We start from the raw sequence: 57,671 nt of genomic DNA on the forward strand, positions 1-57,671 counted from the left end.
GGACGATCCAGTCCATCTCGGGGACGGTGAGGACAGTGCGACGTTTGGGCGGTCCACCGCGCGAGGATTTACCCCACCGCACGAACAAGCCGCCGCTGCGACCGAACGCGGGGACCTTCGGATTGTGCCGCAGATCGGCCAGATCCAACCCCCACGCTTCGCGGCGACGAAGCCCGAACGCGTAGATCGTTTTCAGCAGCGCGGCGTCGCGCAGAGCGCCGAGTGCACCTTTGCGGTGACGAGCACGGATGTCCTCGACCCGTGTATCTGCGGCGTCGAACAAGAGTTGGACTTCGTCATACGTCAACGGCCGCCGGTCCGGGTTGCCCTCGTATTCGCTGGTGTGGACGACGGTGTTGCCCGAGTGCAGCAATTGCGATGGTGCGACGTCGAAGCGCTGCATACATTCAGCGGACCATCCGTAGCGCGGATCGGTGACGAACTCGAGAAATGTTCTCAGGGTGTGTTCGTAGAGTCGTGCGGTTGCCACGGTGATGCGTCGTCCGCAGTGGCGGCGGGTGTCGATGAATTCCTCGACGTCGGCGCATCTCCACGACCACGGGTAGTCGTTGGTGAATTCGGTCATGCGCCGGATCTTCAACTCTCGGCCGGCGATCGTTTCGGGCTTGAGGAACCGTGCCCGTTGTTGGCGTGCCCAGCCGTCGAGCATCGCCTCGAAAACGGCCGTCTTCGGATCGAGATGCGCTACCCCGGGAGCGAGCACGAGATGGCTCGCTCCCGGTAGATCAGCCGCCGACACCATGTTGCAAACGATGCATCATTATTGCGTTGGTGGCAACCCCTGAGTTTTGCCTGTTCAGACCTCACGGCGCGTGCGACGATGAACCCGAGGCAACTGCTCCGGCGCGCATCGACGCGCGATACCGACGAACAGTCGAATGCAAAATCCGATGCAACTCCGCTCGGTTTCCGCCGTACCCATCTGGATTGCTAATGGCCGAGCGCCAAAAAAAGTGTGTCGGAGTGATGACGACTTTCGTCCAGAACCGTGCCACCGTCTTCGCGGTCAACGGCTGCTGCAACGGTCGCCACGCCCGACGAACCAGCTGAGGTGTTGCAGCATCGGTGTCGTCGCCGAACAACGCCAGTTGCATCACTGTGGCCGACACTGGCTAATCCTGGCGCTCAACGGTCGAGCTCTCGCGGTCACCATCGACCGTGTCGCCCTCGACCGTTGTTGCAACGAGCTGCATCGCCGGTCCTGGTGCGTCCAGCTCGTTGCCTGAGTTCGAGTCGCCGGTAGCAGTGGTCGACGTCGTCGCGGTGTTCTCGGCGAGCAGCGCGAGGAGCTTACGTGCTTCACCGGTTGTGATGCCGGCCAATGTCGCGGCAGCGCCGAGTGTGCCTTCCCTGGTGCGGATGGCATCGAGAGCGCGCGCCATGGCGAGTTGCGCAGCGTCGATCTGTTCGGCGGCAGTGAAGAACGCGGTCAGCGAGGTCATGTTGGCGTCGTCGCGGCGCTTGCGGTCGACGAGAACTTTCTGCTGCGCCGCACGCGCCCGAGCGCGCGCGTTCTGTCGTGCCTGAGTCGACGCCATGCCGCCCACCTTAACCCCAAACCCTGACTTTTTCGCAGATCCTGACACAAGCTCCCGCGTATCGCCGATCCGCATACGCCAATCCTGCATCGACATCACGCCATCCTCAAATGCCGCTTTTGCGTCATCGAACCGCTTTTCTAACCCACACACCTCATGCACTAAGGCTGCATACCGCGTTTCTGCTGGTAGAGTTCGCGCCTGTGATGGGTCTGCATAAGCTGACCGCTGGGGATGGGTACGAGTACCTCACCCGGCAGGTTGCTGCTGCCGATTCCACTGAAAGAGGGGCCGCTTCGCTGGCCGATTACTACTCCGAAAAGGGGGAGTCTCCGGGCCGTTGGGCTGGGGCCGGTCTTGCCGGCCTGGGTTCGGTCGCACCGGGTCAGCAGGTGTCGGAAGCGCAGATGAAGGCGTTGTTCGGTGAGGGGTTGCACCCGAATGCGGATCTGATGTTCGAGTTGGCGATCGCCCAAGGCGCATCGAGAGAGGATGCGGCGCGGTCGGCGAAACTGGGTCGGGCGTTCAAGATCGACTCCGGTGCCACGGAGTACCGGGTGGCATGTGCGGAGGCTTTTGTCGCGCACAATCTCGCCGTCGGTGAGAAGTGGAATGCGCCGATCGAGCCCGCCGCGCGTGCCCGGATTCGTACCGTCGTTGGGACAAAGATGTTCGCCGATGAGTACGGGCGCGCCCCGCTCGATGAACGTGAACTGTCCGGGTGGGTGGCGAAGATCGGACGCCAGAAGACCACTGCTGTTGCAGGTTTCGACTTGACGTTCACGCCCGTGAAAAGTGTGTCGGCGTTGTGGGCGGTCGCTCCGCGTGAGGTGTCGAAGCAGATCGAGGCTGCGCACGAGGATGCAATTGCTGCCGCAATTGACTACTTGGAGAAGCACGCGTGCTTCACCCGTGTCGGGACCGGGGGAGTCGCGCAGGTCGACGGCAACGGTTTGATCGCCGCACAGTTCACGCACCGCGATTCGCGTGCAGGGGATCCGAACTTGCACACGCACGTCGCGATCAGCAACAAAGTCGCGACCACGCTGCCGGACGGGACGACGAAGTGGCTGGCCCTCGACGGCGGCGCGTTGTACCGCAACAACGTGCCCGCTTCCGAGGTCTACAACACCGTCCTCGAAGCGCAACTGCGGGACCGCATCGGTGTGCGGTTCACCGAGCGCCCGTCGCAGGATCGGTCCAAGCGGGCGGTCCGTGAGATCGACGGCATGGATGAGCGGCTTGCCGAGCGCTGGTCCTCACGTAGCGCCGCGATCAAAGCGCGCACCGCTGAACTGGCCCGCACTTTCCAAGCCGATCACGGCCGCGAACCGAGCGCGATCGAAGCGATCTCACTTGCGCAGCAAGCAACGCTGGAAACCCGTGCAGCGAAGCACGAACCGGTCAGCCACGCTGAGCAACGCAGCGGGTGGCGGGGCGAGGCGATCGAGATCCTCGGCTCCGAGAAAGCATTGTCGGAGTTGGTGTCCTCCATTACCGGGCGCACCGCCGAGGCGGCGACCGCGGCGTTCGATGCGCCGTGGATCGACGCTGTGGCGGGCGATGTCGTGCACGTCGTCTCACGCGGGCGGTCGAGGTTTCTGCGGCACAACATTCGCGCTGAAGCAGTACGTCAGGTACGCAAATACAACCCGTCGACGGAGCGGATCGACGCACTCGTCGAGGCGATCACCGACGCCGCGTGCGCGGAGGGATCTTCCATCGACCTCTCCGGCGCCGTCGATATCGACCCGGCCGCGGAGATCGCACCGCAGGTGATGCGTCGCCGTGACGGACTCGATGTGCATACCCGCCACGAATCGGCGTTGCTGACCACCGCTGCGGTGCTCGATGCGGAAGGCCGCATCGTCGCCCTCGCACAGCGCGGTGACGGTGTTGCAGTGGCCGAAAAGCACGTGGAGATGGCGTTGCTCGAGTCCACTGCGAACGGGCGCGACCTCAATGCCGGCCAACGCTCGCTGGTGCGCGCAATGGCCACCTCGGGGGCGAAGTTGCAGCTCGCTCTCGCGCCTGCGGGTACCGGCAAGACCACTGCAATGAAAGCGTTGACTCGGGCGTGGCAGAACGCGGGCGGGCGGGTTGTCGGGTTCGCACCGACCGCTGCCGCCGCCACAGTCTTGCGTCAAGACATCTTGACGACCACCGACACGTTGGCGAAGTTCGTCGACATCACCCAGAAGTTGCGGGACGGAAGATCGGTTGCAGTGCCCGAGTGGTATTCGGCGATCGGGGAGAACACACTCGTCATCGTCGACGAGGCCGGCATGACCGGGACACTCGATCTCGACGACGCCGTCAGCGCGCTTGCTGAGCGCGGTGCAACGGTGCGGTTGATCGGCGACGATCAGCAGCTCGCTTCTGTCGCATCCGGCGGCGTGTTGCGCGATATCGCCGACCGTGTCGGTGCGCTCTCGCTCTCACAGGTGGTGCGGTTCAGCGACAGTGCCGAGGGCGCAGCCTCGCTCGCGTTGCGTGAGGGTGACGATGCCGCCCTGGGTTTCTACATCGACAACGGACGGGTCCACGTCGGGTCGATTGCTACCGCCACCGACGACGCCTACACCGCATGGACGCTCGACAAGGAGGCCGGCAAAGACGCGTTGATGCTCGCCCCCACCCGCGAGCTCGTCGCCGAACTCAACACCCGCGCCCGCACCGACCGACTCGCCGCCACCGACACCCCGGTCGGGCATGAAGCTCTACTCGCCGACGGGCTCTACGCCAGTGTCGGGGACACCGTCCGCACCCGCTCGAACGATCGCCGCAACCCGCTCTCGCGTACCGACTGGGTCCGCAACGGAGACCGGTGGATCGTCGAAGAAGTCGACGTCGACGGGTCACTGGTGGTGCGCCATCTCGAACTCGGCCGCACCGTCACCCTCGGTGCCGACTACGCGGCATCAGCTACCGAACTCGGCTACGCCGGAACGGTGCACTCCGCGCAGGGGTCGACCGCCGACACCTGCCATGTCGTCGCCACCGGCGATGAGACCCGTCAGCTCGCCTATGTCGCGTTGACCCGTGGCCGGGAGAGCAACCACCTGTATCTCGCGACCGCGTCCGAGGGTGATCTGCACACTGCGATGACCGAACGTGGACTGCTGCCCCCGACCGCTGTCGATGATCTGCGCGTCATCCTGCGCCGCGACGGAGCGCAGGTCTCCGCGCATTCGACGCTCACCGCCGCCGACGACCCGCACCTCAATCTCTCTCCCGCCGCACGGGCCTACGACTTCTCGGTGGCCACTGGCTCCGAAGTGCATCTCGGGCCGGACGTAATGGCAGCTATCGACGTTGCCGCCGAAGAGGAAGCACCCGGTCTGACCGACGAACCGGCGTGGCCGACATTGCGCGGGCATCTGGCGATCATCGGTGCGCACGGACGCGACCCGGTCGAGGCATTGCGCAGCACGATCCGTTCACGTGAACTCGATTCCGCTCTCGACAGGGCGGCTGTTCTCGATTGGCGGCTCGATCCCACCGGTAAGCATTCCGCCGGACGCGGACCGTTGCCGTGGCTTCCCGCCATCCCGGACGTGCTGCGCGGCAAGCCCGAGTGGGGCGACTACCTCGATGCCCGCGAAGAGCTGGTGACTGCGCATTGCGCACGTATCGGTGCCGACGTCGCGACGTGGACGCCGACGACCGCTCCGGTGTGGGCGCGCCCGCTGCTCACCGGAGAACCCGACATCGACCTGTTGACCGATCTTGCGGTCTTCCGTGCCGCGCATGATGTGGATCCGGCCGACCGTAGGCCGACAGGACCCGAGCAGTATGCCGCTGCCTCGCTGAAGGTTCAGCGCACGCTCGATCGCCGCGCCGGCGCTGTCATCGGGTCGGGCAACGACGCAGTGAGCCGGTGGCAGCCGTTCGTCGACGAACTCGACCGCCACATTGCCCGTGACCCGTACTTCCCGATCCTCGCCGACCGGCTCGCCGCCGCCGCGCGGGCGGGAATCGACGTGCACACCCTCGTCCGAGACGCTGTCGGTACGTCGCCTTTGCCGGACGAGCTTCCCGCTGCTGCCCTGTGGTGGCGACTGTCCGGTGAGTTGTCTGTCGCTGTGCTCGATGCCGACAGTGACAGCGGCGACCTCGCTCCGTCGTGGACGCCGGTGTTGACCGAGCTGCTCGGTTACACCGCTGCGGTGCGGGTGATGTCCGACCCGTCCTGGCCGGCGTTGGTGGCGACCATCGACGCCGCCGACCCGGCAGCATGGACGCCCGGGGAGTTGCTCGGGACTGCGTACGAGTTCCTGCACGGCGGCATCGACCCGGTCGATCACGGTGTCACCTTCCCTGCCCACGAACTCGCCACCGCGCTGACGTGGCGTGCAGAAATGTTGGTGCGCGAACACCATCTAGCCCGCACCTACACCCCGCCGGACGTCGAACCTCTCGCCGCCGAGGACGAGGAAGCACTCGCCCCGATCGACGAGGTCATCGGAGACATCTCCGCCGACGTCTTCTCAGCCGAGTGGGCAGACCCGGCCAATCGGCCACCGCCGGTCAACGCCCGCACAGCCGCTGCGCCCGGTGATGCAGCGTCACCGTCGATTCCCGTCGAGGCCGACGCCGACTATCTCGCATCTCTCGACGTACTCGATGCCCCGGTCGAGTACGACGACGCACCGCCGCCACCGGACTTCGACGAGGCGTACCCGAGTGAGCCCTTCGTCGAGGCTGCCGACTCGGCCGACGGTGTGTCGCCCGATGCCGCCGAGGTGCCGGAGGATCCGTGGGAGAAGATCGCGGCATTGGCCAGCGCGGTTCCGTTGCTGTATCCGACGGTCACTCGCGACGAACGTGTCCGCCTGCTCCGCAGAGACGTCGAGGAGGCCAAGGCCAAGCGCGCCGCGCTGCTCACTGCCATCGAGGACGGCACCAGCCCCACCCTGCTGCACAGCGACCAGATGCTCCTGGACATGCAGTCCACCGCCGACCGGCAGAAGCCGGCGCGGGTGGCGATGCTCGACGCGCGCCAGGACTGGATGGACGCCACGTTCGAGGCCGAAGCGTTGTGGCATCACATCGACACTGTTGTCCGTCCGGATGTCGCCGCCGCAGTCGCGGCCGCTGGCGGCGACGAGGATGCACGTGCACTCGCCGGGCGCGGTCTCGAGTGGGAGATCTGGCGCGCCGGGTTCGCCGACGAGCACGCCGCCAAGGCTCGTGTTCTCGCTCAGCAGACCGCCGCCGACTACGACAGTGTCACCGCGGCCGACGGCGGAGAGGTCACCGCCGTCGACGTCATCACCGCTCGCAGCACCGTGACGAGCATCGACCTCGGTGCACTCGCCGAACTTCGAGCCGAAGTCGGTCGACTGGAGGCGGCCCTGTGGCGCGCCGAGCACGCGGTACGACGCGCAGCGATCACCGCGCCCACCGCGCCGGCACCCTCTACCCGCGCTGTCAGCGCGGCCGCTGAGAACGCGGAGACCGTATCGGTTGCCGACGCCCACCCCGAACGGTCGACCGCACAACAGTTCCCAGAGGTGCCCGTCGACGAGGACGCGGCGCTACCCGCACCGGCAGCAACACTGTCGGCGTCCGATGCTGCGCTGCGCGTGAAGATGGAACAGAACCCGATCCAGCTCGTACCGGACGCAGAGTTGATCGCGTTCGTCGACCGCGCCGGACGATCGCGCACCGAGCCCACGGTGGTGGCAGACACCGAGAAGCTCTACGCCCGGCTCACCGAACAAGCCGCAGCGATCGCCGCCGCACGCGAACTCGCCACCGAACTGCGGCGCATCACCGCAGAACACCAGACAGCACACAGCGAACTTGCGGCGCTCACCGTGCAGCTGGCCGCAGCGAAGCGGCGCGAACGCAAAAGCATCAAACCCGCCGTCGACGACGCACGACTACGCGAAGAACGCCTCGCCCGCCAAGTGCAAGACATCCAGCGATCCGTCCGCGAAGCGGCCGGGCGTGTGCGGGCTGAGACCAGCGAATGGCCTGCGATAGTTCAGCGCGTCGCCGAGCCGGGCCGCCGCGTCGCCGACCTTATAGCCGCGGCCGTGTTCGACGCCGCCATCACCGAACGTGGACGACGACTGCGAGCAGTGACGTTGGCCGGCGAGCGTCACGCTGCCGAGCAGCGCATCCGCGCTGTTTCGGCGTCAACTCGTCGGGTGGAGGCTGCCGTGATCGACGGTGTCACTGACACCGTGGACCTTCGCAGTGTCGACGCCAAGCCTGTCGATCTGGATGCACAGAAGAGCATCGCGCGCGTGGTGGCAGATTCGCCCGTCCCCGGAATCTCACAGAGCGCCACGCAGACAGAGCATCCGGAACGACTGCCAGCTCCTTTCGTCACAGAACGTCTGAACGACAACGACCACGGACTGTGACACCGCGTGGCTTCGGTTCAGAAGTCCATGCAGTCCCGGTGATTTCTGACTCAGCTGTGCGGTCGATCAGAGCTTCGAGCTCGCCAGCTTGGATCGCCTCTGCAACTTCATCACGAATGTCTGGTTCAAATGCGGACGGGCAGTCCCGATTCGATCCAGGCCATTGCATCCGGAAGCGTTGAAGTGCAGGTCGCGACAGAGGCGTAACTAGCAATGACTGGCATCGAGTTGGTCGGTACCGGCGATCTGTTCAGTGCGCTCGAACAGTAGGAGGTGGGCGCATCTGTACGAGCATGGTCGCGCGTGGTTGTAGCGTTTCTGGATCAAGGATCGCTTGCCAGTAGCCGTTCGAGATTGGCATGGTCAGGCCGATGCCGCTCCCGCCGTTCTTAGACGCTTCGAGATACTCTTCGCGGCCGGCGACTTCGTGGCTGTAGCTGTAGTCGGTGGCGGCAACATAGTCGTAGTTCGCGCGGAGGTTGGGCACGAGAGGGGCTGGGGGTAATACATCGACAACGTAGTCCAAGGCGGCGCGGTAGAACCGCTCGAGCGTAGGCGTCGAGGTGTTTGTCTGTGCGGCATCGGTCAGTTGCTTCTTGGTGACCGTGATTTCCGTGCGTTCAGCTGGCGATTCGAATCCGCGAAAAACGTCGAAGTCATCTGTCGCGGAAACGAATTCATCGAAGTCGAGGTTGGCGATCGAGAGATTGTTCTCCACCTCTGCCAGGTGGGCGGGAGTTACGCGGAACGTTTCGAGCTGGTCGGTGTTCGGCGACACTTTCACTACGAGGATCAGATGTTCCGAGTCGTCGAAGGTCTCATTGTCTGCGACGAACAAGTAGTCCGATGCGTCATCGGGTAGCGACTGCGCGAGAGCGGTCGATGATGTCGATTCGAAGTCCCGATCGTCGACCACTGTCAGCGATGCTTGCGCTGTCGATCCATCCGACTGTCGGTACTCGTCCGTGCATTGTGCAATCACGGTGGCCCACTCGACATCGTCGTTGAAATCAGTCCGTACAAGTAGCGATTGGCCTTGAGGCAGTCTCACAGACATACTCCGACAGTAGTGGTACAAGAACTAGAGATGCGGCCTCGCGGATCGGGGCGCTTCGTTTCACTTAAACCGTTTGTCCGTGCCGAACCGAAGTTGTCACGGGCGGGCAGGTGGCTAAGGGATCCGAAGTCGATGGTTTGACCTGTCCTGAGCGAGTTTTGAGGTTCTGAGGTATCTCTCACGCAACTCCACCGTTGACTCGCAGCTGCCCGGGGGAGCTGCTATCTCACCCTAGGTTCGTCAATAAAGATTGACGAACCTAGGGTGGGATAGTGCTTGAGGGTGACACGGTTTTATAGGTCGAGGTCGTACCCGGGGTCAGGTTTGTTGCCGTACCCCGGATCGTGGGTTCCGTTGTCGGGCTCCTTCCACTCACCGGCGGTCCCGATATCGTGTTCCATGGAGCGTAGAAATCCTCCGGGGCGGGTATTCGGTTCGTCGGCTTCCGGCTGAGCAGTCGTAGTGGGCCCGGTCGTCTCCCGTGACCGGGCGACAGCTGTTTCGTTGTCGCGCATCATTGCGCGTACGTCGTCGGCGCTTCCCATGCCGAGGTCTTCGACGAGCGCTTTGGTGGGGTTGAGCATCAGCGACCAGCCCGGCTCACGTCCTTTCTCTGCCGCCCGTTCGGCACGGGCGGCATCGCGGGCGAGCGCTTCGGGGCTGGTTTCAGCGTCCTTGATCTCCCGGCGCAAGCGTGCGACTTCGTTCGAAAGGTCCTTGAGCTGCACCGCTTTCGGGAAGTCCGAAAGCTCCATCAGTTCGAGGTCGTCGAGGCGTTGCTCGTCTCGGTCGAGGGTGTGCTCTGCTTTCGCCAGGTCGGTGTCGACTGTGTAGGCCATGTTCTCCACGCGGGTCAGGAGGCCGAATGCGTGCTGGCTGCGGTCCCCGTCTCCGATCCTGGGATACAGATCCGATGCTACGAGGGACTTCGTCGACGACCCGAGACCGGAGAACGAGAGGTACAGCACGCTGTCCTGCGCGGGGCGGCACGCCTCGATCGGGAACCCGCTCATCTCTGCGACGACCACCGACTTGGTCATACCTTCACCCTTGAGGGACATAAAAGTGCTCTGCAACGCCGTCGCCATCGCCGCTGCCGCCTCGCCGCGCTTGGGGTAGAACACCCCGCGCACGGTCATTCCAGGCCATTGCTCGGCGTCACGCCGCGATCGCAGCACCGGAGCGGCCTCCTTCAGGCCGGCGACTCGATCGTGTGCCCGCGGTACTTCCCGGCGCAACCGGTCTCGATCGCGTTCGATGGAACGTTGCTCGGCGAAATGCGAGTCGGCTTCGGACTGGAGCTCCTGGAGCTGAGAGTCGAGTTCGATCTGCTGGATATACCGATCATCGCCCGTAGCGAGAGCCTTGGTCATTGCGGAGTTCTCCGCGAGGGAATCGCTGTCGAGGTCGACCACACGCCGCATCGAACGGTCCGCTTTCTTGAGCTGCTCGATGAAGTGCGCTTTGCGGTGCACGGTCTGCCACATCACGGTGTCGAACGTCTTCTCGGCGACGTAGTTGAACACCTTCACCTGTGCGTTCTGGTTTCCCTGCCGGATGATGCGACCCTCACGCTGTTCCAGGTCTGCCGGCCGCCACGGCACATCTACGTGGTGCAGTGCGATGGCGCGGTCTTGAATGTTGGTGCCGGTGCCCATCTTCTCGGTGGAACCGAACACCACCGACACGCGCCCGGTGCGGCACATCTCGAACAACCGGGCCTTCTCCGACGGCTTGGGGTAGTCGTGAACGTAGGCGATCTGGGCGGGGTTCATTCCGCCGGCAATCAACTCCTCTCGGATGCCGTCGTAGATCGACCACGAGCCGTTGGCTTTCGGGGTGGAGCGGTCGCAGAATACGATCTGCAAAGCCCCCGGTGTCGGGTGCGGCTCACCGGCCGAGTCGAGGTAGTTGTTCTCGCTCGATTCGTTGTGCACATCCAGGATTCGCGTAGCGACGATGTGCGCTCGTGAATGCTCCGGTGGTGCGGCGTCGAGGTGGGCGACCCTCGGGTCGAGGGTGGCGTTGCGGCCATCGTTCGCGACTTTGAGTGCGTTGTCGAGGTCCGGGCGCTTGGCATCGGCATTGTCGGCGCGGTAGCCGAGGTCGGCGATGAAATCTTGCACTTCCAGAGCGGGGGTGAAGGTGACGTCGATGTTGCGGCCACTGTCTTTGACCGGCAGCTTCGCCGGCACCTGATCGCGGGTGACGGCGTCGGTGAAGACGCTGGTCATACCGATCAGATCACCGACGTTTGTGAATTCACCGACCCGTGTCACCGCCCGCAGCCGTGATCCGGAGGAGTTGAGTTCGACGCGTTCGACGGTGTCGGTGAACGTCGCTCCCCAGTCGTTGATCTGGGAGACTCCGGCGTCTTCGAGTAGATCGGGCCGCAGGTAGTGCTGCATCACCCACAGTTCGGCGAGGGAGTTAGCGACCGGGGTGCCGGTGGCGAACGTGGCGACCCGTTCGATGTATTCCTCCGGCGGGATGCCTTTGGTGATCGCTTCCTCGCGGCGCATCGAGCGCAGGTAGTTCAGTTTGAGGTCCATGTCGGTGGCGCGGTGCGAGCCTTCGTTGGCGAGTTCGGTCACCCCGGATGCGCGGGCGAGGTTCTTGAATTCGTGGGCTTCGTCGATGAACAGGTAGTCGCAGCCTGATGCCTCGAACGTGAGCCCGCGATCTTTGCCTGCTTGTTCCAGTGCTGTTTCGAGTTTTTCCTCGAGTTTGGCTTTCATCGCTTCGAGTCGCTTGATGGTCAGATCCCCCGACGCCTCCGCCAACTCGGCACCGAGGCCGGCCAGTTGGGCGCGCATGTACTCGGCTTTCGTGCCGGGATCGACGCCGATCGAAGAGAACACCGAGCGGGGGACGATGACCATGTCCCAGTCCTGCGAGGCGGATTGCGCAACGAGTAGCCGGCGCCCGTCAGCGTCGGTAGCGGCAGATCCGGAAAGGATCCGCGCACCGGGATACCACTGGCCGGCCTCGCGGACAACCTGGTCGATGATGTGATTGGGCACCACGATCCATGGCTTGTCCGCCAACCCGAGGCGTTTGAGCTCCATCGCGCCCATCAGGATGGTGCCGGTCTTTCCTGCTCCGACGACGTGATCGAGCATCACAGTGGGTTCGGAGACGATCCGCGCCGCTGCGTTGCGTTGGTAACGGTAGGGCGAGTATTTGTCACCGAGACCGGGGAAGTTCATGTGCTCGCCCGAATGCACGGGCGCGACAAGGGAGTTGAACCTGTCGTTGAAAATGTCGAGAAGGTGTTCGCGGCGAACCTCATCGGCGTGCAAGGCCCACTGCTCGAACTCTTGCGCCAGTCGTCGCGCTTTGGACTGTGCAGCCCGGGTCGCGGCATCGTGCACAGGCGGTGCGCCGGCGCTATCGCGGAACTCTTTCGAGCTGGTGATCTCGATCGGGTCACTGTTGAGCAGATCGGTGAGCAATTCCTTCCATTCGTAGTCGCCGGCGCGGACACCGGCGTTGGCGATGCCGCGGTCTTCGGCCGGGCGGTGCTCGAAGTTGTAGCGCGTGGACCATGAACCGCGTTTGGGGACCAATGCCCACTTGAGGTCCTGTTCGCTGCGTCCGGAGTAGTGGCCCACTGATACTGTCCATCGTCCCGATGCCCGTTCGACGGTGACCTGGACGTCGTCGGGCACCTCGAAGGTCTCCCGGACGAACTGGGTGTAGGTCTCGGTCGGCACCCATGGGGCACCGAGAGCGACGTCGACGACGGTCTTGCGCGGCGGGATCACCGCAGTGAGGGCGTCGACATTCGCCTGGTAGCGGGGATCGAGGGCTGCGATTTCTTCGGCGGCTGCGAGCTTGTGTCGGACGTTGCCCGACAGATATGCCGACGTGGATACCCAACGGGTCGGGTCGGTCAGGGTGCGGAAGGCCCGGCCTTCCATCGCGGTTTCGGTCTGCTCGACGGTGGTGCCGAGGAGTTCGGCGATACGACCGACGTCGAGGCGGGCTTGTTCGTCGAGGCTGATGGCCATTGCTTCGTCGACGGTGTCGGCGTGGCTGCGCAGTTCCCGCGAATGGAGCACGTCGGTGTGGAAGATCGCCGCCTTGCGGGCGGTCATCGTCTCCTCGTCGAAATGTTCGAGTGCGAGAACCGGAGCGAACGTGGGATCGGTGCGCAGCGCCTTGCCGAGATGACCTTGTAGTTTGGTCGGCGTCCTGGGGTTGATCCACGCCTGGTCGGAAAGCCGGTCGAGCACGTCTTCGGGAAGACTGCCGGTGTACGGGTCGCCGGCGACTCCTTCGTCCTTGCGCCAGGTCTCGATCAGTTTCGTCAGAGCCGTCTCGTGCTGAGCCTCGGTGAGGTCCTTGGGCACCGTCATGGTGAACCGGTTGATCGGTCCGTAACGGGCGAGGTAGGAGTCGTACTGCTCACCGAGGATCTCCCGCAAGGCTTGCCGCTGCCCTGGGCTGGTCGCGCCATCACGCTGGGCGTCGATCAGGGCGCGGGTGGTATCGCGGAGCCCGAGCAGCTCACCCCATTCGGCGACTTGCTTCGCCCCGCGTGTCTTCACCGGCTCCCAATTCCCATAGGACCAGCGCTCGATGGTTCCGGCCTGCGCATCATGGCGCAGTGTTCCGACCGCCAAATCTTCTTCTTGCGGGTCGCGTCCTGCTGCGAGGAGTCCGCGCTCGAAATCCTCGCGGGTAGGACCGAGAGTGTCCCGCCAAGACGCGGTATGCCCGAGACCGCTCTCTTTGGCGGTATCGACGATGACGCCGAGTTGGCTTTCCACCAGCGCAGGAAGGTCGACGCCGTCGCGGGCGGCGACGGAGAGCGTGTCCTCTCCGTACATGCCGTGCCCGACCCGCAGCTCACCGAGCACCCATTCCGGATGATCGGTGTAGATGGCATTGATCGGCACGCCCTTGTCTTCCCCGGCATCGTCGAGTGCGGTCGCGTTCTCGAGGTGCAGAAACCGCTCGGTCAACGGAGCTATCTTTTTGCCGTCTTCGCGGCGGCGCAGCACGAGAATGTCGGTGACGACCTCGGTGCCCGCGACCCGGCGGAAAGCGTTCGACGGCAACCGCACAGCCCCGACGAGATCGCCGAGGGCCGCGATGTCGCGGCGGGCACGTTGATTCTGGGCGTCGAGGGTGTAGCGGGAGGTCAGGACGGTGACGTAACCGCCGGGGGCGGTCAGTGCCAACGATTTGACGATGAAGTGATTGTGAATCGAATGCTTGGCTTGATTGTGGACCGGGTCGTAGAGCCGGTAGTCCCCGAATGGGACGTTGCCGATCGCAGCGGTGAACGAGGATTGCGGGGCGGTTGTCTTCTCGAATCCTTCGGCGCGGATCTGTGCGGATGGGGACAGGGCGGCCGCGATCGCAGCGGTGGTGGCGTCGAGCTCGACACCGACCATCTGCGCGGAGGCGGGGGCGTGAGCGATGAAGGTGCCCGAGCCGCAACCGGGTTCGAGGACTCGGCCGCCGGTGAACCCAGCTCGGATCGTGGCCTGCCACATCGCCGCTGCGATCGCTGGATCGGTGTAGTGGGCGTTGAGGATGGTGCGCCCCGCCTGCGCCCAGCCGGTGTCGTCGAGCAGATCACGGGTCTGATCCCGTTCGGCTGTCCAGTCGGTTCTGCGGGGATCGAAGACCTGGGGTGTCGCGCCCCAGCTCGACCACCGCGCCAGCACAGCCTGCTCGGCTTCGGTGGCATAGCGGTCGTGGGCGGTGACCGTGGCGAGGGTGCGCAGTGCCTCGATATTGGCGTTCACCCGCGCTTTCGCCCCGGACGGCACCAGCACTTGGGTGCCGGGCCTGAAATCGACGGGCTCGACGTTCCACAGACGTTCGGCCAGCGTCTGACTATCCACGCCCATCGCTTCGGCCGTATCGGGCACCGCTGACTCCACTACCGCCTCCGGCACCGGTGGGGTAGCTGCCTCGGCGGCAAGGACTTCAGGGTCACGCGGAGTCGGTAGCGGTGTTCCGCCGACATCGGCCCCGCCAGGGTCGATCGGCGCCGCCCCGTCGGCGTCGAACGCGAACAGGTCCAGTTGGGCGTCGGCTTCGCTGCGGCGGGTTACTTTCCGCTTGCTGCGTGCTCGGCCACTCTCTCGTCGAGCAGGCTCGTGAACGATGGATACAGCGGGTGGCTCCGGGACGTCGGGTAGGGCTGGTCGTCCTCGATCCTCGCTTGCATCAGGTGCACTGCGTAGTAGCGGAACCGACCCGGCTTCTCCTCCCACAGTTGTTCCATCAGCCGCCGAGACGACTCGATCGGATCCTCGCAGTTCAGCGGGTTGCGCCACCTCTCCGGATCGGACCTGTGGACCTGGATCCGCGCCCGGTCCCGCTCCGCTTCCGCTTCCGCGCTCTCCTGATCCGGCGGGTACGCCTCCATGTCCTCCGGGAGCTGGTTGTAGATCTCCTCGTTGATCACGAAGTCGCTCGCTTGCGCCCACGCTTGGTTGATCAACCCCACCTTCTCCAGGTATGGGGCCGGTTCGCCGTTCTCCCGCAGGTACCTCTCCAGTACTTGGCTTTCCATGTGGATCTTCATGTTGTCGATCCGTTCCGCTATCCGTTCGCTCTCGCGCTCGAGGAACTCCTGCTGATCGGTCGGGCTCAGCTCCTGGGGCAGCCCCTGGTGCTCGAGATAAAGCTTCATGATGTCCTGCGTTATCGGGTCGATCATGGTGATCACTGTCCTCTGTGTCGGCGAACAAATCGAGCTGGTCGTCTTCTGAATTTTTGGCCACGGTGTGCGCTCCTGGAGTCGGGCGAGACGGGTTATGCGACCCACACCGCCCGTGATGGGTGGCCGGTCGCTACCGTCGTCGTCGGTCGGAGACGCACTCTCCGGCCACATCGGCCCTGGTGGGTCTAGCCACCCACCAGGGCCTCTGGCTACTTTTCGGTCAGGGTTGTGTCAGGCGTTGAGTTCGTCGAACCATCCGGGCGGGGTGGCGACGAACTCGTTGCGCAGTGCTGGGGTGCTCTCGTGAGAATTGCGGCTGCACCGATACATCGGCCCGTGCTCGGCGTCGAGCATCGTGCGCAGCTGTGGGTCGGCGTGGTGCACCCACCACCCCGACATCGCTGCCCCGTCCTCTGCTGCGGTCGCGGCCTCCCATGCGGTCCACAGCGAGTGCAGACGCACCACGACTTCGGGGTGCTCCCACCAACTCGGGCAGAACACCCTGTTCTTGCCAGGTGAGGTCGTGATCTTGCGGGCCACGATTGCCGAGAGCCACGCATCGAACCAGGCATCGAATGTGAGAAATCGTCTCGCCGGAGTCTCGTTCGCCGCGGCGGTCTCATCCGGTGCGCTCACAGGTACGGCTCCTCGTCGCTGATGGCCGTGACCGGCTCGGCGGTCGGGGCTGCTGTTCTCTCGATCTGAATCTGGGCTTTCTCGGGGATGCCGTACCGATCGAACGAGGCGTTGATGCCGTCGGCGTTCGGTCCGTCGGACCAGTACACCTTCACCACCAGCACCGGCCGGTTACCGGAAATCAGCACCAGTGCACGGGTTTTCGGGATGGCCCCGAGGTCGTCGACGGTCAGGATCGCCTCTTTCGACCAGGACTGCGACTTCGACGACGAGCCACCCTCGAACATTCCTCCGCTGCGCGAGGTCGACCAGCGTTCGACGTCGTGATCGCCGACCAGCGCGGACAGTTCCGACAGGGTGGTCTTGTCCTTGAGCCCGCCGCCGTACCAGAGGAAGTTCGCGGCATCGAGAAGCTGCTTGACCCCGTCTTGGCCCCACACTTTCTGCGCTTGAGAGAGGTTCTGCACGATCGTCATCACACAGATGCCCTGCGAGCCGAGGTGGGAGTACCAGGCAGGGAGTTCGGGGAGGCGGCAGACGTTCGCGGCCTCGTCGAGGATGCAGAGCATCGGCACCGGTAAACGGCCGCGCGGGCTTCGGCGTGCGACGCGTTGGGCGGCGTCGATGATCGACCCGATCAACGCTGTGGTCAGCGCCGACGATGAATCCGGGCCTTCCTTCGACAGGGCGTAGATCGTGTCGGTACTGGTGACGAACTTCTCGACGACGAACTCTGTCATCGCGTGCGGATATTTCACGCCGCGCCCGATCGTCGTGTCCGGAGTGTCGTCGGTGGAGAGGTCGACTCTGCTCGGTGGCAGGATCGACATCGCATACGACTTCTCCTCCAGCAGGCCGATGAACCGGCGTGCCATGTCGTAGAGGCCATCTCGCTGGCGTGGGTTGAGATCGCTCGTCGACTTCAGGCGCATCGCAACGATGCTGTGCCCGTGCGCCGCCAGCAGCTTCTGAGGCAGTTCGTTCGCCTCGTCGGAGAGCCAGCCGTAGACGTGCAGCAGATCCCCACCGCCGCACGCGGCCGCGAACATCATCTGCGCCAGCAGTTCCTGTGCGCCACCGTCGAAGTAGGCATCGACTTTGGCCGAATCATCGCGAGATGCGGCAGCGAAGTACGAGGCGAGCTTGCGGGCAGCGACGATGGTGTCGATTCCGCGCAACGGATTCCACCAAAACCCGTCCCCTGTGGTGAGCGGGCCTTCGGCGATGCCTTGCAGGTCGTAGCGCCACACTGTGCCGAGTTCCTCGCGGACGCCGCGGGTGAAGTCGTGGCCATCGCGCTTGTTGGAGGTGAACAATGCCGCCCCTGGTGCGGTGCACAAGGCGTCGATCGCCAAGGCTGCGGTCTTACCCATCCGGGGGCCGGCGAGGGCGAAGAGCATGTCCTCCCAGGACATGAACACCTTCTGATTGCCCTGCACGGTGCGGCCGACGATGACTCCGATGTCGGCGTCGGCGAGCGAGTCCAGCTCGGCAAGATCGGTTCGTAGCGACTTCGCGCGTTCGCGGGCCTGCTTGCCGGTCACCCCGGTCAGCTTCGACGTCGGCCCCATCAAGCGGGCCTTGACGTCGACGTCGTTCTTACTACCTCCGGCCGCGCGGGCAGCGGCGGCGACGCCGGTGAGACCGGAGACGATGATCATCGCGATCACGAATATCCATGTCGACGCTGTCGGCCAGGTCAGTTGCCCGCCGGCGACGGAGAACAGTGCCCCGAACGGGTTGCCAGGGATGTCCTCCCCGGTGCCGGCGAAAGTGTGTCCGAGCCACAGTGACCCGTAGGCCAACGCGATCAGCGCGATCACGACCGATGCTGCGATCAGCGGGAACACCGACGAGGAGGTGCCGGCACCTTTGGAGGTCGGCTTCTTGGTCACCATGTGTCCACACCACCCTCGATGGCCATATCGACGCTGCGGTCGATCTCGATGACATTGGAGACTCGGTTGGTGATGTCGACGACCGAATCCGATGATCGGTCCTGGCGGGGTGTCTCGAGCATTAGATCGGACAGTCGGATCGGTTCGACGTCCGCTGCGGTGGAGGAGACGTCGAGGGCGTGTTCGGCGATGTCGTCGAAGTCGAGCCCGTCGAGTTCGTCGGGCAGCTCCAGCACGTCCAGCGGTAGACCAGGTCGCAGGACTGCGTCGTCGATACCGTTGTCGAGCAGACGCTCGCGCCACGCATCCTCATGGACGGCTGTGCGATTGGCGGTGGCGACGGCCCAGTCCTGTTCGGTGGGGTCGGTGAAGGTTTGTGCGGTGATCAGCTCGTGTGCGACACCGGTCGCGGCAAGATATGCGGCCGCACGCACCAGTGCGAGATCGGAGTCGAGCAGTCCGAACGCGCGACTGTCACTGCGCGGCTCGTTCGAGTGCGGGCGGGATCGGACCTCGTCGCGGCGGGCGTGTGCGCGGTCGGGGAGGCTGCGGCGACGTGCGGCAGCCAACGCAGCGCGCCGGCCCCGTTCGTAGGCGGCGGCAGCGATCTGTGAGCGACGTTGCTGCTCGGCGGTAGACGGTTGAATGTTCATCGACGGTCACCGCCGACGATGGTCTGGGCACTGGCGACGGTGTCGCCTGTGAACGGGTCGACGGTATCGGTGGTCGACAACGGCACGTCAATTCCTGGGACCGGGTAATTGGTGTGCGCGACGAATGATCTGGATTCAGACATGGAGGGCCTTCACTGGGAGCGTCGGCCAGCCCACAGCTCGAAGATACCGACACCGAAAGAGGTGCGGTGCAGCGCTGTTGCTGGGTGGACGCTCGACCGTGACCCTCATCGACGGTCGAACGAACGTCAGCCTAGCCCATCGCGGCGTGCTCGTGCACGCTTACGATCAGTGTCCGGGCCTCGTCGTTACGCGGAGCGATCATTATGTGCCGATGTTGTAACCAGTGATCATTCTCGCGTACCGCCCCGTCCGTTCCTGCCGACCTTTGGTCAGTAATCCCACTCGATCACTATGGGCCCTGCGGGGTCGCGGCGAGGTTGAACGTTGTCGGTCGTCAGACTTGTCGATAGGAAGGCAGTGATGAGGTGCAGGGGAGACGGGGGCGCGTAGATGCCGCCATCGTCATCGAGCAGGTTGATCCGCAATACGACCGCAGCGTCACCACCATCAAGTCCGAGCAGCCCATGGTTGTCGTACGGGTAGTCGGCGAGGACGTCAATTTTGACATCGATTCGCTCAGATGTACCTCTTTCGAAGCCGACGACTTGGAACCAATGCAGCCCGTTGTATGTTTCGGTCTCTTCGCGTGTGACGGCAAGGGCTGGAATCAAGTACTTCTCCCAAATTGCGTACGCCCGATCTTCGGGTGCTTCGTCCATGATTCCAGCCCTTTCATCGTGCTCGACTGCTCCTTGATGAACGGAAGGCCGCTAGTTTTGGTAAAGGTCCCGCACGATCGACAATGTCAGGGCATCGCGTTCCGGCCTCCTCTGGGCAGAATGCAAGGACCGGGCGGGCAGAGATCGTCGCCGACAGTTCGATGCCTGCCGCTTCGGTCGAGGGTGGCTCCCAATTCGAGCTGGTCCGAGGGGGCCGGTCAGTGTTGCTCGCCGTGCGTTCGAGTCGAGTGTCCCCGTTCGCCGAGTGGCCTACTGTCGTGGCACATCGCGGAGGGCGTGCGCGAGATCGTCCGCAGTGGGCAGCGAGGGCCGGATGTCATCGGGAAGCGCCCCGTAGGTGGTGTAGGTGCTCACGGCCAGGGGTGAACCGATTCCCCGTAGGGCGTATTCGACGACGATGTCATCTCGGGTGGCGGCCAACAAGATGCCGATGGTTGCGCCGTCACCGTGCTCGGGTCTGCGAAGTTGATCGTCGACGGCGTTGACGTAGAAATTCAGTTTGCCGATGTGCTCGGGTTCTGCCTGACCGACTTTGAGTTCGAAGACCACGAACCGGCGTAGTCCCAGGTGGAAGAATAGTAGGTCCAGAAAGTAGTCCCGCTCACCTGTGGTGATCTTGTACTGGCGACCTACGAAGGCGAACCCGGCACCGAGTTCGCTCAGGAAATGGGTGAGACGACCGATCAGTGCGTCTTCGAGTTCGCGTTCACTGTGCCCGGAGTCGAGGTTCAGGAAGTCGAGGTTGTACGGGTCCTGGAGAATGCTGTGGGCCAGATCCGATTCGTGTGCAGCCAACGTGGCAGGGAAGTTGTTCGGTGCACTCCCGACCCGGAGGTGTCGTCGGGAACTGATGTGATGGGTCAATGTGGCGCGTGACCAGCCATGATGTACGGCTTGTTCGGCGTACCAGTTGCGTGCCGCAGTGTCCGGAACACGATCGAGCAACACGGTGACATGACCCCAGGGCAATTGCGCAACAGCGTGTTGCGCACTTGGTTCGGGAAACGCACCAGCGAAGGTGCGCATGTACACCAAGTTGCGCTGCGAGAGTCCCCGCATCTGGGGGAACTCGGTCCGCAGGTCGTCGGCGAGACGGGCGATGACCTTCGTCCCCCACCCTTCGTGTGCCTGGCGCCGACGAATCGACATGCCGATCTGCCAGTACAGCTCGATGAGCTCGGTGTTGACTGCGCGTGCGACCTGTACGCGGGCGCGCCGCACCTGCGTCTTGATCTGTTCGAGCAAATCGCCGTATCCGGTCGGCTCGATCCGATCCTCGCGTGCACTCATCGGCTTCATCCTCGCACGGGGGAGGGCGGTCGGTGCTGCGTCCGGCGAGGTGGCGCGGTATAAGATCGGTCCGCCGGCTCGACTGTCGTGCAACGCGTTGCTGCCGTCGTCGTTCCTCTCGCCCGGGAGGAAAACCGAACACCGATATGAGGGTCCTCGTGTCCGCACAACTACCGTCCGCATCACGCTCGTGAGCGAACGGCCACCTCACATGTCTCGGACCGTGGGGTCGGCCCCAAGAATCTCGAGGCCGGGCGCAGTCGCATCAGACACTTACGTCTGCGGCACGCTCGTCCAACGCGGGGAGTCGCAGACGAACTGTTGCCGCAGATGATAGGGGCGAACGGGAACAGTCTCGGTCAAGGCCAATGAACACGCCGAGAAATCTGCTCGTTTCGTCGTCGTCGCCGACGGGCCCGCCACCAGCAGACCGCTGATCATGATGGGACTCGATCAGATCATCACCCTTTACACCGACCGGGATGCGGCGGTCACTGCGCTCGCATCATGATCGCGTGACCGCACGGAGCGCGGACAACGGCCACCACCACCTCGGGGCGCAACGTCAGTCGTCGACGGCTCTGAGCGCGGCACTGAGCGCTACCTGTGCGGATACATCTGCATCGATCGCGCTGCGAAATTCGATGTCGTCGGTCTCGACCACCAGCGGGATGTCGGTATCGGACTGTCCGCGTTCATCGGCGAGTGTGTGCTCGCGATCCTTCGCCAGCTGATAGGCGGTGAGAGCGCAGTCCTGTTTTTCGCGTGCGGTGGCCATGGTGTCAGGCTCGATGGCGCCGCGTCGGGGCATGTCCAGGCGCGGCGTCGGGTACCGCTTCGGCTCGTGGTTCGGTGTTCGGATCGACACCACGTGTGTCGATCTTCAGAATGTTCTGCAGGTCGTCGTGAATAGGCGTGTTCATAAAATAAAGACTCGACCTTCTTGACCGTCGGATGGTGCAGGTCAGTTCGGTTTCGGCTGAGGGGCCGTCGGCGCTGGAGTCGACGTGCACCATCAACCCTACGAGCTTTATGTCTTACTACAGCGCATTCTGACGGCGCGGTCTTTCGAAACCCGAGATAATTCGCAAAATTTTGGGCACATTGGAATGCATTGATGCAGTTCAGAGGCAAACAATACTGGCGCCCGACACGGAACCGAAACCTGCGTCACATCAAGCGCGACGACGAGTCGGGTTTCATGGTGTTCTTGCCTTCTCCACGACCGACCTGGCCGAGGCATCGACCAGGCAAATTCACGTGTACCGGGGGCGGATACTGCGCTATCTGCAGAGTCCGTCCGTCAGTCGCCCCTCGTCAAAAGTTTGTGTGCGTGCGAGTACAGTCGTCGACAAGTCGAAGAAAGTTGCCGCGGCGATAGTTTTGGCCAGGTGTCCGGGTTCAGCCCCAACAGGTCGGACGCTCAATTTTAAAGTCTGGATTTTTGATGGCCTGGCCGATACGGGCAGTGAGATGCTTTATCACGCGTCGGTTTCGTGGCAGGTCTTACCCGTGCGTGTCGTTATTGCACTGTTGCGTGATTCGGTGATCGCGCAATTTCTATTTTTTATCAGAGAACCTTATTGGAATTCTACGCGGGCTCACCAATTGTCAGCATCGGTGAAGCCCGAATGGAGATTCGATTCGGGCCCCGTGGTGTCACTCCTCGGCTCATAAGCCGCTCGGCACATCGAAGCCGGGCCGAAATTCACATCGGTCGCCGCTCCGGGACGGCGTCCCTGTCCTGGTCGCCCGGATCATTCGCTCGTTGTCAGTCTGGAATGCGGTGTGCGGGGTAGTGTTCGGTGGGACCATGGCCGACGAGGCCCTGGTTTCTGCCACAAGTGCCTGGCTGGGCATCGCCGCACCGTCGAGCCTGACAGCGGTGCCACCGCACGCGAGAAGCACGACGGGATCCCCCACCCCTCACCGCCGTTCACCACTGCCGATCTCTCGCACTCAATCGGGCGTCGAGGGATGTTGCTTGCACCTCGGCTGTCGTTACTGCTCGAAGACATACGCATTCACCGTGACACTCGACTTTGGTTCGGTGGCAATGTCTTGCAATACGATCAGGATCGAGTCCTAGTGCTCACCTATAGCATCAACATCGGTTGGCGGGGTGTGTGCCCCGGTTGCGCCGGCGTCACCCTGGGGGAGAACGTGACCGACACTCCACGCGTCGGCGCCGCCACTACACGCATCTACGCGGTTTGCGATGCCTGCGGGTGGGAAGGCTCCGGCGCGCCGCCGGTTCCTCCGCCGACGATTAGCGCGGCATGAACCCAGCCGTCGTCACACCTGTGCGAGATTCTGACATAGCGGCGCAACGCCTGCGGCGATCCGAGGGCCGTGCCGGATGGTCCGTGCACTTGCCAGCTCGGCTCCGGCGGCGCAGTCCTCGAGACGGCGTATGGGGGCGAGCTGCAGTGCACCTCCATACCGAATAGTTCGAACGTCGGTGTGGCAACGGGCGGGTGTATATCGGCCATCGTGTCATCTCCGCGAGATCGGCGATCTACACGGCGTTCGCGCATCGTCTCTCCGGTACGCCTTTGGGACGGTCGGTCACTTTTGTTGAGGCGTGCGCAGTTCTGTTCGATCGGTGCAAGTGTGCGAGACCGCGTGAGCTTCTGCGATCGAACTACCGCTCTTGACGTGGGTTCGCCGCGGCCGAGTCCACTATCCGGGCGGCCAGTACCGCCAATTTGGTGTTCTCGCGTTGCGATTGCTCGGACAGTGCCGCGAACGCGGCGTCGGGGGAAATCCCGCGCACTGCCATCACGATGCCTTTTGCCTGTTCGATGGTCCCGCGGGTTTTCATTGCCTGGCGCAGACCGGCGGTCTCTTCCTGTGCTTCGATTGCGTGCCGTGAGTTCCACACTGCCACTTCCACCGACGTGACGAGCATTTTCACCAACACCTTGTCGATGTCGCTGAAGCCGTGGCCGTCGAAACTGTAGATATTGAGCGATCCGGCATGTTCGGAATCGACCGCAAGCGGTGCAGAGAGGTAACTGCGCACACCGATATCGGCAACAGCGGATGCGAAAGTCGGCCAACGGACCGCGACTTCGCCGACCCGGACACAGACGATGCGGCCGGTGCGGGCGGCCTCCAAGCAGGGTCCTTCAGCGGCGGTGTACTGATCGGTGTCGACGTCGACCACGCGAGAGTCCGAACACGCCGCTGTGACCGGATTCGCCGAATCGTGATGTAGGAGAGTAACTCCTGCCATATCGGCACCGGGGATCGCGGCAACCACCTGTTCGCACAGACTTTGTAGGAGTGTCTCGAAACGGGAGTGGTTGAGCAATGTTTCCCGGAAGATGTCGAGGGCTTCGAAAGTGTCCTCGGCGTAATAACTCGACGCCCCGGCGCTCGGAGCTGGCCGGGCCGGTGTCGACAACGCCGCCAAGATTTCGTCGTCGAAGTCGAGTGCTGCGGCTGCTTCGAGGGCAGTGGCGGGCGCTCGGTGGGGTGGTGTCCTGTCGGTCATGTGGATCGAGCCCCAGACGGTGCAGTCATTACACCTGTTGACGTGCGCGAGACCTGTCGGCGGTGATGACCTTCACCGGCTGCCGCAACCGTACGCCAGCGGCAACCGCACCGTACCGGGGAGCGCGCACTCTCGGCGACCCGTCGCGCATCCGATAAAGAGCCCTTATGTCAGGCCCAGACAGGGGAGTGAACCTGTGTAGGCGTGTGTGCGCACACGGCGAGGGAGCCGGTAGGTCTTTTTTTACGGCGTCTGAAAGTTGTAGACCGCCGGTCTATAGGGACACTCTGACACATGACCAGCCGCCCCATCGTGCTCAAGACGATTCGCTGAACCCGCTTCTCAGGGCCAGCCGTGATCGCGTCGCTCGGCGGGGTGTGACGGCTGAGCCTGGTGATGCTGCGATGATGCCCTGTAATGCGTCAACTGCTGGAGCGCGCCGCGCGCAGCTCTTGCAGCAGTCATGGATGAGTGATTTTGTAAGGAGCGTTGTGAGCACCCTCGGTAATTTCATCTGGTCGATCGCTGACCATCTTCGGGGGCCATACCGGCCTAACCAGTACGGCAACGTCATCCTCCCGCTTACGATCCTGCGCCGCCTCGACGCCATCATCGAGCCCGACCGGGAGGTGGTGCGCGAGCTCGCGACACGGTATGACAACCCCAACCGCCTCAAGGTCGAGGTCAAGAAGGCCACCGGCCGTCCGTTCTACAACACGTCGAACTACTCCTTCGCCAATCTCCTGAAGGAGCCCGACGAGCTGGCAAACAACCTGACCGACTACATCGACCGGTTCTCGCCCGACGTCGACGTATTCGAGTACTTCGATTTCAAGAAAGAGATCCTCGCTCTGGATAAGGCAGAGCTGTTGGGTGAGGTCATCGCATCCTTCAAAGCCATCGACCTACACCCGGGGGTCGTCTCCAACTCCGACATGGGCGATGCGTTCGAGTACATCATTCGCAAATTCAACGAGGCCGCGAACGAAACGTCCGGTGATCACTACACCCCGCGCGACGCGATCCGCCTGCTCGTCGACCTGCTCTTCGCCGAGAAGGACGTCGACCTGACCGAGGCCGGCATCGTCCGTACTCTCTACGACCCCACTGCGGGTACCGGCGGCATGCTCACCCTCGCCGAGGAGCACCTGCTCGCACAGAACCCCGATGCGAAGCTGAGCCTGTACGGCCAGGAGTACAACCCGCAGTCGTATGCGATCTGTAAGTCCGATTTGCTCGCCAAGGGCCACGACGCGACCAGTATCGCGTTCGGGAACACCCTGACCGACGATGCGTTTAAGACCCGAAAGTTCGACTTCGGCATGTCGAATCCGCCGTACGGGGTCGACTGGAAGCAGTACGCCAAGGCAGTCAAGAAGGAACACGACGAAGCCGGCCCCTACGGCCGGTTCGCCCCCGGCCTCCCGTCGACGTCGGACGGGCAGATGCTCTTCCTGCTTCACCTGGCCCACAAGATGCGCGCCCCCGAGGATGGCGGCGGCCGCGTCGGCATAGTTTTGAACGGTTCGCCACTCTTCAGCGGCGGCGCTGGATCTGGGCCCTCGAACATCCGAAAATGGCTGTTGGAGAACGATTTAGTCGAGGCAATCGTTGCGTTGCCGTCCAACATGTTCTTCAACACCGACATCTTTACGTACATTTGGATTCTCGACAACACCAAGCACCCCGACCGCAAGGGGCTAGTTCAGCTCGTCAACGGCACGTCGTTCTGGACCAAGATGCGCAAGAACCTCGGCTCGAAGAACCGCGAACTCAGCGAGAGTGACTGCACCAAGGTCGTCAGACTATATGCCGATTTTACCGACGCCGACCCTGATTATTCCAAGGTGCTGCGCAACGACGAGTTCGGTTTCTGGACTGTGACCGTCGAGCGTCCACTGCTTGGCGACGGCGGAGATCCAGTGACCGACCGTAAAGGCGATCCCAAGCCGGACGCCAAGAGGCGCGACACCGAGAACGTGCCGTTCACCTATGGCGGCTCCACCGCGGGAGCAGCCGGTATCACTGAGGTGATCGAGGCTTACTTCGAGGCTGAAGTGCAGCCCCATGTCCCCGACGCTTGGATCGACTGGACCAAGACCAAAACTGGCTACGAGATCCCCTTCACCCGCCATTTCTACAAGTACGTCCCACCCCGGTTACTCGCTGAGATCGATGCTGATCTAGATAAACAGGTCGGCAAGATCCTTGACCTACTTCGACAGGTAGAGCAGTGACGGGGCCGTTGTGGGTTTCTTTGCCGGATGGGTGGCAGACGGGCCAGGTCAAGAACGCTGCAACCGTCACGCTCGGCAAGATGCTGCAGAGCAAGGACTCAGGTAGCGACGTGATTGCTCCATATATGCGCGCCGCGAACGTGCAACCTGACGGCCTGATGGCCCTCGACGATGTGAACGAGATGTGGTTCAGCGCTACCGAGTTGGAGAAGTTGCGCATCCGGAAGGGCGACGTCGTCGTCGTCGAGGGCGGCCAAGGCGGATTTGGCCGCGCCGCGTATGTTGACGAGAACTTGCCCGGCTGGGGATTCCAGAACTCGATCAACCGACTGCGACCGATAGGGGACGCCGACGGCCGCTTTATCGCGTTCTACCTGATCGCGCTACGAGCGAGCGGCTTTCTTCGCGCCTACTCCAACGTTGTCTCGATGCCACACCTCACCGCAGAGAAGCTCGCTCGTATTCCTCTTCCTCTGCCACCCGCCGAGTATCAGCGCGCAGTCTGTGACTACCTCGACCACGAGACCGCCCGCATCGACACACTCATCCAGGAGCAGCAGCGACTGATCGAGATGCTCCGCAAGCGGCGGCTCGATCTGCTTCGAGCGGCGGTTCTCGGATCGGCGAACCCCTTTTCGCCGCCCCCCGAAATGGCGTTCACCGCAATCGGTCACCACTTTTCGGTGACGCTTGGAAAGATGTTGGACGCTGGTAAGGCAATTCGCACCGCAGATCAGACGCTTCCCTATATCCGAGCCGGAAACATCCAGGATGCTGGCCTCAAGCTAGACGACGTGAACCATATGCCCTACTCGGAGGCCGAGGCAGCAAACCTCAACCTACTCAAGGGAGACTTGCTCGTCGTTGAGGGCGGCGCAGTAGGCACTAACGTTTTGCTTCTCGAAGATATGCATGGGTGGTCCTTCCAGAAGACCGTTAATCGACTCCGTCCGCACAATAACTGGTCGTCCGGCTGGTTGGGGTATGTATTGCAAACGTATCGAGATATTGGCGTTTTAGACATCGTGTGCAACAAATCGACCATCCCACACCTAACGGCAGAGAAGCTTCGCGCACTGCGTGTGCCTTCCGTAGATCCAACGGAGCAAGTGCGAGTTGAAGCGATCTTGGATCGGGAAACCGCGAAGATAGACGTGCTGATCGCCGAAACGGAGCGGTTCATCGAGCTCTCGAAGGAACGGCGGTTGGCGCTGATCACGGCTGCGGTGACGGGGCAAATCGACGTACGGGAGAGGGCGTGATGACCGATCACCAGGAGATTGTCTTCGAGTCCGAAATCTGTACGTACCTGGATGCCCACGGATGGCTCTATTCGCCGAAGGACACCGGCTACGACCGGGAACGGGCATTGTTCCCCGAGGACCTGTTCGACTGGCTGCAGGAGACCCAGCAGGCGGTCTACGCGAAGGCGTTGAAAGCTGCAGGGTCGCAGGCCAAGTTCCTCGATGTGCTGACCGCAGCTTTGGACAAGCCCCTCGAGCACGGTGGCGGGACGCTGAACATTCTGCGCAACGGCGTGCAGTACATCGGCGGCGGCCGGCTCAAGATCGCGCAGTTCCGCCCCGAAACGGGCCTGAACGCGACTACCAACGAGCAATACGCCGCGATGCGGGTACGGGTGATGCGGCAGGTGCATTTCTCCACCGCCGACCAGCGCAGCATCGACCTGGTGTTCTTCGTCAACGGCCTCCCGGTCGCCACCGTGGAGTTGAAGACCGACTTCAACCAGTCTCTCGACGACGCCATCAGCCAGTACCGCAAGGACCGCAACCCCATGACCAAAGGCCGAGGCGAGCCGCTGCTGTCGTTCGGGCATCGGGCGCTGGTCCATTTCGCGGTCTCCAACGATCTAGCTGCGATGACCACCCGCCTCGAAGGGACGACGACGCACTTTCTGCCGTTCAACGTCGGCCACAAGGGAGGCGCGGGGAACCCGCCGGCGCAGGGCGGACGGTCGGCCACGGCCTACCTGTGGGAGCGAGTCTGGGAAAAAGACGCCTGGCTCAACATCATCGGCCGGCTGATGCTCGTGGAGACCAAGCAGGAGTGGGACGTGGCGACCGGGACGTCGGTGCGCCGCACGAGCATGCTCTTCCCCCGGTTCCACCAGTGGGAGGCGGTGACGAACGTGGTGGCCGCGGTGCGCGAAGAAGGGGTGGGCAAGCGTTACCTGATCGAGCATTCGGCAGGATCGGGCAAGACGAACACCATCGCCTGGACTGCGCACCGGCTGGCTCGGTTACACGTCAGCGACAAGAAGGTCTTCGACTCGGTGATCGTCGTTGTGGACCGCACCGTGCTCGACGGGCAACTGCAGGACGCGATACGCCAGATCGATGGGTCGGGGAAGATCGTGGCCACGATCAGCCCGGAAGATGTCCGCAAGGCCGGCGCGAAGTCGAAATCCGGTTTGCTGGCAACGGCTTTGAAGAACAATGAGCTGATCATCGCGGTGACGGTGCAGACCTTCCCGTTCGCGCTCGAGGAGATCCGTAAGGACTCCTCGCTCAAGGGTCGGCGTTTCGCCGTGATCGCCGACGAGGCGCATTCGTCGCAGTCCGGTCAGATTTCCTCCAAGCTCAAAGCTGTGCTGACCGCCGAGGAAGTCGAGGAGATCGAGGAAGGCGGGGAGGTCGACGTCGAGACGATTCTGGCGGCGGAGATGACTGCGCGCGCCGAATCGGAGAACATCTCTTTTCTCGCGTTCACAGCGACACCGAAGAACAAGACGTTGGAACTGTTCGGCCGGCCGGGCCCTGAGGGCAAGCCGGTGGAGTTTCATCTGTACTCGATGCGCCAAGCCATCGAGGAGGAGTACATCCTCGACGTGCTCAAGGGCTACCAGTCCTACGACACCGCGTTGAAGATCGCAGGCAAGGCGGAGAGCGGCGACGGCGGCGAGGTGGAGGAGTCCGCTGCCCGCAAGGGGTTGATGCGGTGGGTCAGGTTGCATCCAACCAACATCGCTCAGAAGGTGCAGATCATCGTGGAGCACTTCCATGCCAACGTCGCGCACCTGCTGGAGGGCAAAGCCAAGGCGATGGTCGTGACCGACTCCCGCAAGGCCGCGGTGAAGTACAAGAAGGCAATTGACGCCTTCATCGACAAGCGGTCGGCGGAGGACGTGTCGTACAACTACCGCACGCTGGTGGCCTTCTCCGGTTCGGTGACGATGGACGAGAACGAGGAATGGGCCTCGGAGTGGGGGCCGCAGCCGAGTGAGGACGACGAGTTCACCGAAACCAACCTCAATCCCGGTGCGGGTTCGGATCTGGCTGCTGCGTTCAAGGGCACGACCTACAAGATCATGTTGGTTGCCAACAAGTTTCAGACCGGGTTCGATCAGCCGTTGCTCACGGCGATGTACGTGGACAAGAAGCTTTCGGGAGTCACTGCCGTGCAGACGTTGTCTCGGCTCAACCGCACTCACCGCACGGCGGGCGGGGAACACAAACGCAAGACGTTCGTGATCGACTTCGTGAACAAGCCCGAGGACATCAGGGTGGCGTTCGAGCCGTACTTCACGGGTGCCAGATTGGAGACCGAGACCGATCCGTACGTCGTCGCGCACTTGGCGACCAAACTTGCGCAGGCGGGGATCTACACGCCGGAGCAGGTGCGCGAGGTCGCTGAGCTGTGGGTTACCCGTAAGGGCAACAGTGCGCTCTCCTCGGCGATGAGCCCGGCCAAGAACGACTTCGCCCGCCGCTACGCGGCGGCGATCGAGGCCGACGACACCGTTGCACTGAACACTCTCGATCTCTTTCGCAAGGACGTCGCCACCTATGTCCGGCTGTATGACTTCATGAGTCAGATCGTCGACTACGGCGACCCGTTCATGGAGATGCTGTCGATTTTCCTGCGGCTGTTGGACAAGCTCATCGCGGACTCGTCCTGGGCTGCGGAAGTGGATCTGTCGGATGTGGTCCTGGTCGGGGTCAAGCACACCAAGGCTGGCGCGGTCGACATTTCGTTGACGGGTGACGGTGAGCTCAAGGGCATCAGCGCAGCTGGTTCTGGTACCCGGAAGGACCCGAAATATGTTGCCCTGCAAGTTGTCATCGACAAGATGAACGATCTGTTCGGAGCCGAGTCGTTCTCTGCGGCCCAGATCCGCGAGTTCGTGCAAGGTCTGGTGCACCAACTGCTCGCGGATCCAGAGTTGGTCAATCAGACACGCGTGAACTCGAAGAAGCAGTTCGTCGAATCGCAGGACTTCCAGGCGGCGGTCACCGAGGCGGTCGTCGACAATCAGGATGCCCACAACACTATGGCCGACTACTTCTTCAGCGACGGCCCCGGCATCAGTGCGGTCATCATGGCGTTGGCAGACGCGTTTTACGAGGCGGCTATCGATCAGCCAGCGGATGCTTGGGACGGTCCGGCGAGTGCGGAGGGCGAAGGCGCGTAAGAGCTCTTAGCGATCATTGTATGGCCGTGACATCGACAAACTGCTTAGTGAGTAGCGTCACAAACTGAGCAACTCATTGAGGAACTGCCACTCTCCAGCAACATCGCGTTTCGACCTTTGCCCTGCTGGTCGGCGCATACCCCAAGCAGCAGAGGCGTTGTCGGTCGGCTTCCTGCGAGTCCGGTCACGTTCCGGCAAGATTCAGGAGCCTTGTGGACATGACAACGGACATTGAAATCACGTACGAGCCCAAGACGGTCCGCGCGGTGCGCGGTATGGAATCGCGGACCATCGAATGGGCAAGAGCGTACGCAGCGCGGAGGTGCTAGAACGTCACTCCTGGGGGCGGGTCGAGTCGGAAAGTGTTGCCTCCCCAGCCCGTGGGGTCGTCCGCGAGTCGCTCAGCTCGCGCGGCGAGCGGGACAAGTGCACTCGGTAGATCGTCCAGATGCACGATCGTTGTTCCGAATGATTCGGCCGTTTTGGAGCGAGCTAGGAGGCTGATCATCTCACGGTCCGGGACCACGACGTCACTGTAGGGAACTGCATGAGCAAGGGCATCTATGTCTCGAATTGGGTTGGTAGTCCACAGCTTTTCTTGACGGAACAGGTGTGTCTTGAGGTCGACCGCGATGCGCAAAGCGGGGACTGTGTCAGAAAAATTTGCGAGCTTTCGCCGCGCACTCTTGATGTCCTTCCCGCTGAACGTGCCTTCGAACGACATGTTGTAAGCGTGGAGCAGTTCGTAGAGTGGCCGTTTGTGCTCGTGCAGTAGTTCTCGTACCTGTAGAAAAGTGCGCATTTCCCTCGCTGAGGGCTTTCCAAGACCCTCTGCTTCGAGTGCCTTGTACAGGTCGTTCTCCCAGTCAACTCGGCTGGACATCGACGCTGCTGCTGCTTCAGGGTTGTAGCCCTCTGCTCTGAGAGGAGCTATCTGATCGTCCCGAGGCCCTGCGAACAGCCGAAATTCAGCCCACTGGTTGATCTCGGTCAGAGTGCTCGGCGGGATCAGAGGCCCGGCCTCCGGGGCAGAAAACGTGAAGCCGCCTGCTTCACCTCGAAATGCCCAGTGAGCGCCGTGTCCGAGGACATCAATCGGTGAGGGTCGGAAAGTTGGGCGTCCCAACTGGACGTGCATGGCCGTGCGAAGTTGGTGCTCAATGAGAACTTGCGGTGCTCTCAGTGTCCGCATGTACGAGAGTGATGCCACTGTTCGCGCGAGTCTCATCCGTTGATTTGGGTCGGTTATCCCGGACAGGGTTTCGCTGTAGGTCGTAGAGGACAGCGGGAACGCGACTCCGGACTCCGCGGCATTACGGACCGCCTCCAGTGCCTGGGTTTGCTTGCTGTCGCCCTTCCCGTGGTCTGCTTTCGCCAGGGCGAACCACATCCATTGATCCAGGTAGACGGTCGGGCGGGATAGCTTCAGTGCCCGTGAAGCTTCTGCTGGTTCGGTCACCATCCGCCCCGGTCTCCACGATCAAGGGATTTCTCACGTAGAGACTGCATCACGATTTGCCGGTCCTTGTGTCTCGTCACTCGGCGCAGCGCTTGGATCGTGGAGCCCAGATCAGCTGTCGTCGTGCGCCAAATTTCTGCAGCGGCGGTCGCCTGCTTCGGTATTGAGCCTTGCATGCGGTCGGTCACTCGGATGGATGGGCCCGTACCTGCGTGCAGGTCGTTGAAGTGCAGTGCGTTGCGGACCGAGAGCAACGCGTCCTCCTCCACGTCGCCGGCGAACTGTCGACCCATCTCGATGACGAAGAAGCCGAGTTGTTTCGCCATCCAGAAGGTCGTGTAGTGCGCGCGACGGCACACCATGATCGGTAAAGTCAGCTGTTCAGGGTTGGGTTTCTGAAGCAGCACACCCTTGTCCAGTAGTTGGTAGAGCTCGGCTGAGCTGGGTATATCCAGGAGCGAATGTTCTTGACTTCGAAGATGGTGGTTACGGGTGCCTGAGGCAACCCACTCACGACTGGGATGACGAACCCTGCGCTATCGAGTGCTCCCCGCAGCGTGACGCCCAGCAGATTCTTCGTTTCGCCCGGCACCGGGCACGGCTGGCTGTAGCGCGCCTGATGCGATCAGCGCGGACCTCACAGCGACTTCGCCTGCTGGTCCGATCAGTCTGTGAGGGAAGCGTTGTGTTCCCTGGGCCCAACTGGTGTATCGGGAGTAGACAAGGCGCTTGCGGGCCGCAGCTCTGTCGATTCTCGTTGCCCGACGCCGGCGGTCCGCGAGCTGGATGGTGTCGATCCTGCGACCTCCACGGCTGGTGTTGCCGCGAGACCACTCGATGACGTCGGAGTTTCCGAGATTGCGCAGGGTGGTAGTGATGTGGTGCGGGTCGACGTTTCCGGTGTGTCCTTGCCAGAAGTGTTCGGCGATACGGCTTTCGATCTCGGGTGGAACGACGGCGAAGTGTTCGTTCAGCGCATCGATGATGCGCTCTCGGCCAAGGCGACGTAGTCGCTGACGGGAGTGGACATGAGGCCAGTCCGCCTCGAAATTACGTTTCAGGACATCGGAGCCGCCATATATAGAAGTGGTTGTGGGTCGGGCTGCTGGAGCTGGCAGTGATTCCGGTCGACGATACTGATTTGGTGGACAGTGCGTACATGAAGTTGAAGTGGGCTGAACGGCGGGCCGATGAGCTCAAGGGCGACATTGAAAGTTATCGGGCGTTGGACCCAATACGGTTTCGACAAGGACCGACCACTACGAATGTCTTCGATCCGTCGCTGCTGGTTGTACGGTTCTATGCTGCGGTCGATCCGCAGATGCCTGACTGGTGGGGCTTAGCCTTCGGGGATGTGCTGGCAAGCCTCCGGGCCGCGCTGGATCATGCACTTGTCGGGCACGTTCGGAGTCAAGTGCCAAATCTGCCGGAGTCGAAGGAACGTAGGCTTCAGTTTCCGGTTCTGACTGAGCCAGAGCTGTGGAAGGGGACATCCAAGAACCGCGGTCCCGAGCGATCGCTGGAAGGCCTATGTTCGCCCGAAGTGCTGGACGCTGTGAAGAATTGCCAGCCTTTCGGCTTTCTGCCCGACAGGGATCCCCAGCAGCATCCACTCTCGGTTCTCACCCGGCTTGTAAACGGCGACAAGCATCGGGAGGTCTCAGTCGTTGCATACGTTCCGCATGAGCTGACATTCGATGACTCCGCGCCCACTGTGGAGATCGTCAGCTATGCCCATGGCACCAGTGATCTGGTAGACGGGGCGCACGCTGGAACTGTGATCGTGAGGAAACCGGAGCCATCGGCTAGGTGGCAAGCGGTCTCGCTGAAACCTGTCCCGACCATCGGGTACGTAGAGACAACCCGGATTCCTGGGATTGTGGACGAGCCGGGTATCGGAGTCGGCACTGTTTTGGACTTCCTTGTGGAGGGAGTGCGAACGACGCTCGACGAGATGGCCGCTGCAGGAGCGTGAGCCGAAATAGGACAGCGTGTGCTTTGGGCCACCGTTGACCGGTTGTGAACCCTTGATGAACTGGAAAACCCGCCAACCAGTATCGGTTGGCGGGCAGCACAACTAGATGAGCGCGATGAGTGCTAGAAGCACGATGGCCGCAACTGTAATGTTGAGCTTGAATCCACGAAATTCAATTGACAATTTCATATTTTTTGTATCGGCGCGTCCCGCACGACTCGCCGAGCCTTTCGGATAATTACGAGACACGCAATCCCGTAGTGCGAGAGGATTTGTGTGACCGCTGTCAGCTATAAAAGCCCGACATATAAGTGTACCGTCTTTCAAGTCTGGGTGCTCGCGTGGTCTTGCTATTCTTCTTGGTCGAGCCTTCGAATTATGTTTGCCAACAGTATTACTGCATCGGCGCTGATTCCCGCGTCGCGTCTAATGGCCGTCGAAGAATGCTTAACACGATGCGCTAATGCCGCAGCCTTCTTGGTCAGTCCCCGGATATCCTCGTTGCTCGGCCCCGGCAGTGTGTCCTCGATGTAGCGTTCGATTCTCATGTTTGTCTTGTCGACGGGTGGCTCCTTCTCCCCATCGCGTAGGTGCACTTCTGCGCGATATATCGTCCGGGACAAAGCTTCCAGCACTCCGACACAATTAGTCCCCAGAGCGCGGTAGTCCTGCGGCGTGGATGCCGTTTGAAACCGTCTGCGCAGTTCTCGGACTTCCTCATCTACGTTCGGCCACCCTGTCGCCGAACGCGGTGATGCTGGATCGGCGAGAGCGTCGAAGGTACCGTCCTCCAATGCAATCAATGAGCTATGAATCGGGTCCATGAGCGCTGAGACCATCTCGCGCCTGGCCTGCCAGGACCCATACCCGTCGTTCTTGTTCCAATACGTCCGAAACGTAGTGAAATTCCTAAATGGTGGCGAGAATTCGATCCCCAGCCGCCCGCAGATTGCACGCATTGCGATGAGGGCCTCCGCGATTTGCTTGTCGTCTAGCTCTTCACCCCCTGCGGTGCCGTAGGCTGTCAGCTCACCATCAATAAGACCGGACAGGGCGATCGCCACTTCCAGGTCTGTCTTCCCCGGGACGGGACCTCGACGTAGTTCGCTCATCATGCACATGTCGAACTCACGTCTAGTCGACGAAGTTCCCCATGGGTCGCCGAACGAAGTGCCTGATGATGGAACCTCGGTGAAAAATTCGTCTGAGATCACCGGGGAATTGTCCCATTCATTACCTGCCCTCTGGCGAAGGACACAGGGCGGTATCGAGCGCTGGCCCAGATGGTGCTGTTGACCTCGTATCAGCGGCCACAGCGACATGTACAAGGCGCGGCGGATTCCTCAGCGACAGCCGCTTACTGATAACGACAATCATTGCCGATAATTTATATTCCGTCGTGTCAACGGGCACAGTCCAGATTGATCGTGCTGGTCCTCTACGTCAGTGAGCCGGACGGCTCCGCAACAAGTGACGCGGATTCTCGGCATGCGAACTGACGACGTATGCGTCCGATGAGCGCAGTGTTGTGCCCCCGGGGGAGTTCCCACTCCTCGCGCTCGAGACCGTGTCGGTGCTCCCGCGGGCCGTACTGCCACCCTGAACAAGGGTTTCATTCCAAAAATGCTGCATTCAAACTCGTTTCAGCCGCTACCTGACATAAGGTAGAGCTTCCCGGGAGTCGTCCTACTTTTTGTAAGGATATCTGGCCCTTGTGACTGATGTGTGGGGGCTATCGGCGGCCGGGTAGCGCGACGGTCGATGTCCCCGAGATTGAGCATGGCCTAGGAGATGAGCGCTTCAGGATGGACAAAGCCGAAGGCGACGAGTTCTTTGTGGAATGCTGGACCGATGGCACAGCGAGAGCAACAAGCTCGGTGCTTCGGTCATAGAGTTGGCGTGGCCCTAGGCCTGACCATCGTTGCCATGGTTGGGTTGTACTTTTGGGACTGGTTCTCCCTCGGCGGTCGGGGTGGGAGTACCTGGTGCCCGGATCATTACGGCATGCCCGCCACGATCGATACGGTGGATCCGGACGTTGTGCCCTTCGTCGGGGTGACGGACTGGTGGAGCTGGCGACCCGGACTGACGTGCACTTTCTCCTGGGCCGGTGAGTTCAGTGTGACCGTCCGCCCGGAGGAGTGGCGTGGCTATGCGGCTGCCGGGCTGGCGATAGCGATCCTTGTCCTGCTCGTTTTGTACGCGAAGGTTGATGCGGCGTCGCTCGCTCGCGTTGTGTCGTCTTGGCCGCGATGCATCGCCACTGTGGTTGTCATTGTCGTCGTCATGACGTTCACGACTGGAGCTCGAGGATGGGCGATTGCCAGCGCCGCATTGTTTGTTTTCGCCTGGTGGGGTACGGCGATCATCCTCATACGAAGGTCGAGCGTTCGGTCGTCATCCGTGAAAACCGAGGCAAGGGACAGCGAGGGGACCTGAGAGCAGAAACGCCACCATGTGTGGGGTTATCGGTGACCTGGTAGTGATGGTCGGTGACCTCCGAGATTGAGCATGGCCAAGGAGATGAGCGCTTCGGGATGGACAAAGCCGAAGGCTATGCGAGTGAGGAGTCGGATCTTGGTGTTCATGGATTCGACGAGTCCGTTGGACAGTCCGTGTTCGATGGCAGCGAGGATTTGTTCGCGGTGCCCGACGATGCGACGTTGCAGCGTGACGAACGATTCGATTCGGCTTCGTCGCGCCCACTGGATCCATCGTTCGAGTGCATCGGCGGCCTGGTCGACGGGGAGTTTGAAGACCGTTCGTAGGCCCTCTTTGAGCAGGTATGCGCGGTAGAGACGAGGATCGGTGGATGCGACCCAGCGTAGTTTCACGCGTTGGCGGTCGGTGAGGTTCTCTGGGTTCTTCCACAGCGCGTAACGGGAACGCAGCAACGCCCGGGCAGGCCCTGTGGAGACGGTGGAGCGTCGTCCATTGATCCAGCCGTGCGATCGAGTGTTCCCTCCACGGCGCGCGTTGGACCATGCCTGGCGGCGTACGGCATCGAGTGCCTCTGTGGCCCAACCGACTACGTGAAAGGGGTCGGCACAACGGATCGCGCCTGGACATCGATCGCGAACCACATCGGAGATCCATAGCGCCCCGTCAGCGGTGACATGAGTTATGCGGGCGCACCTTCCCGCACCGGATGACTCGAGTGCGTCGAAGAAAGCGCGAACGGTCGCGCGGTCTCGGCCGGGATGAGCCCAGACCAGGCGTCCGGTGTCGTGGTCGACGACGACGGTCAGGTACTTGTGGCCGCGCTTGTAGGAGATCTCGTCGATTCCGATTCGTGTCAGGCCGGCCATCGCGTCGATGCCGGCGGCGGTGTCGGCCCACACTCTAGCGATGATCGATCCGACTGTGCGCCAAGCGATCCGCATCAATTCGGTGATCGCCTTCTTGGAGCACTGGGTGGCCAGCCACGCGACTTGCCGATCGAAAGCGCGGGTGTGTCCGGCACTGTGTCGGGCCCATGGAACCTGGCGCACCGTCGGCCCGTGGATGGGGCAATCGACCCGCGGGGCGTCAGCTTCGAGGAAGACTTGCACAGTTCCCAAGTCCAGGCCACGCCACTGCCGTCAGCCCTGACCACGGTCGTACCAGGAAGCCCTCGATCCGCAGGCTCCACATCGACCGCGGTTCGCCCTTGCGGGTCTGACATGCGCCACGATCGCATGCGTGTGATCGTCGAACTCAACATCCTCGACGACGGTTCTCTCGACGCCCAACACAGTGCGCCATAAGCTAGCGTTCTGCACACCGTTCTCCGTTCTTCAGTTTTGACCTTCGACAAGCCAAAACATAGACGGGGAACGGTGTGTGGCCGTTCAGGCGCGATCAGCGACCCACCAATGTGTCACAAGAGCCGGATATCTTGACCGTGCGGTATTGCCGTTTTCGAGACGTCCCACCCTCGTCGACGAACGGATTAAGGCGACGCGTTGTCGCGGGCATCGTGGGTCTTGCTGTATGCCGAAATCTGTTGACAATCAACTTGGGTCGGATAAACGCGACTACCGTGGAAGTCAGCTATCGATCATGGTAGGCGCGGGGGTCACGCGCGCGATGGGGCAGCACCAGCCGATCGCGACACTGCTTGAGAAACCCGGACTCTATCCATCTTGAACTGGCTGTCATCGTCTGCAATCAATCAATGAGCCGGGCGGCCGTCATGGATCATGACAGGAGGTCGAAGTAGTGAGAACGGGCTTTCATGGCGTGTATGAGCAGTTCGTTTCCGCTGTCGAAACGCAGGACGACCAGTTCGAGTAGGCGGCCGTTTGGGTCGAAACCCAACAGGAATTGGCGGGCGGGGTTGTCGTCGTCCAAATCGGCGACATACACGTGGTGCTCTGCTGCGTAGATGCCGGCGTCTTCGCCGATTCCGTGTTTGAGTGCGGATTTGTGTGCTCTCACGCGACCTGGGTCCAGGCACGCACTGCTTCTCGTATTGCTTCGGATCGGGAGACATGCTCTTGCTCGGCGCGCACGTTCAACGCTTCGAGCAGGGCGGCGTCCATGCGCACGGGCACTACCGCTCCGGGCCCGGTTCCGAGGGTGGGTCGGCCTCGTTTACGTAACTTCTCGGTGGCGTAGCCTGCCTCGGCTTCGTCTACCCATTCTTCGATCATGCTGTCGGTGACGGGCAGACCGTTGATCGTTTCGTCAGTCATCTAATTAGTGTAATACGAAATTCGGCGGCGGAGGGCGCTGATACAGCCAACACCCCGTCTCGCTGTGCAAGCTGGTCAGACAGCCAGTGCATCTGCCCCCGGCATGCTGCCGGTTCGCCATCAAACGTCAAGGCGGCTTGACGGTGCGGTAACTACCGGGAGGGGTGCGACTGACAGCTGAGACTGGTGTGACAGTCACGGTCGTCACGACAGCTATATGCGTTGGCCCGCCGCAGTTGACAGACCGATCGTGATTTGTGAATGCGCTCAGCGGGTGCAGTTTTCGTAGGCATATCCGGCGCGCAGGATGGTCGCGTCGCCGAAGTGTCGGCCGACGAGCAACGTACGTCGCAGCCAAACTCGAAAGAATGGCGCCGAACTCATAGCAGACCCCGCCAGTACCACTTGTGGTACCCGTACGAGAAGCGGTACCATCACAGGACCTCGACAAATATTCCGCGCAACGCGGGAACCCATATCTGGCCCGCGCAAGGCGGGCCGCACACGTCCATCGGTGATCCACAAGCCGTGGACCAGAGGAGTCATTCATGCCTGCCATCACCCGAACCGAAGCCCGCAAGAGCCTATTCCCGCTTGTCGAACAGGTCGTAGAGGACCACACCTCTGTAGAGATTGTCTCCAACAGCGGCAACGCCATCCTCATGTCCAAAGCCGATTACGACGCAATGATCGAGACCGCGTACCTACTGCGCAGTCCCGCCAACGCAACCCACCTACTCAAAAGCATGGAACAGGCCCGCCGCGGGGAGGTGAAACCCAGAAAGCTGGTCACATGACCCAGGTCCGATTCACCGAAGAAGGCTGGAACAGCTACACGTCCTGGACCGCCGTTGACAAGAAGATGCTCACCCGCATAAACAAACTCATCGACGCCGCACTGCGAGACCCATACACCGGAATCGGCAACCCCGAGCCCCTCAAATATGCCCTCGCAGGCGCATGGTCACGACGAATCAACATCGAACACCGACTTGTGTACCTACCACCGGACGGCCACTCTCCCGATCTCGTCATCGTATCCTCGCGATATCACTACTGAGGAGACCGTCGGCGCCGAGCAGTCGCCGCCTGACGACAACCTCGGCGCGCCGCACCAGATGTCCGCGGTTGAGATCGTTGCTGGCGGACGGTGCCGGGTCGGCTTGCTGCGCCGCCGGTAGCTGTGGGTCCAGGCGCGCCAGTCGTCACCGCGCTCGACCTCCCGCAGCTGGGATCGGTCAACGTATACCGCGGTGCTCGGCGTAAGGCACCGGCTCCGGGTCGATCGCCCCGTGAAGCGGGTGTAGGACAGCACGAGCCGCCCTGTGCGTGTTGGTGGGTGGAGTTCGAGACTGGAGAGAAAGTCCGGTCGAAGCCAACGGGCGAGATCAACCGGTCCGGTGAACCGGTCGATCGTGACGGGCACGTGAACGCACCGTGCTCTCAGGACCGGGTCCGTACCCTCGGATGGCGGTGCCGAACCGGCATCGATACCCGAGATGCAAGGAGGCCTATCCATGGCTGGAATCGCTGACAAGCTCGACAAGGCATACGAAGACAAGCCGCTCACCGAACTCGTCGACGCACCCGTCGAAGCGCTGCAGTGAGTCAGCCCCGGCGACGCCGAGCACCGACCCAAACTCCAGCGGTCGGTGGCCACGCCGTGTGTCGAACTCGAGACGGTGACGAAGCGGTCCCGTAGCCGGTTGGCGTCAGGGTTTCTTGACGGTGCGGAAATGGACGATCATGCGGCGTCGGGGACCTTGTCAAGGAACCCGAGCACCGTCTGCAGTCGGCCGGCACCGTCGATGAGAACGACGTCGAACCCGGCGATCGGGGCCTCTTGACCAGCTGGGCCGAGTTCCCAGCGGAAGCGCGCCTGTTCGTGGTGCGCGTCGACCGGACCGGCCAGGCGGAACACAAATCCAGGAAACTGGCCTTGCACCGCACCAATCGTCGCGGCGATGGCTTCTCTACCATCGGCGAGCGCCATCGGGTCGACGTAGCGGGCGTCCTCGCTGAACACGGAGTCCACCGCGGCCCGACGGGCAACTGGGTCGGTCTCGTTCCAGGCGTCGATGTAGCGCTGAGTCAGGTCCTCGAACATGGTCATGGTCGTACCCCTTTTCAGGATTTGCGGAACGGTGGATCCGGCCGCGGTCTCACCAGGATTGCTAGCGCTGCTCGGCCCGTCCATGACCTGTCAGGTAGTGCAGCGGTGGGCTCGGCTCGGGAGAATTCATTACCTTGCAGGTCATCGCCATGGGGTATGTCTTAACCCTACCGTGGTCTTCGTGAACACCACTACCGAGCATGCCGGTGTAATGATCCGCCGGTGGCGCCGGTGCCGGCGTCTGTCCCAGCTGGAGCTGTCCGAGCTGGCAGGTACCTCGACGCGTCACTTGTCGTTCGTGGAGACCGGTCGGGCCACCCCGAGCCGGGAGATGGTGTTGCGGCTCGCTGGTGCGCTGGGTGTTTCATTGCGTGAGACCAACCAGATGCTGCTCGGTGCCGGTCTCGCGCCTGCCTATCCGGATGCCCGGGTCGATCACGCGGCGCGTGCCGCGCTGTTGGACCTGCTCGATGGAGTCCTTGCCGGACATCTGCCCAACCCGGCGCTGGTGTTGGACGCCGAGTTCGACGTGGTCGCCACCAACACGGCGGTGGACCGCCTTCTCGTCACACTGGTCGATCCCGACCTTCTGGACCCGCCGGTGAACGTGGTCCGGGTGACGCTGCATCCGCGGGGCTTGTCCCGTCACCTCGTCAACTTGGGTCCGTGGCGAGCGCACCTGCTGCGTCAGGTCCGCCAGCATGCGGCCACCGCACCGAGCGCGTCACTGGACGCGCTGCTCGCCGACGCTGAAGGGTTTCCGCATCCCGAGCACGCCGAGCCGAGGGGCGGCACGTTCGCTTTGCCGATGCAGCTGCGTGTCGAGGACACAACGCTGAGTCTGTTCAGCACCGTGGCCACCTTCGGTACCCCCCTGGACGTAGCGGCGAGTGAGCTCGCGATCGAGACATTCCTACCCGCCGATACCACCACTCGTGCCTGGTTGGCGGCCGCGGACACCTGAGCCGCTCCCACGCACTCGTCCGTACGCGCCTTCCCCGGCCCTACACATGGTGATTCAGTCCACACCACCACCAAAGCGAAGAATCGAGCACCATGCCGAACATGACCCGGCCGGCGAGCTATGCCCTCGCCTTGCTGCACGACATCCACCCTGGCCCGGCACTACATACATACCTAGGTGGCATCGACGCCACCCTGGCACCGCACGGCGGCAGCTTCCTCATCCACGGCGGTACACCCCGGGTCGTCGAAGGGTCGCTGACGTGCGACCTGATAGTCATCGGCTTTCCCCATGCCGATGGTGCCCACCACTGGTACCACTCCCCGGCCTACCAGCAGCTAGCTGAACTGCGGCGGACCTTCGCCCAAGGGGCGGTGGTGCTCTACCGCGGCGAAGACATTGACCACCGTGCCTTCGATATTCTTACCAGCAACCTTGACACATCAACCGCAGAAGACAGGGGAGTAGTCGATTAGTCGTGGATCCGACCTCGGCGTCGATATAATTACCGATCGCGGTTATTCGCCCTTCGACCGTGATCGCGAACGCCTCGAGCGCTGACTTCGACCTGATAGCCCACTGTGCTTACCTTTACCGGGTGGGGTCCAGTGCTCGCGTGGCCAGGTGCAGACATTTTGAGTGTGCTTGGTCGGTAGGTGCCCTCGTGCGTGCACTGCGCGCCTGCAGCGAGCGTTGACGGACTCGATCGCATTGGTCGAGCCGACCACCCTCCTGATCTCGACGGCCTAGTCCAGGAACGATACGAACTCGCTCCACGCGTCGTCCGACATATTGATGATCGCCGGGTATCGCTGTCCCCATTTTCTGGAGAGTTTTGTGAACCGTTCCGTCGCCGCAAACTCCGACTGGGCGGTGTAGACCGGCTTGAGATCATGCGACATCTCATCCCAGCACTTCCGGGAGGCGAACCGAAAGGTGTTGCGTATGAGATGAATAATGCAGTTCTGCATCACCGCCGGTTCCCACACGCTGTTGATCGCATCGGACAGAACTTTGAGCCCGTCGTGGGCCAACTCGAGTTGTGGAAGCCGTCGCCTCAGTCGCCATTGTCGAACCATGGAGCCCGCTGAGGCATTCACAAGTCGACGATAGAGCGTGTGTATTACTCAGCCATGACCGCTGAGGTAATCGCCTTATCGCACGATTTCGCGTGGACTGGCTCGCGAAACAACTCGAGGAGGGGATAGTCCGATGATCAGTTCCATCGCCCAGTACTGGATCGACAAATTGGTGGACGGTTCGCCTGTGGGAAAGGCGTTGAGTCTTTCGGTCGAGGGCGCCGCGATCGATAGGGTCACGCTCGCTATGCCTATATCCCACGACATCATGACCACGCCGGGCGTCATGCATGGAGGAATGTTGGCGACTCTCATCGACACTGCAGGAGCGGCCGCGTCGGCGTCGGGGGTTATCGAGGAGGACAAGGTCACGGGTGGGGCGACCACCCACCTCTCGGTCGCCTACTTCGTGCCGGCCCGAACGGATGTCGTCGCGATTGCCGCAGTAGTCCATCGAAGTAGGACGAGCACGATGACCGACGTTGCAGTGAGCGACAGCGACGGGAGGCTTGTTGCCCGAGGCCAGGTGACCAGTCGCATCTTTCACTAGTGGTCCGCGTTTGAAGTTGCTGGGCGGTTGGCTTTCTTGGGGATCTGCTCGGCTGTTTTCGCCTAGAGCGTCTGAATCTCCTCACCAAACCTAACTGTGACAAGCAATCTCAGACGGTGCGGAAACTGCGTTTGTCGCACAGCAGTCATGATGCGTCGGAGTTCGGCTGCGAGCTGGTGGGCGATCAGGAGTATCCGCCGGTGCGAATCGAGGCACCCAGGTCGCCGTATGGGGAGTTCCTCGCCGACAACCCAGCCGGCGATCGGGTACAGATTCGCCGGATCTCGGCGATCAATCGCGCCCACCTCGAGGCGGGCCACCCGCCGCCCGGGCGAACCACTGCCCTGCGCCTGGCCCTCGACTCCGCCCGAGCGCTGCGCCGACACCGCCGTGCTCGGCAGCTGGCCGCTGCCGCGGGGAGCCTGCCGACTGTGGGGTCGACCGAGGCGTTGTTCGGGCGCCGCGATGCGGTTCTGCTGATGCTTGTGGCCGCAGGGCTTTCCTATCGCGCGATCGCGGCCTTGGACCGTACCGACCTCACCGTCGACGCCGCCGGCAATGTGTCGATCGGCGGCACCCATCGGCTCCGGCTCATCGCCGAGCACCCTGCAGGGTTCCGGCCGGGCGAGGTGTGGGCCAGGTGGGACACGGTGTTGCAGTTCGCCGACCGTTATCCCTCGACTGCTCTGGTGCTGGATCATCTGCGCGGCAACACTTTTCCGGACATGTCCGGGTGGCCGCAGCGGGCGTGCCCGGTGGCGGTGCCGATCGATCGTTGGGGCCACATGCCGCTGCCCGCCGATGCAATGAGTCCGGTCGCCATCGCCGAAATCGTCGACGCACACCGGACCGGATTGCCGCCGCACCGCGGATCCGTTCCACGCAGACGCCGCGAACGCTCCGATGACACACATGATGCCGCACCGTCTGTGTCGGAACATGATTCGACCGATCTCGACACCGATTATTACGAGACCGGTATTCGGGCACGCCGCACCGCGCACACACTGTTGACCGAGGTCCCTGAGCTGTACAACGAGGTCGAGGACCGCATCGACGCACTCCTCGCCCGCATACTCGACCTGCTCGAACAACACACGAACGCCACCGATCAGCACGAGTGACGCCGAAAGCAATTGGCAGGGAACGGACTGACGTCACAGCCCGTCATCGGTGAACGACCGGACAACGAAACCATCGCGTCGCCGCCTCGGAACAGAGACCACCGGAGTCGGCAAGCGGAAAGTGCATCCTTCCAGCGGAACCATCGGTCCCGCTATCTTGGTGCAAAATCGGTCATCACTCCTTCTCTCCATAGTTCGCCTCTGTCTCAATGAGACCTCTGAGATGTTTTCGGGGGCTTACTTTTTGATCATGAGGTGACGGTTACTCCACATGGCTGGAACCGTCTCAATTGGGAGGACAGATGGAGATCTTTTACGTGACCCGGAAGCTGTTGCCGTTGTGGCCTCAGCCCGAAGGGCTCGACGCCCACGCCGTCTTGGAACATCGGACGCTGCAGGACGGCATGCCGTTGATCGTGGATGAGCAGATGAGGCCGGTGGAGCCGATCTGTGGTTGGTTCCGCGCTTTGGCTTATGAGAACAAGCAGCCGGAGACGATGAGGGCGTATGCCTACATCGTGCGTCGGCTAGCGGAGTTTCTCCATGGCCGGGGCACCGATGTCCTGGGCGCCACCGAAGCTGACCTTGTCGGCTACCGTTGGGCGCGAACAGAACTGGACACCCGGCCGATTGATGGGGCGACGTGGGACAAGGAAGCGGTGGTGATCAACGGCTTCTACACGTTCCTTTTGGCTCGGGGGTTGATCGAGCGTCGACCGTTTCGGCTGATCGGTCGGAGTCAGACCCGAAATTCATTGCACAGTGGCGTGCGCAGGGGCATGGAAATCCGGCACATGTCCGTCGAGCAGTATCTGTTCTTCCGGGACGTGGGCTTCGGCGGCCAGCTTCCGGACGGGAGTGTGGACGATTCGTTCCGCGGCTGGGCTCCCCACCGAGGACGAGCCGCCCTGGAGCTGGCGCTGCTGACCGGTATGCGGCTCCAAGAGTGGTCTACGCTGCTGCTGCCCGAACTCGGTGTGGGTAGCCGCCGAACAGGGGATCCAGTGACGTTCAGGTTGCAGAAGTGCGCGAAGTACGAGAGCCCGCGGGACGTCTACGTCCCGTCTGCTGCGCTGGACATGGTCGATCACTTCCTGCGGCTGGAAAGGCCGGAGATTGCTGAAGTTTCAGCGAAGGCTCTGGCGCGGCGTGGCACGGACTTGTTCGTGGTCTCGAAGGTCGACCACGAACAGGGCAGGCTGCACGGCGTTTTGGAGGGCCGCCGCCGGCAGTTTGTGATGTCGGCGATGAGCCCGGAACTGCGGCGGGTCACGTTCTGGGAGAACGAATTCGGTGTGGAGCCGCTGGCGGTGTTCATCGGCCACGGCGGCAAGATGCTCGGACCGTCGTCCTGGGATCGGATTCGCAAGGATGCCTGGCTGCGGATGCGCGCCCACGCTGATCATCCCAGCGCCCCGCTGTTGCCGGGCAAGGCGTGGAGATTCCACGACGCACGCCACACCTTCGCGGTGCAGTTGCTCAAGTATCTCCAACGTGTGCGGGTCCAGGGGGAGATCGAACGCGACAAGGCCCGGGGGATGATCACGCTCCCCGAGCATTACTCACTCAACCCCGTGCTGACTGTCCAGCGTCGACTCGGCCACCTACAGACCTCGAGCACTTACGAATACCTGCGATACACCGAAGATCCCATGAAATACGTCGACGCCGCGTTTCGCGAGTGGAGCGCCCATGACGGCGCCACCTACGCCGATATTGCGTTGCGGGCGCTCGACGCCGACCGGGCGGAGGTCGCCGGTGCCTAGACGTTCAGAGTATCGCGCGGCGGTCCAGATCACCCGGATTCCGAAGGCTCCGAACCGGATCGGGCCCCGGCAACTGACCTGTAAATCCAACCGCAAGGACGTGACGATCACCCTGGATCCCGCCGACTATCGCTGTTCAGTCTTGGTCGCTGAGCTTGCCGACGAATGGGTCAGCTACCTCTCGCTGACCCAGGGGGCCGCCGGGCTCGCCTACCACTATCGGAAGTCGATCATGGAGTTCGCGGTCTATGCTGACGAGCAGTGTGTGAGCCCTGCGGGTCTGTCGCTGGCCACTGATTATCCCGACGTTGCCTACCTCGCCAGCGAGTGGTGGCGCACGCTACCGGCCGGATACCGGGCCGGCTCGGTTATTCCGGCTATGAGAGCCCGCGCATTGCGGGGTCTGATGAAGTTCCGTGCTCAGCGCGAAGACGTGTTGGTCAGCGAGGGTGTCCTTCGGTTGATCTCGGCGCCGCATGGCGTTCGAGCGGGCAAGAGCACGGAGCTTGACGAGTTCTCTAGGAGTGAGAAGCGGGCGCTGATCAGGGCGGCCTGGGATGGGATCCGCCAGGTGGAGGATCGCCTGGCGAAGGGTCAGGCGATGATCGCATCCGCCGGGGGTCATCCCGACCAGCATGGGTGGCTGGACGCGGGTAATCTTCTGTGGGCTCTGGCCCGGGGCGAGTTGAGTGTTGCCGACGTCGTTGCGGGCCTACCACGTTTGTCTCTGTGGCCGGTCGAACTGTCCGAGTACGCATCGATGCGTACGCCGTTGCGGCCCATAGACTTTCGGCATCAGCTGGTGGCTGTGCTGGTCAGCTTGCTCTACCCCAGGGATGCGGATCTGTACGGCTTCCAAGTGCTGTTGATGGATGCGACGGGGCGAGCTCCAGAGGAAGTGTCGGGACTCGACGAAGCAGATGTGGAGTTCACCCCGTCGGGAGTGCGACTGACGATGACGAAGAACCGGGCTCACCTGGTTCGCCATCAGGTGTTCGGGAACAGTAATACCGAGAACGCGGCCGTGTCGGGCCGCGACGTGGCAGAGGTGGTGCAGCGCCTGCTCACTGTGACCGATCGGGCTCGGCAGGACTGCGGCCTGGAGTCGAAGCCGCTGTTCTTGCGGGCAGCAGCGCGCGATCAGGGCCGTGTCCTGGGTATCACGCGTCTAGGCGATACGGGGGCGAGAGAAACCTTCACCTGGTGGACCAGGTCCCACGGCCTGGACTTGTCTGTGCCCGTCGACCTGCGGCGTATCCGCAAGTCCGGCAAGGTCGAGAAGGTGATCGCCGCCCGTGGTGTCATCTCCGATATCGCCGACGACCACACCGTCGAGACGTTCAAGGGCCACTACGCGCACGGCACCACGGTGCACGTGATCTCCGGGCATGTGGTGAACCAAGCGCAACGCTCGTGGTTCGACGCGGCGGTCAACGGGCCGATCACCCTTGACGGGGCCGCGGTCGAGGAACTGGAGGATTCCGCTGTGCTCGATGCGCTCGGCATCACCGGTGAGCAGGCCGGGCAGATCATCGCCGGCGAGCTGGACATGGGCGTCACCAGCTGCCGCGACCCGTTCGACTCGCCCTACAGCAAGCGGGGCGACCTCTGCGCGGTCGCGCCGCTGCGCTGCCTGGAATGCCAGAACGCGTTCGTTCTGCCCTCCAATCTTCCCCAGTTGTTGTTGTTCTCCGATCACCTTGAGCAGCTCAAACTCCGGCTCTCTCCGCCGCACTTCCACGCGGTGTGGGGTCAGAGTCTGGCGAACCTGCGTGCAGTCCTCGCTGAGCGGACAGCTGTTGAGATCAACGCCGCTCGCTCCCAGATCCGCGACGAAACCTTAAGCCTGCAACTTCCGCTGGCCGCACGAACGGAGTTTGACCTGTGATCGTCCCTGCCCTTGTTCCTCGCGGCATCTTTTCAGATGACGAGCCGGTGTTGCAGTCGGTGCCGCTGATCCCCGGCGCCGAGGTCCCGATCTTCGGGAACATCGTCAACTGGACTTTGGTGGCCGTCCAGAAACCGGCGAATCTGCCTCCTTCGGCCTGGGACATCAGCTTCGCCAAGCTCGTCGACCCGGTGTGGAACCTGCGGGCTCGTGAGTTGCATGGCCATGCTCAACCCGACGCATCCCGTGGTGAAGGCAGCGGTGCTGAACCTGAGAGTGCTGCCCGCTCAGGGCCGTTCGCTGCGGGCCATCGTCCAACGGCTGGGAATCCTGGCCAGCTGGGCATCTGAGCGAGAACTGAACTCGAACCTGGGCCTGTGGCACGAGGACGACTCTCGAGAGTTCATCGCCCACAAGCGCGAAGCGCTGAGCCCGTCGTCCCTGCACACATTCATCTCGACAATCAAACTGCTGCACCGGCTTGGGCCGTTGCTCAGCGGCGGCGGCCTACCCTCCGATCCCTGGCCGGGTGTGACATCGCGCAAGGCCGCCAATCTCGCCAAGACCAATCATGTGACGACGCCGAACATTCCACCGGGAACGTGGTTTCCGCTGGTCCGGGCGGCGTGGCAGTACATCGATGTGTTCGGTCCCGATATTCTGTCCGCGCGGCGCCGTTATGAACGACTCCAGAACGTTGCCGCCGGCACCCTCTCAGAACGGGAGTATCTGCTCGATGACTACCTGGCCGATCCTGCGAACCACATCCCGGTCCACACCGACCGAATGGTCGCCACCGCAGAGTCCATGGTGCCCGGTGACATCAACTGGCGGCTGCTGAGCCTCATGATCGGTATCCGGCGGGATGTGAGAGCTTTCCAGCACACTACAAGGAGCGCGGTTGTTCCCCGGATTCGTGCGAAAGCCGAGGCCGCGGTCGAGGCTGGCCGGGGCCTGCCGGGCGGGCTGTTAACTGAGTACGCGATGGTCACGCGCCCGGACGGGACCACAGGTCCCTGGCACCCTGGCCTGTGCTCACGCAGCGTGCTCGACGAATCATTCGCATTGCGCGCTGCTGCTTATGTATTCGTTGCGGCGCTCACCATGATGCGCGATTCGGAGGTCAGAGAGATCACCAGAGGTTCGGTGACCGAGTTCTACGGAGCACCGGCCGTCATCTCGACCAAACGCAAACACGACCCCGACCTGCCGGTCGCACACTGGTGGATCATCGAGCCGGTCGCGCAGGCTATAGCAATAGCCGAGGAACTCTCAGACCATCCCGACCTGATCTTCTCCGCTGACAAGGCCCACGCCAAGTCCGGCGGCGGCTTCAACAGCGGCGTGATCGTCCGGAAGTTCATCGAGCGAGTCAACGCCGGGACCGCCTCTCACGGGATCCACATCCCGGCGGCACGGGTGACCCCGCACATGTTCCGCAAGACCATGTCGATGCTGACCGAGACCGAGCCCGGGGGCGAGATCGCCTTGGGAATCCAGCTTAAGCACGTCGCGGCCCGGACCCTGGCCAACCGCACCACCCAGAGCTACGGTGCGTGCGATCCGCAGTGGGAGAAACTGCTGGGGACCGCCGTGGATCACGCCCGGTTCACAGGGCTCATCGACTTCTACGACGCGCATCACGCTGGTGAGAACATCGGATTCGGCCTCGGCGCCGACCAACTCAAGGACACGTTCGACGAGATCAAAACAACGATGAAAGAACTGGTGGCCACCGGGAGAGCCCGCCAGGGAGACAGGCGGGTAGAACAAGATCTGCTGCGCAAGGCCCGGATCTCGATCCGGTTCGGCAAGCTCAACCATTGCGCTGTGAACGAGACCAATCCGATTGGCGCCAAATGCCTCGAGGGCGAGGTGAAGATCCCAGAGGGACACCGAGGGCCGTTGATCGATCGATGCCAACCCGGACGCTGCGCCAACAGCATCATCGCCCCTACCCACATACCGATCTGGAACGCAGAGAAAGCCAGCTTGCTCGCTCTGCTGGAGGACCCGAAGCTACCTTCCTGCAGGAGGGCCGCGCTGGACCGCCAGGTCGCCGACGTCCAGACGGTGATCGACCGGACCGAAGGCGAGACCGACGCATGAGCGTGACCGAAGCCAGCGAGAAGGCGCTCCGGGACGCGATGGCGTGCTTGCTTGCGGGCAAACCCCGGCACACCGACGGGGCCTTCACCAAGGCGAACCTCTACAAAGAGGCAGGGGTTTCCCGGGCGACCATGAACCGTGCGACCGAGATCATGGCCGAGTGGGACGCACACGTGGCCGAGCACGGGCGCCGCACCATCGGTGAAGCACGCCGCGACACCGACCTCGACGAGGTTCGAAAGAAGCTCAAGGACAAGACAGCCCAGTGCGCCGACCTGCGCAACAAGCTGGACGCGGCCGCCACGGTCATCGCCGCACTGCACCATGACAATCAGGCGCTCCGCGAAAACTTGGACAGTCGTAACGGGCGGCTGGGGGATCTGAGCACCCACCGATCCGAACGTCACGGTTCACCGCCGGCCTGACCCAGACCGGAACACCACGACGACCGGTAACGCGGACGTATTCGAAATGTGCGCTATTTGACCAGTGACGCGGTCAGGAACGCAAGTAGGCCACCACAGCCATCACGCGACGGCTCAGACCGGAGGAGTTCGTTAGTCCGAGTTTCTCGAATACAGCGTTGATGTGCTTCTCGACTGAGCTCACCGAGACGTAAAGATCAGCAGCTATTCGCGCGTTGGTGAGACCCTGGGCCATCAGCTCGAGGACATCGCGCTCGCGCGGAGTGAGTCGTTCGAGGGGATTCAATCGGGTCGTGCGTGACAACAGCGCTCGCACCACCTCCGGATCGAAGGCTGTCCCGCCGTCAGCAACCCTGTTCAAGGCGTCCAAGAACTCGTCGACCTGTGCGACGCGGTCCTTCAGCATGTACCCGACCTTCCCGCCGGATCCGCTTATCAGCTCTGCCGCATAACGATTCTCGACGTACTGGGAGAGCACCAGTACCGCCACCTCCGGCCATCGACCACGAATGGTCAGCGCCGCTCGCAGTCCCTCGTCGCTGTGATCCGGAGGCATTCGGACGTCAGTGACGACGATGTCCGGACGGTCCTTATCGACGGCGTCGAGGAGAGCGTCCGCATCCGCCACCGACGCGATCACGTCGTGGCCTTCGTCAACGAGCAGGCGGACCAGACCCTCACGCAGCAACGTCGAGTCCTCCGCGACGATCACCCGCACGGAACGCTCGCTGTCACGACTGTCGGGCCGCCGACGGGGCTCTCCACCGTCAGAGTGCCGTCCACGGCCGCGACGCGGCGGGCCAGTCCGGACAAGCCCGGGCCGGATGGATCGGCCCCACCCGGCCCGTCGTCGGTGATCGTTGCAAGCGCTCGGTCAAACCTCTGGTGGGTGACTGTGACCTCCACCAGCCGGGGTAAGGCGTGCTTGGCCGCATTGGTCACCGCCTCCGAGATGACGAAGTAGACGACCGTTTCCATAGCGGGTCGTAACCTCTCTGTCAGTTCGTAGGTGAGGCGGATGGGGACACTCGCCCGTTGGGCCATGGTCTCGATCGCCGCATGCAGACCGGCTTGATCGAGTGCGACCGGGTACACCCGGTTGGCAACCTCGCGCAGCTCGCTGATGGCTCCCTGGGATGCGAGGTGGGCTTGAGTAAGGAGTTCGCTGCGCTTGTCAGGCTTTTCGGCGCGGCGGGCCCGGCCGATGAGCATTCCCACAGCGACCAGCTGCTGCTGTACTCCGTCGTGTAGATCGCGCTCGATGCGTCGGCGTTCGTCATCGATGGCATCGACCACGTGGTCGCGGCTGCTCGTGAGTTCGGCCACCCGTTGCTGCAGCAACCGTTCGGACTTCCTCCCGAGTGTTTGGACGACGAACCAGCGGTCCAGCGATCCAACCCCTGCCACGCCGACGACCGCGACGAAGATCAAGAGGATTCCGGGCAGCGTCGCTACTGCGATAAGTCCACCGTCGACCCGGCCCGAGTTTTCGATCAGGCCCCAGTCGCCGTTCAAGATCCACGCCGAGACCATCGAGCCGGCCACGACGAGGCAGAGAATTAGTAGTAGCGCCACGCCGAAGCCGAGCAGACCGATCGTCCACCGCACGCCGAGGTACCAGCGACACCGGCGAGGGGCCAGCGCGTCCGTGGAGAAGGTGCCGTGGAAGCGGGTTATCCGCCGGAGTTCGAGCCCTGTCAGCGCCAGTGTGCCTTCATCGACTGCGGTCCGTACTGGCCCTCCCCACCGATCGAGAATGTGCGCTAGCGCGAGGGCCAGTAACGCCACCACGGTGTACAGCATGGCCGAGATCGCCGTGACGCTACCAAGCAGAACCCCGGCAAGCGCCTTCAGCCATCGCCGAAGGAGAGAGATGATCGACGTTCGAGCCGCCAGGTCGGGTGGTGGGGACACGGCATGGTTTACCAGCACTTGAGCAGCGTAGCCGAGCATGTGGCCGCCGATATTGCGGTAAACCGCAGGGTTTGACGGTGTAGTTCCTTTCAATTGTCGATGGCTTTCCTCGATGTTCCCCATTCGAAAAATTTCTAACGTTTTCAGTGACCTACTTGACGAGCGACGTCACCGACGAACAGGGGAATTGATATGTCCGACTTGTTGATCGCTGCAGCTGCTGAGGCCGAGCCACTCGATGGGTTGGCCGGATGGGCAGTCGGGATCATGGAAGCGCTCGGCGGCCCCGGTGCCGCCGTCGTTGTCGGTGCAGACAACCTGTTCCCCCCGATCCCGAGCGAACTCGTCCTGCCTCTCGCTGGGTTCTCGGCCAGTCAGGGCGTGTTCTCCTTCGGTGCCGCGCTTTTCTGGACGACGCTCGGCTCGGTCCTGGGCGCGATCATCGTCTACGCGGTGGGCGCACTCATCGGGCGGGAGCGCACACGGGTACTGGTGGTACGGATCCCGCTGATCAAAGCCGGTGACTTCGACCGGACTGAGGCGTGGTTCGCAAAGCACGGCTCGAAGGCAGTTTTCCTCGGACGTATGGTTCCGCTGTTTCGTAGCTTCATATCCTTGCCTGCCGGAATCGAGCGAATGGGAATGCTGAAGTTTCTCGTACTCACAACAATAGGTAGTTTGATCTGGAACACCGTATTTGTCACTGCGGGATATCAGCTAGGTGAGAACTGGCACCTCGTAGAGGGCTATGCCGGAATCCTTCAGAAGATCGTCATCGCTTCGGTCGCAATTGCTTTCGTCGTATTCGTAGCCATGCGATTGCGGGCTCGCCGCCAGGCGGATCACGCCGGGCACCGAGCGCTATGACAACGCCGGAGTGGTCCACCCGGCCGGTGCCGGCACAAATACCTGCGGTTCGCGTGCGCGCCGCGCGCCGCCGGTACGACCTGGGCGACGAGACCGTCAACGCACTGAACGACCTCAGTGTCGACTTTCATCGCAGAACTTTCACCGCGGTGATGGGGCCATCGGGATCGGGGAAATCGACGTTGTTGCAGTGCGCTGCGGGGCTCGACAAATTGGACGGCGGGGAGACCTTCATTGGCGACGTGGAGGTGGGATCCCTCAGTGAGCAGGCACGGACCCTCCTGCGCCGATCCAAGGTGGGTTTTGTTTTTCAGTCCTACAACCTCATCGACTCGCTGACGGCAATCCAGAATCTCGAGCTGCCTCTGCGGCTTGCCGGTCGCAAGCCTGAGCGTTCCCGTATCACCGCAGGACTGACGAGGGTCGGTCTCGGTGATCGGATGCATCATCGGCCGTCTCAGCTGTCCGGTGGCCAGCAGCAGCGGGTAGCCGTCGCTCGTGCCCTCGTGTCCGAGCCTGAAGTGGTGTTCGCGGACGAGCCCACGGGTGCATTGGACTCTGCTGGCTCGCGGTCAGTCCTGGAGTTGCTGCGCAGCGTCGTAGATCACGAGGGTCAGACCGTGGTGATGGTGACCCACGACCCGACCGCGGCTTCGTTCGCCGATCGAGTGCTGTTTCTCCGTGACGGGAAAGTGGTAGACGATCTACAGCACCGCCGGGGCGTCCCAGGTGACAACCGGACCGCCGCTCAGATCGCTGCTCGGATGACTGAGGTCGCATCATGATCACCTGGGCATTGGCGTCTTTCCGGTGCCGGATCACGGCCGCGCTGGGGGTCCTACTAGCGGTGTTTATCGGCGTGCTGATCACGACTGCCACTGCACAAGTCATGGCTGCCGCAGGACCGCAGCCACCGGAACGGCTTCAGGGGGCATCGTTGGTAGTCGCCGGCGAACGAGCAACGAACGTTCTGGGACAAGCGGGTGACCGCAGCACGTGGGGCGGAGACCAGCTCGCCCAGCTGACGCAGCGAATCCTCTCGGTACCGGGCATCTCCGATGTCGTGGCGGACCGCAGCTTCCTCGCGCAGATCGTCACGCCGGCCGGAGCGCTGCCGAGCGAGGACCCACAGGTCGCGGGCCACGGATGGTCGAGCACATCGCTGGCTCCTTACCGATTGACCTCCGGTGCGGAACCGAAGCAGGCATCGGAGGTCGTGCTCGGGAGGGAATTCGGTTCCTCCGTGGGCAACACGGTCACCCTTCGGACTGCACAACGCGATGTCGAGGTGACAGTCGCCGGCACCACCGACGGCCCTGGCCTCTACTTCGACGACGCTACCGCCGCGCAGTTGGCCCCCGCAGCCAGCCTCCTCGGCATCGAGGTCACCGATCAGTCGGGCGAAGCCTCGGTGCAGGCTATGGCGGCGCAGTTCGGTGGCGAGGTGGTGACCGATCGCAGTGCCCTGCAGGATGACTCGATCGCGAAAAGCCGCTACTTGAGCAGTCAGTTCCTGACGGCGCTGGCCCTCGCGTCGGTGGTCGTGAGCCTCTTCGTCGTCTCAGTAACCTCGAAATTTGCGGTCGACGAGCGCACGCAAGAATTCGGTCTCCTTCGCGCAACCGGAGCGCTGCCGAAGCAGCTGCGCCGGGTGGTGCTGCTGGAGGCCGCGCTGCTGGGGACGGTGGGATCGGTTGCGGGAGCGGTGGCCGGAGTGTTGGCGACGGTGCCGCTGGCTGCAATGTTGCGATCGTGGGGGATCCTGCCCGCCCAGCTCGTCCTGACAATCGACTGGGTCGGTGCCATGGCAACTGTCCTGGGAGGTATTGCCATCGCCGTGATCGGGGCCGCTATCTCGGCGGTGAGCGCTTCGCGGGTGAGCCCGCTGGCAGCAATGCGACCTGAGTCGACCCGTCCGCGCAAGGCCAGCGGGCGGCTACGAACGATTAGCGGAACTGCATTGGCCGCGCTCGTCGTGATCGAGGTGGTCGCTGGTCGCGTGGTGCCGGGTCTGGACTCGGTGTTGATGGCGATCGTCATCGCCCTCACTGCTGCTATCGCTGCCGCATGTCTCGCACCGGTACTGGTGCCTCGACTGGCACGGATCCTGCTGTGGCTGCCCTGGCGGATCCGGCCGTCCGCCCCGCTCATGGTCGGCAGCGCTGAGGTCACCACAAACCCGCGCCGGTCTGCCTCGATCGCTGCGCCGGCGATCATCGCGGCTGCTCTCGCCATCCTGACCAGTGGATTCATTCCCACGATGCGAATCGCCTACCCCACAGAGGCCGCAAGTCAGATCGAAGGCCAGTCAGTGGTGGTGTCCGATGGCGATTACCTCACGGCTGACCAAGTATCCCAAGCGTACGAGAAGTACGACGTCATCGAGGTCGGGATATCCAGTCGGGCTCGGCTCGTCGTTCCCGGATCCACCGTCGCGCTCCCCGTCACGGCACTCCCGAGCGCGGCCGAGCCCTCCGGCTTCGAGGTGCCCCGATACTTGGCTGACGAAAATGGTTGGCAAACAGACGATCCCGTCACCCTGGTGATGGCGGATGGGGCAACCCTCAACCCGACGATCACGACGATTGTGGACGAACCACGGGGTGAACATCCCGGTGTGGCTTTGTCCGAGGGCATCATTCGCGCACACGACCCCTCGGCCGTGGCGGACGAGGTGTTCGTGCGCTCGTCATCCGTCCAAACCTCCATCGAGCCCCCCGCAGGCACCCGCGTCACGGATGCGATCACCTGGTCCGGGGCCCGCTACGACAAGGACCTGACTCTGCTCAATCGCTACGTCATGACCTTCATCGCAGTCGCTGTCGGCTACGCCGTACTCGCAGCCACCATCACCATCGCGATGTCCATGCGGCATCGGCAGACCCAGGTGCGCACACTGGCGCGCTCCGGTGCCACCAAACGGCAGATCAGTGGGGTGGTCGTCATCGAGGCTGTTGTCGCCGGCGCGTGCGGCGTGCTACTCGGTGCGCTCTGTACGCTCGTGCCGCTACACGAGATGGCGGCCGGACTATCGAACACCACAGGAAGCCCAGTAGGTGTTCACCTCGACTGGGCACAGGCCTTGCTGGTGCCGTTGGGAATCGCGTGTATGATGGGCGCGACTGCATCGGTGGTGAGTTTTCGTAGCGGGCCGGCGAGCATTCAGTGACCCCTGGCCGCACTAGCGATCCTGTTCGGATTCTGCCTCAGCTGGCTCACGGTCTTCCTTGGCGTACTCGTCAAAGACGAGAACACCGTCATGGCTTCTACCTTCATCGCTTTCCTCCCTACTCCTACTCGGAAGCAGCCTCGCCGCCCCCGTTGGCACCCTGCCCGGCTGGCTCCAAGCATGGGCCGACATCAATCCGGTCACCCACGCCATGGATGGTGCACGCGCCCTTCTCACCGGCACCCCCGCCGACGACTCGATCACTCAGACCCTCATCTGGTCGGCGGTCATCTTCACCGTCTTTTGTCCCCTCGCCGTCCGCGCCTATGCCCGAAAACGCTAAAGTTCTAACGGCACAGCGAAACGGGGTACCGGGTAATGCGGCGCCAGCAAACGCATTACGGCGTTCAGGTTGCTAAACACATGCGTCGCGGTCGCAGCGA

At 62.7% G+C, this 57,671-nt stretch carries 44 protein-coding genes and 2 pseudogenes; 22 read left to right on the top strand and 24 right to left on the bottom strand.

The genetic code is table 11. From position 1 onward, the window contains the following. The 3 genes from QMK32_RS21220 to QMK32_RS21230 form a co-directional block, all read right to left on the bottom strand. A partial coding sequence (locus QMK32_RS21220; RefSeq protein WP_283477284.1) for a site-specific integrase occupies positions 1-763 on the bottom strand: 763 nt, incomplete at its 3' end. A gap of 61 nt (positions 764-824) precedes the next feature. Then, a complete protein-coding gene (locus QMK32_RS21225; RefSeq protein ID WP_283477285.1) occupies positions 825-1,130 on the bottom strand; it encodes a hypothetical protein in 306 nt (101 codons plus the stop codon). A 3-nt stretch (positions 1,131-1,133) separates the two neighbouring features. Beyond that, the gene (locus tag QMK32_RS21230) at positions 1,134-1,559 is read right to left on the bottom strand and encodes a hypothetical protein (protein WP_283477287.1); all 426 of its coding nucleotides are present in this window, start codon (positions 1,557-1,559) and stop codon (positions 1,134-1,136) included. Between the two features lie 206 nt (positions 1,560-1,765). On the opposite strand from QMK32_RS21230, the gene mobF reads away from it, so the two are divergent. After that, positions 1,766-7,936 carry a MobF family relaxase gene (gene mobF, locus QMK32_RS21235; RefSeq protein WP_283477390.1) on the top strand — a complete coding sequence of 2,057 codons (6,171 nt, stop codon included), beginning with the start codon at positions 1,766-1,768 and terminating at the stop codon, positions 7,934-7,936. Between the two features lie 250 nt (positions 7,937-8,186). On the opposite strand, the gene QMK32_RS21240 is transcribed toward mobF, so the two are convergent. The 11 genes from QMK32_RS21240 to QMK32_RS21290 all read right to left on the bottom strand — a co-directional run bounded on the left by QMK32_RS21240 (position 8,187) and on the right by QMK32_RS21290 (position 24,481). Then, positions 8,187-8,993 carry a DUF6924 domain-containing protein gene (locus QMK32_RS21240; RefSeq protein ID WP_283477289.1) on the bottom strand — a complete coding sequence of 269 codons (807 nt, stop codon included), beginning with the start codon at positions 8,991-8,993 and terminating at the stop codon, positions 8,187-8,189. 293 nt (positions 8,994-9,286) lie between these two features. Then, positions 9,287-15,229 (bottom strand): helicase-like domain-containing protein, encoded by a 5,943-nt coding sequence (locus QMK32_RS21245; RefSeq protein WP_283477290.1) that lies wholly within the window; start codon positions 15,227-15,229, stop codon positions 9,287-9,289. Positions 15,230-15,912: 683 nt separating this feature from the next. Next, positions 15,913-16,317 carry a DUF4913 domain-containing protein gene (locus QMK32_RS21250; RefSeq protein ID WP_283477292.1) on the bottom strand — a complete coding sequence of 135 codons (405 nt, stop codon included), beginning with the start codon at positions 16,315-16,317 and terminating at the stop codon, positions 15,913-15,915. Beyond that, positions 16,314-18,215, bottom strand: a complete 1,902-nt coding sequence (locus QMK32_RS21255; protein ID WP_283477294.1) for a type IV secretory system conjugative DNA transfer family protein — start codon at positions 18,213-18,215, stop codon at positions 16,314-16,316. Before QMK32_RS21255 ends, QMK32_RS21250 begins: the two co-directional genes overlap by 4 nt. Further along, a complete protein-coding gene (locus QMK32_RS21260; protein ID WP_283477296.1) occupies positions 18,209-18,868 on the bottom strand; it encodes a TraI DNA relaxase in 660 nt (219 codons plus the stop codon). The genes QMK32_RS21255 and QMK32_RS21260 overlap by 7 nt, the downstream gene beginning before the upstream one ends. Beyond that, positions 18,865-19,011, bottom strand: a complete 147-nt coding sequence (locus QMK32_RS21265) for a hypothetical protein (RefSeq protein ID WP_283477297.1) — start codon at positions 19,009-19,011, stop codon at positions 18,865-18,867. Before QMK32_RS21265 ends, QMK32_RS21260 begins: the two co-directional genes overlap by 4 nt. A gap of 270 nt (positions 19,012-19,281) precedes the next feature. After that, positions 19,282-19,671: a hypothetical protein gene (locus tag QMK32_RS21270; protein ID WP_283477298.1), complete on the bottom strand. Its 390-nt coding sequence runs from the start codon at positions 19,669-19,671 to the stop codon at positions 19,282-19,284. 270 nt (positions 19,672-19,941) lie between these two features. Beyond that, positions 19,942-20,982, bottom strand: coding sequence for a PDDEXK nuclease domain-containing protein (locus tag QMK32_RS21275; RefSeq protein WP_283477300.1), 1,041 nt, complete (start codon positions 20,980-20,982; stop codon positions 19,942-19,944). Between the two features lie 565 nt (positions 20,983-21,547). Next, positions 21,548-21,760: a hypothetical protein gene (locus QMK32_RS21280; RefSeq protein WP_283477301.1), complete on the bottom strand. Its 213-nt coding sequence runs from the start codon at positions 21,758-21,760 to the stop codon at positions 21,548-21,550. 4 nt (positions 21,761-21,764) lie between these two features. Then, the gene (locus tag QMK32_RS21285) at positions 21,765-21,905 is read right to left on the bottom strand and encodes a hypothetical protein (protein WP_283477303.1); all 141 of its coding nucleotides are present in this window, start codon (positions 21,903-21,905) and stop codon (positions 21,765-21,767) included. 1,721 nt (positions 21,906-23,626) lie between these two features. After that, on the bottom strand, positions 23,627-24,481 hold the full coding sequence (locus QMK32_RS21290) for a GAF and ANTAR domain-containing protein (protein ID WP_283477305.1): 855 nt from the start codon (positions 24,479-24,481) through the stop codon (positions 23,627-23,629). A 491-nt stretch (positions 24,482-24,972) separates the two neighbouring features. Here QMK32_RS21290 and QMK32_RS21295 point away from each other — a divergent pair, with 491 nt between their 5' ends. The 3 genes from QMK32_RS21295 (at position 24,973) to QMK32_RS21305 (ending at position 31,150) form a co-directional block, all read left to right on the top strand. Then, positions 24,973-26,718, top strand: a complete 1,746-nt coding sequence (locus QMK32_RS21295) for a type I restriction-modification system subunit M (protein ID WP_283477306.1) — start codon at positions 24,973-24,975, stop codon at positions 26,716-26,718. A gap of 80 nt (positions 26,719-26,798) precedes the next feature. Further along, on the top strand, positions 26,799-27,980 hold the full coding sequence (locus QMK32_RS21300; protein ID WP_502943728.1) for a restriction endonuclease subunit S: 1,182 nt from the start codon (positions 26,799-26,801) through the stop codon (positions 27,978-27,980). Then, positions 27,980-31,150 carry a type I restriction endonuclease subunit R gene (locus QMK32_RS21305; RefSeq protein WP_283477310.1) on the top strand — a complete coding sequence of 1,057 codons (3,171 nt, stop codon included), beginning with the start codon at positions 27,980-27,982 and terminating at the stop codon, positions 31,148-31,150. The genes QMK32_RS21300 and QMK32_RS21305 overlap by 1 nt, the downstream gene beginning before the upstream one ends. A gap of 325 nt (positions 31,151-31,475) precedes the next feature. On the opposite strand, the gene QMK32_RS21310 is transcribed toward QMK32_RS21305, so the two are convergent. Both QMK32_RS21310 and QMK32_RS21315 read right to left on the bottom strand, forming a co-directional pair. Beyond that, complete coding sequence (locus QMK32_RS21310) at positions 31,476-32,609, bottom strand: hypothetical protein (RefSeq protein WP_283477312.1); 1,134 nt, start codon at positions 32,607-32,609, stop codon at positions 31,476-31,478. After that, the gene (locus tag QMK32_RS21315; RefSeq protein ID WP_283477314.1) at positions 32,606-33,016 is read right to left on the bottom strand and encodes a hypothetical protein; all 411 of its coding nucleotides are present in this window, start codon (positions 33,014-33,016) and stop codon (positions 32,606-32,608) included. The genes QMK32_RS21310 and QMK32_RS21315 overlap by 4 nt, the downstream gene beginning before the upstream one ends. A gap of 264 nt (positions 33,017-33,280) precedes the next feature. Here QMK32_RS21315 and QMK32_RS21320 point away from each other — a divergent pair, with 264 nt between their 5' ends. After that, positions 33,281-33,619, top strand: a complete 339-nt coding sequence (locus QMK32_RS21320) for a hypothetical protein (RefSeq protein WP_283477315.1) — start codon at positions 33,281-33,283, stop codon at positions 33,617-33,619. A gap of 149 nt (positions 33,620-33,768) precedes the next feature. Beyond that, on the top strand, positions 33,769-34,584 hold the full coding sequence (locus QMK32_RS21325) for a hypothetical protein (RefSeq protein ID WP_283477317.1): 816 nt from the start codon (positions 33,769-33,771) through the stop codon (positions 34,582-34,584). Between the two features lie 350 nt (positions 34,585-34,934). On the opposite strand, the gene QMK32_RS21330 is transcribed toward QMK32_RS21325, so the two are convergent. After that, a complete protein-coding gene (locus QMK32_RS21330; RefSeq protein WP_283477319.1) occupies positions 34,935-35,798 on the bottom strand; it encodes a hypothetical protein in 864 nt (287 codons plus the stop codon). Positions 35,799-36,510: 712 nt separating this feature from the next. On the opposite strand from QMK32_RS21330, the gene QMK32_RS21335 reads away from it, so the two are divergent. After that, the gene (locus QMK32_RS21335) at positions 36,511-37,023 is read left to right on the top strand and encodes a hypothetical protein (RefSeq protein ID WP_283477321.1); all 513 of its coding nucleotides are present in this window, start codon (positions 36,511-36,513) and stop codon (positions 37,021-37,023) included. Positions 37,024-37,049: 26 nt separating this feature from the next. Here QMK32_RS21335 and QMK32_RS21340 read toward each other — a convergent pair. The 3 genes and pseudogenes from QMK32_RS21340 to QMK32_RS21350 form a co-directional block, all read right to left on the bottom strand. Beyond that, a pseudogene (locus QMK32_RS21340) lies at positions 37,050-38,345 on the bottom strand (ISL3 family transposase). A gap of 418 nt (positions 38,346-38,763) precedes the next feature. Continuing rightward, positions 38,764-39,003: a toxin gene (locus tag QMK32_RS21345; RefSeq protein ID WP_283477322.1), complete on the bottom strand. Its 240-nt coding sequence runs from the start codon at positions 39,001-39,003 to the stop codon at positions 38,764-38,766. Beyond that, the gene (locus tag QMK32_RS21350) at positions 39,000-39,260 is read right to left on the bottom strand and encodes a ribbon-helix-helix domain-containing protein (protein WP_283477324.1); all 261 of its coding nucleotides are present in this window, start codon (positions 39,258-39,260) and stop codon (positions 39,000-39,002) included. Before QMK32_RS21350 ends, QMK32_RS21345 begins: the two co-directional genes overlap by 4 nt. Before the next feature lie 548 nt (positions 39,261-39,808). Between QMK32_RS21350 and QMK32_RS21355 the strand changes: the two genes are divergently transcribed. Both QMK32_RS21355 and QMK32_RS21360 read left to right on the top strand, forming a co-directional pair. Beyond that, positions 39,809-40,057 (top strand): type II toxin-antitoxin system Phd/YefM family antitoxin, encoded by a 249-nt coding sequence (locus tag QMK32_RS21355; protein ID WP_283477325.1) that lies wholly within the window; start codon positions 39,809-39,811, stop codon positions 40,055-40,057. Then, a complete protein-coding gene (locus QMK32_RS21360; RefSeq protein ID WP_283477326.1) occupies positions 40,054-40,320 on the top strand; it encodes a Txe/YoeB family addiction module toxin in 267 nt (88 codons plus the stop codon). Before QMK32_RS21355 ends, QMK32_RS21360 begins: the two co-directional genes overlap by 4 nt. A gap of 684 nt (positions 40,321-41,004) precedes the next feature. Here the strand turns inward: QMK32_RS21360 and QMK32_RS21365 are convergent. Then, on the bottom strand, positions 41,005-41,373 hold the full coding sequence (locus QMK32_RS21365; RefSeq protein WP_283477327.1) for a nuclear transport factor 2 family protein: 369 nt from the start codon (positions 41,371-41,373) through the stop codon (positions 41,005-41,007). 181 nt (positions 41,374-41,554) lie between these two features. On the opposite strand from QMK32_RS21365, the gene QMK32_RS21370 reads away from it, so the two are divergent. Both QMK32_RS21370 and QMK32_RS21375 read left to right on the top strand, forming a co-directional pair. Further along, the gene (locus tag QMK32_RS21370) at positions 41,555-42,337 is read left to right on the top strand and encodes a helix-turn-helix domain-containing protein (RefSeq protein ID WP_283477328.1); all 783 of its coding nucleotides are present in this window, start codon (positions 41,555-41,557) and stop codon (positions 42,335-42,337) included. Between the two features lie 92 nt (positions 42,338-42,429). Then, on the top strand, positions 42,430-42,813 hold the full coding sequence (locus QMK32_RS21375) for a DUF1330 domain-containing protein (protein WP_283477329.1): 384 nt from the start codon (positions 42,430-42,432) through the stop codon (positions 42,811-42,813). Positions 42,814-42,841: 28 nt separating this feature from the next. Here the strand turns inward: QMK32_RS21375 and QMK32_RS21380 are convergent. After that, a pseudogene (locus tag QMK32_RS21380) lies at positions 42,842-43,362 on the bottom strand (transposase); the annotation flags it as partial. Positions 43,363-43,549: 187 nt separating this feature from the next. Here QMK32_RS21380 and QMK32_RS21385 point away from each other — a divergent pair. The 7 genes from QMK32_RS21385 to QMK32_RS21415 all read left to right on the top strand — a co-directional run bounded on the left by QMK32_RS21385 (position 43,550) and on the right by QMK32_RS21415 (position 51,278). Continuing rightward, positions 43,550-43,966: a PaaI family thioesterase gene (locus QMK32_RS21385; protein WP_283477330.1), complete on the top strand. Its 417-nt coding sequence runs from the start codon at positions 43,550-43,552 to the stop codon at positions 43,964-43,966. A 116-nt stretch (positions 43,967-44,082) separates the two neighbouring features. Next, the gene (locus QMK32_RS21390) at positions 44,083-45,090 is read left to right on the top strand and encodes a hypothetical protein (protein WP_283477331.1); all 1,008 of its coding nucleotides are present in this window, start codon (positions 44,083-44,085) and stop codon (positions 45,088-45,090) included. A gap of 317 nt (positions 45,091-45,407) precedes the next feature. Then, a complete protein-coding gene (locus QMK32_RS21395; RefSeq protein WP_283477332.1) occupies positions 45,408-46,856 on the top strand; it encodes a site-specific integrase in 1,449 nt (482 codons plus the stop codon). After that, positions 46,849-48,744 carry a hypothetical protein gene (locus QMK32_RS21400; RefSeq protein ID WP_283477334.1) on the top strand — a complete coding sequence of 632 codons (1,896 nt, stop codon included), beginning with the start codon at positions 46,849-46,851 and terminating at the stop codon, positions 48,742-48,744. The genes QMK32_RS21395 and QMK32_RS21400 overlap by 8 nt, the downstream gene beginning before the upstream one ends. After that, the gene (locus QMK32_RS21405; protein WP_283477336.1) at positions 48,741-49,094 is read left to right on the top strand and encodes a hypothetical protein; all 354 of its coding nucleotides are present in this window, start codon (positions 48,741-48,743) and stop codon (positions 49,092-49,094) included. The genes QMK32_RS21400 and QMK32_RS21405 overlap by 4 nt, the downstream gene beginning before the upstream one ends. Beyond that, entirely contained in the window at positions 49,006-50,853 is a 1,848-nt protein-coding gene (locus QMK32_RS21410) for a hypothetical protein (protein WP_283477338.1), read from the top strand. The genes QMK32_RS21405 and QMK32_RS21410 overlap by 89 nt, the downstream gene beginning before the upstream one ends. Further along, positions 50,850-51,278 (top strand): hypothetical protein, encoded by a 429-nt coding sequence (locus QMK32_RS21415; protein ID WP_283477340.1) that lies wholly within the window; start codon positions 50,850-50,852, stop codon positions 51,276-51,278. The genes QMK32_RS21410 and QMK32_RS21415 overlap by 4 nt, the downstream gene beginning before the upstream one ends. Before the next feature lie 73 nt (positions 51,279-51,351). Here QMK32_RS21415 and QMK32_RS21420 read toward each other — a convergent pair whose 3' ends face one another. Both QMK32_RS21420 and QMK32_RS21425 read right to left on the bottom strand, forming a co-directional pair. Further along, positions 51,352-51,996, bottom strand: coding sequence for a response regulator (locus tag QMK32_RS21420; RefSeq protein ID WP_283477341.1), 645 nt, complete (start codon positions 51,994-51,996; stop codon positions 51,352-51,354). Beyond that, the gene (locus QMK32_RS21425) at positions 51,987-53,210 is read right to left on the bottom strand and encodes a sensor histidine kinase (protein WP_283477342.1); all 1,224 of its coding nucleotides are present in this window, start codon (positions 53,208-53,210) and stop codon (positions 51,987-51,989) included. Before QMK32_RS21425 ends, QMK32_RS21420 begins: the two co-directional genes overlap by 10 nt. Positions 53,211-53,384: 174 nt before the next feature. Here QMK32_RS21425 and QMK32_RS21430 point away from each other — a divergent pair, with 174 nt between their 5' ends. Genes QMK32_RS21430 through QMK32_RS21445 form a run of 4 tightly spaced genes read left to right on the top strand, consistent with a single transcriptional unit; the run spans position 53,385 to position 57,571 of the window. Beyond that, positions 53,385-54,059: a DedA family protein gene (locus tag QMK32_RS21430; RefSeq protein ID WP_283477343.1), complete on the top strand. Its 675-nt coding sequence runs from the start codon at positions 53,385-53,387 to the stop codon at positions 54,057-54,059. Beyond that, positions 54,056-54,844 carry an ABC transporter ATP-binding protein gene (locus QMK32_RS21435; RefSeq protein WP_283477344.1) on the top strand — a complete coding sequence of 263 codons (789 nt, stop codon included), beginning with the start codon at positions 54,056-54,058 and terminating at the stop codon, positions 54,842-54,844. Before QMK32_RS21430 ends, QMK32_RS21435 begins: the two co-directional genes overlap by 4 nt. Further along, positions 54,841-57,228, top strand: a complete 2,388-nt coding sequence (locus tag QMK32_RS21440; protein ID WP_283477345.1) for an ABC transporter permease — start codon at positions 54,841-54,843, stop codon at positions 57,226-57,228. The genes QMK32_RS21435 and QMK32_RS21440 overlap by 4 nt, the downstream gene beginning before the upstream one ends. Before the next feature lie 58 nt (positions 57,229-57,286). Further along, positions 57,287-57,571 carry an ABC transporter permease gene (locus QMK32_RS21445; protein WP_217808498.1) on the top strand — a complete coding sequence of 95 codons (285 nt, stop codon included), beginning with the start codon at positions 57,287-57,289 and terminating at the stop codon, positions 57,569-57,571. The last annotated feature ends 100 nt before the right edge of the window (positions 57,572-57,671 follow it).

It is taken from the genome of Rhodococcus sp. H29-C3 (genome assembly GCF_030063405.1).
Taxonomy (GTDB): domain Bacteria; phylum Actinomycetota; class Actinomycetes; order Mycobacteriales; family Mycobacteriaceae; genus Rhodococcoides.

Excerpts from the sequence above, each read along its gene's own strand:
- QMK32_RS21270 (WP_283477298.1), bottom strand. The coding sequence starts at position 19,671 with ATGGACGAAGCACCCGAAGATCGGGCGTACGCAATTTGGGAGAAGTAC.
- QMK32_RS21230 (WP_283477287.1), bottom strand. The coding sequence starts at position 1,559 with ATGGCGTCGACTCAGGCACGACAGAACGCGCGCGCTCGGGCGCGTGCG.
- QMK32_RS21430 (WP_283477343.1), top strand. The coding sequence starts at position 53,385 with ATGTCCGACTTGTTGATCGCTGCAGCTGCTGAGGCCGAGCCACTCGAT.
- QMK32_RS21335 (WP_283477321.1), top strand. The coding sequence starts at position 36,511 with ATGGTTGGGTTGTACTTTTGGGACTGGTTCTCCCTCGGCGGTCGGGGT.
- QMK32_RS21280 (WP_283477301.1), bottom strand. The coding sequence starts at position 21,760 with ATGGCCACCGCACGCGAAAAACAGGACTGCGCTCTCACCGCCTATCAG.
- QMK32_RS21265 (WP_283477297.1), bottom strand. The coding sequence starts at position 19,011 with ATGTCTGAATCCAGATCATTCGTCGCGCACACCAATTACCCGGTCCCA.
- QMK32_RS21275 (WP_283477300.1), bottom strand. The coding sequence starts at position 20,982 with ATGAGTGCACGCGAGGATCGGATCGAGCCGACCGGATACGGCGATTTG.
- QMK32_RS21260 (WP_283477296.1), bottom strand. The coding sequence starts at position 18,868 with ATGAACATTCAACCGTCTACCGCCGAGCAGCAACGTCGCTCACAGATC.
- QMK32_RS21300 (WP_502943728.1), top strand. The coding sequence starts at position 26,799 with ATGCTGCAGAGCAAGGACTCAGGTAGCGACGTGATTGCTCCATATATG.
- QMK32_RS21415 (WP_283477340.1), top strand. The coding sequence starts at position 50,850 with ATGAGCGTGACCGAAGCCAGCGAGAAGGCGCTCCGGGACGCGATGGCG.
- QMK32_RS21385 (WP_283477330.1), top strand. The coding sequence starts at position 43,550 with ATGATCAGTTCCATCGCCCAGTACTGGATCGACAAATTGGTGGACGGT.
- mobF (WP_283477390.1), top strand. The coding sequence starts at position 1,766 with ATGGGTCTGCATAAGCTGACCGCTGGGGATGGGTACGAGTACCTCACC.
- QMK32_RS21255 (WP_283477294.1), bottom strand. The coding sequence starts at position 18,215 with ATGGTGACCAAGAAGCCGACCTCCAAAGGTGCCGGCACCTCCTCGTCG.
- QMK32_RS21325 (WP_283477317.1), top strand. The coding sequence starts at position 33,769 with ATGAAGTTGAAGTGGGCTGAACGGCGGGCCGATGAGCTCAAGGGCGAC.
- QMK32_RS21440 (WP_283477345.1), top strand. The coding sequence starts at position 54,841 with ATGATCACCTGGGCATTGGCGTCTTTCCGGTGCCGGATCACGGCCGCG.
- QMK32_RS21350 (WP_283477324.1), bottom strand. The coding sequence starts at position 39,260 with ATGACTGACGAAACGATCAACGGTCTGCCCGTCACCGACAGCATGATC.
- QMK32_RS21285 (WP_283477303.1), bottom strand. The coding sequence starts at position 21,905 with ATGAACACGCCTATTCACGACGACCTGCAGAACATTCTGAAGATCGAC.
- QMK32_RS21360 (WP_283477326.1), top strand. The coding sequence starts at position 40,054 with ATGACCCAGGTCCGATTCACCGAAGAAGGCTGGAACAGCTACACGTCC.
- QMK32_RS21365 (WP_283477327.1), bottom strand. The coding sequence starts at position 41,373 with ATGACCATGTTCGAGGACCTGACTCAGCGCTACATCGACGCCTGGAAC.
- QMK32_RS21355 (WP_283477325.1), top strand. The coding sequence starts at position 39,809 with ATGCCTGCCATCACCCGAACCGAAGCCCGCAAGAGCCTATTCCCGCTT.
- QMK32_RS21305 (WP_283477310.1), top strand. The coding sequence starts at position 27,980 with ATGACCGATCACCAGGAGATTGTCTTCGAGTCCGAAATCTGTACGTAC.
- QMK32_RS21435 (WP_283477344.1), top strand. The coding sequence starts at position 54,056 with ATGACAACGCCGGAGTGGTCCACCCGGCCGGTGCCGGCACAAATACCT.
- QMK32_RS21290 (WP_283477305.1), bottom strand. The coding sequence starts at position 24,481 with ATGACCGACAGGACACCACCCCACCGAGCGCCCGCCACTGCCCTCGAA.
- QMK32_RS21240 (WP_283477289.1), bottom strand. The coding sequence starts at position 8,993 with ATGTCTGTGAGACTGCCTCAAGGCCAATCGCTACTTGTACGGACTGAT.
- QMK32_RS21375 (WP_283477329.1), top strand. The coding sequence starts at position 42,430 with ATGCCGAACATGACCCGGCCGGCGAGCTATGCCCTCGCCTTGCTGCAC.